The following is a 56,753-nucleotide window of genomic DNA, read 5'->3' as shown; positions in this document are numbered from 1 at the left end:
TCGATACCGTACAACTGCGTATCTTTCAGCGCGGTACGCATGGCAGCAAGCGCGGCATCGCGGGTTGCGCCTTTGACGATGATCTTCGCGAGCAGCGGATCGTAGAACGCGCTGACTTCTGTGCCGGCATCGACCCATGTATCGACCCGCGCATCCGCGGCGAACGCGACGTGCGTCAGCACGCCTGCGCTCGGCTGAAACTGTTTATGCGGATCTTCTGCGTACAGGCGAACCTGGATGCTCGCCCCGCCGGGCGCCGGAACCAGCGTGTCGAGCGGCGCCAGTTCGCCCGCGGCCTGCCGGATCATCCACTCGACCAGATCGATACCGGTCACTTCCTCGGTGACGCAATGCTCGACCTGCAACCGCGTGTTCACTTCGAGAAAATAGAAGCACCGCGTGTCGGCATCGAACACGAACTCGACCGTGCCGGCGGATTCGTACTTGACGGCCTGCGCGAGCCGCACGGCGCTCGCGTGCAGCGCCGTGCGTTCCGTCTGGGTCAAACCGGGTGCGGGGGTCTCTTCGATCACCTTCTGATTGCGCCGCTGCACCGAGCAGTCGCGTTCGCCGAGCGCGATCACACCGCCACGGCCGTCGCCGAAAATTTGCACTTCAATGTGGCGCGCGTTCTCGACAAACTTCTCGACATAGACACCCGCGTTGGCGAAGTTGGCCTCGCCGAGCCGTGCGACCGATGCGAACGCGCTCTCCAGTTGCGCTGCATCGCGGCACAGCGACATCCCGATGCCGCCACCGCCCGCGGTGCTTTTCAGCATCACGGGATAGCCGATCGAGCCGGCCTCGCTTAACGCGGTTGCCACATCGGGCAGCAAGCCGGTGCCCGGCAGCAACGCTACTTCGTTCGCCCTGGCGAGCTCGCGCGCAGTGTGCTTCAGGCCGAATTCGAGCATCTGCGCGGGGCGCGGCCCGATGAAACAGATGCCCGCGTCGTCGCATGCTTGCGCGAAAGCGGCATTTTCGGAGAGAAAACCGTAGCCGGGATGCACGGCATTCGCGCCGGTCGCACGCGCCGCCTGGAGAATCGCCGCGCTATTCAGGTAGCTGGCGGCCGCCACCGCCGGGCCGATGCAGACCGCTTCGTCGGCGAGCATGACATGCATGGCGTGGCGATCGGCTTCCGAATAGACCGCAACCGACGCAATGCCGAGGCGCTTGAGCGTACGAATCACGCGGCAGGCGATTTCGCCGCGGTTGGCAATCAGGACTTTGTCGAATGTCATTGGGCGTCCCAGATGGTCAAGCGCACGGGCGTCGGGTTGTAGCCGTTGCAGGGATTGTTCAGTTGCGGGCAGTTCGAGATCAGCACCGTCACGTCCATCTCGGCGCGCATTTCGACGTATTTACCCGGTGCCGAGATGCCGTCTTCGAACGTCAGTTTGCCGAGCGGCGTCACCGGGACATTCATGAAGAAGTTGATATTGCTGACGATGTCGCGTTTGGTGAGCTGCGTGCCCACGCCGCACGTGCAATGCGTCAGCGCATGCAGGAAGCTGTCGCGGCAACTGTGCATATGGCGTTTGTCGAGCGCGTAGCGAACCGTATTGCTCTCGGCCGCGCAGGCGCCGCCAAGGGTGTCGTGCCGCCCGCACGTGTCCGCGACGAGGGTCAGCATCGGCTTGCCGAGGTTTGACATCAGCACGCTGCCCGCAGAGAGATAGAGGTTGCGTTGCGCGCGAATCGTGTCCTGCGCGCTGTAGCGTTCGAGCGGATCCGCGCTGTTGTAGAACAGGGTGTCGACGGCCTGATTGCCTTCCAGATCGAGAATGCGGAACATCTGGCCGCGCTTGACTTCATGCAGCCACGGTTCGCCGGACGGCAGCGTAAGGTCGTAGACCGCGTGACGGATATCGAGCCTGCTTTCAATGATGGGCATCACGGGTCTCCTTAAACGAACAGACGATCGGTGTTGACGAAGCCGCGGCCATTCTCGGGACAAGCGGAACGGCAGGGATCGTCGGCCGGTACGCAGGCATCGGCGGCATACGCGCGATAGGCGATCAGCTTGACGGGCTTCGGTTCGTATTCGGGGGAAGGATTCAACGGATGCGGTGCGGTGGAAAACGCGGCGAGCGTGTCCATTTCGAAGCGCAGGTCGAACGCCGAGCCGGCCGTGGAATGTCCCGCGACGAAGTCGAGCGCGCCATCCGCGCCGATCGCGAGCTTGCTGAAAAAGTTGATATTGGCGATCAGATCGCGCGTGCCCAGACCGTGCCTGGCCAGTTCGAGCAACAGGCTGTCGCGGCCATTGCGGACCATCGCATTGCGATGCTGTTGATAGCGGGCCGCGCCGTATCGGCTTGCGAACAGTTCAGCATCGCCCACGCCGCCTAACGGATCGTGCCAGCCGAGCGTGTCGGCTGTGATCGACGCGAGCACGCGACCCATATCCGAATAGAGCACGTGAGCGCGTGTCAGATGCGCGGTGTGCTGCGCCTTCAGTGTGTCGGCCATGCTGTAGCGTTCGAGCGGCGCGTCGTGCCGGTAGAACACAGCGGCCAGATTCGCGCCGCCATCGGTGTCGATGACGCGCAGCGCAATGCCACGGCGCAGCACGCCGGACCAGTGGGTGCCGGCGGGAAGCACGGTCTCCCACAAGACATGCGGGATCGGTGCGAGATCGACTGAGGTTTGCGTCGACATGGAGGCTCCAGGTATCGGTTGGGAAAAAGCATGAGAGGGCGATTGACCGACATCGCGACCTCCCGGGCTTTTATCCCTCCGTGGAGCCTCGCCGGCGCCTTGAAAGAAGGTGAACGGCAAGACCGGATTGCTCTCGGACCAGACATCGTGCGTGCGCTTTAAAGCCATCTACAAGCTTTTAAGGCGGGACGACCGGAACCCTAGCGATCCTGAAGATGATGCAAATTACTTCGCACCTCTCACTGCATCTCTAAGCGAGTTGCGTGCCAGCGTCGTGTTGCCGATGCTGCAAGCTCAGGGCGACAAGGGATTGGATGAGTTGGGCCGCTCAATACGAGCGCCGGGCGATGAGTCGGGTTGCTAGCGCACGCACCACGGACGGCGCCGAATCAGCACCAGTTGAATGCGCAAAGCACCATGATTGGGCTGCGCGCTCATGAGTTGCTCACGGGGTTTCAATGCGTCTCAGGCGGCGTAAGGGTTCTGCAAGATGGCATGGTGTGTGCAAGCTAAAGCGTCACCCTCATTACCACCCGCATCCGATCATGCTCATGCTTGCCACGCTTCGCCGCACGCTCTACACACTGATGTCGGCGCGTTTCATCGAACTGCAAAAGCAACGGCGCCGCTCATAGACGAGGCCGCGCGTCGAGCCACTCCGCCTTCGCCGGTCACGACTTCGCGGCCCGGCAGCGTCTCGGGAACTCGCGTACTCCGGTTGGCATATTTCTCGCTTGACTGATTGCCGAGAGGTGCGGCAGCGTCGCATCTTAGGGATGCTAGGGTTCCGGTTCGCAAGAACGTCTGGTCCGAGAGCAGCCGGTGCACCGGTTCGTTCGACACGGGTTTGATCCGCGAACGAGCGCCGGCCGCACTACACGGCGGGACAAAAGCCCGGGAGATTGGCGATAGCGATGCCTATCGTGCCTCTCCGTGGCCGGCGTTTGTTTCCCGCAGTTTTCGCGCAGTGTCCGCATCATTCGGATTCTCGCGGGAACCGGTCATGTTGTTTTATCGCGCAGTCGCCGCGCGATCCAACTCAACAATCGCAACTGACCGGTCTCCTGGAGAAAACGATGAAACGCTTCAAATCTGCCTGTACGCCCCTTACTTCATTGAGTTGTCTTGCCTTGCCGTGCCGATTGAGCGGCTCGAACCGCTCGAGCCGTTCCAGCCGCCCGAGTCATATGCGCCGTGTGTGCGCCACGATCGCCGGCGCTGCCGCCGCACTCGCCATCGGTTTCACCGGTTTCGCCGCCACCTCCGCGCAAGCGGCCACACCTCTCGCGATTGGCTATAGCGACTGGCCTGGTTTTGTCGCCTTCCAGATTGCAATCGAGAAAGGCTGGTTCAAGGAAACCGGTGTGGACGTCAATTTCCAATGGTTCGACTACTCGGCTTCGCTCGATGCGTTCTCCGCCGGCAAACTCGATGCGGTTGGCGCGACCAATGGCGATGCGCTGGTCACCGGCGCAAGCGGCGCCAAAAACGTGATGATCCTCCTGACCGACTATTCGAGCGGCAACGACATGATCGTGGCCAAACCGCCCATTCGAACGATGGATGGACTCAAGGGCAAAAAGGTCGGAGTCGAAATGGGTCTGGTCGATCACCTGTTGCTTGACGCGGCCCTCGAGAAGCACGCGCTCAAGGAATCGGACATCACGCTCGTCAACGCTAAAACGAACGAGTTGCCGCAGGTGCTGGCCTCGTCCAAGGACATCGCCGCGGTCGGCGCATGGCAGCCGAACGCGGGCGAAGCCCTCAAGCGCGTGCCGGGCGCACGTCCGATTTTCACGTCGGCCGATGCGCCGGGTCTGATCTACGACGCGATCACGGTCAACCCGGTCAGCCTGCAGTCGCGCAAGGCCGACTGGGCCAAGGTGATCAAGGTCTGGTATCGCTGCGTGGCTTATATCAACGATCCGAAGACGCAACCGGATGCCGTGAAGATCATGTCCGCGCGCGTCGGCCTGACGCCGGCCCAGTATCTGCCCTTGCTGAAAGGCACGCACCTGCTCGACGCGGCGGCGGCCAGGAAGGCCTTCGTCAAGGGTGACGGGCTGGACTCGGTGTACGGTTCGAGCGTGAACGCGGACAGGTTCAACGTGCGTAATGCGGTCTACAAGCAATCGCAGAACGTCAGCGCCTATCTCGACCCAGCGCTGACCAACGCGCCGTAAGCGTTGAGCGGCAGGCAAGCGGCTATGCACGATGAATCCCGGGCGAGGCGCCGCAAAGCGCGCTAGCCCGGGGCTCCGGCCAGACACGGTAAGATGGGCCGCAGCACCCGCTGCCGCCCTACTCACGCGATTCGTTACGGCGCTGGAGGACGGCCACAAGGAGGCAATCGTGTCGACAAGCCGCTCCGGGCATCGTGCCCTGCATCCATCACGCGCTCTGCTTGCAAAGATCCCCGCGCTAACGCTGCTGTTTTTGTCGCTTCTGCCGCTGGCGCCACGGCCCGCATTGGCCAGCGAGGACAGCGCCAACGCCAGCGCGGAAGCCGCGGGCCAGCGTGCCCGCTTTGACCAGGAGTTCTGTGGCGTCTCCATGCACGACGTGGCCGCGTACAAGGAGAAGCTGAGAAAGGTGCTCGCCGACGCCAGCCAGTTCGATATGCGCTGGCAGGCGGGCTGGCGGCGTGGCGATAGCGATGCGATCCAGATGCGCTCGCTGCAACTCAATTCCCCGTCGGAGTTCGCGGTGCGGGTCAAGGGCAATTGCGAACGCATCAAATGGCAGGCCGACAACTCGCTGCGAGTACGCGCGCCCAGGTAGCCCCGCGCCCGAAGCTGTTATTCTTCCCTCTCTCCCGACCGCCACCTGGTCGCCTGCCGCCTCCGGGCGGCATTCCCAAGGGGCGCGCTCACGCGCCCGGCATCAGCGAGACAGGAATTTGCATGTTCGGTTTTCTGCGCGGCTATTTTTCCAACGACCTGGCAATCGACCTCGGCACGTCGAATACCCTGATTTACATGCGTGGCAAGGGCATCGTGCTGGACGAACCTTCGGTGGTCTCGATTCGTCAGGAAGGCGGCCCGAATGGCAAGAAGATCATTCTGGCCGTCGGCAAGGAAGCGAAACAGATGCTCGGCAAGGTGCCGGGCAATATCGAGGCGATCCGCCCGATGAAAGACGGCGTGATCGCCGACTTCAACATCACCCAGCAGATGATCAAGCGCTTCATCCAGATGGCGCACGAGTCGCGGATGTTTGCACCGTCGCCGCGCATCATCATCTGCGTGCCGTGCGGCTCGACTCAGGTCGAACGCCGCGCGATCAAGGAGGCCGCGCATAGCGCCGGCGCTTCGCAGGTGTATCTGATCGAAGAGCCGATGGCCGCGGCCACTGGCGCCGGCCTGCCCGTCTCCGAGGCAACCGGCTCGATGGTGGTCGATATCGGCGGCGGCACCACCGAAGTGGGCGTGATCTCGCTCGGCGGCGTCGTGTACAAGGGTTCGGTGCGCGTGGGCGGCGACAAGTTCGACGATGCGATCGTCAACTACATTCGCCGCAACTACGGGATGCTGATCGGCGAGCAGACCGCCGAGGCGATCAAGAAGGAAATCGGTTCCGCCTTTCCGGGCTCCGAAGTCAAGGAGATGGAAGTCAAGGGCCGCAATATGTCCGAAGGCATTCCACGCAGCTTCACGGTGTCCAGCAACGAGATTCTCGAAGCGCTCACCGATCCGCTGAATCAGATCGTCTCGGCGGTGAAGATCGCGCTCGAACAGACACCGCCGGAACTGGGCGCCGACATTGCCGAGCGCGGCATCATGCTCGCGGGCGGCGGCGCATTGCTGCGCGATCTGGATCGCCTGCTCGCCGAAGAAACCGGTCTGCCGGTGTTCGTCGCCGAGGCGCCGCTGACCTGTGTGGTGCGCGGTTCGGGCATGGCGCTGGAGCGGATGGATAAGTTCGGCGGAGCGTTTTCGTACGAGTGACGGCGGCGTGGCGCTCGCTTTGTCATGCGCCTCGCTACACGCCTCGCCGCGCGGTGAGGCGCTTCACGACACGAACGGCAACCTGCTATCGCGTGCCGCCGCCAGCATCGACAAGGTGATCTTGCGCACCTCCTGCTTGCTGTGCGTAATATGCGCGCGCAGCAGGACGATCGCTTCCGTGATTCGCTTGCGGTCGATCAGGTCCAGGATCGTCGCATGTTCGTCATAGGTCGCGCTCGTGCGGTGCGGTTTCAGAAAATCCAGCCGCCGCACGATGCGGATGCGTTCGGTCACGTCGTTATGCACGCGCAGCATTTCCGCATTCCCGGTTGCGGCGATCAGTTGACGATGGAAGTTCTCATCCATGCCGAACATCTTCACCGGGTCACTCTCGCGCGATTCGGGCTCGACGCACCATACCGCCTTTAGCGCTTCGACGGCCGCATGCGCGGCGTCGCCGCCCGCCCCTACGCGCTCGACCGCCGCCACTTCCAGCACGATGCGCAAATCGTAGAGCTGATCGAGCTGATCGAAATTGATCGGCGACACTTTCCAGCCGCGCCGGAAACCGACTTCGAGATACCCCTCGCGCTGCAAACGAAACAGACCGTCGCGCATTGGCGTGCGCGACACACCGTAGTGTTGCGCGATGCCGCTCTCCGAAAAACGGTCGCCGGGAAACAGGCGGAAACTGAAGATATCGTGCTTCAGTTGCTGGTACACCTGCTCGGCGAGCTGATTGGCCGCGGCCGGCGCGGCAGGCATGCCCTGCTTCATCGGAGCCAATTCCTGATTGGGGGTGAGTGAGCTAATGAGCGTTGGCCTTCAGTGGACATTCAGCGTGTCGAGCCAGGCGAGCCAACCACCGAACGAGGTGATGTCGGTCGCCCCGCTGCCATCCCCGACTGCCGACGGTTCGCAGATAAAACCTTTCACGGTGAGCTGGTTGGCAAGCTGCACGGTGCCGATGCCGAGCGGCGCAGGCACGTCGGCGACGAATTTGCCGAAAGTGCGTAGCGGCACCGCCCAGACTTCCACGGCAATGGCCGCGCCTTGCGGGCCCACTACGCGCACCAAGCCGGGTTTCGGCGGTTGCGTATTGGCAAGCGCGTAGAGCGCATAGCTGGGGATGGTGTGGGTCGCCACGATGAAGCGCGCGCCGGCTTCCTGAAGTTGCCAGTTCAACGGCTGGCTACGCAGATGCGCGCCGACCACGGCGAGCGCGACGGTCGGCTCCTGAAACGGCAGCGGTTCGATCGAGGTCGCTATGGTCGCGGCCCCATTCCCCGTTCTACCGACGGGATTGACCGTAGCCGAAAACGTCTCGCTTTCGCGCGGGGTCTCAGCGGCGCTCGCGAACAGGGCCTGAATTTGCGCGCCCAACTCGGCGACACGCCGGTCTGCTCCACTCGGTGCGATCAGCGTGACACCCGCCGGCAAGCCGTCTTTGCGGCGCCGGCAAGGCACGGCTAACGCGCACAGATCGAGCAGATTGACGAAGTTCGTGTAGTAGCCAAGCTGGCTGTTCAACTCGACGGGATTGGCCTGTACGTCGGCGATCAACGGATGCGTCGGCGTGGTCGGCACAATCAGGATGTCGATCGACTCGAAGAGTTGTTCGGCGTGGCGCTTCAGATCGGCGAGTGCGTACTGGCCGTTGAACGCGTCGGCCGCGCTGTAGCGATCGGCTTTGCCGACCACGGCCGCGACGACCGGATCGATCGCATCCCGATGTGTGTCGAAGAATGCGCCGAGCGCGGCGCGCCGTTCCGCCACCCACGGACCGTCGTAAAGCAGCGCGGCGACTTGCCTGAGCGGTTGAAAATCGATCGGCGCAGCATCGAGGTGCAGATGCGAGGCGAGCGTATCGAGCGCAGCGGAGAACGCCTGACTCGCGGCTGCATCGCCGAAGAATTCGAGCTGATCCGGCACACCGATGCGCGGCGCACTGCGCAGGAGGCCGAGACCCGGCACCTTGCGCGAGTAGCCGTCGAGCGGATCGAAGCAAGCGATTTCGCTGAGCACACGCCATGCATCGTCGACGTCGTGCGCGAACACCGAGATCGTGTCGAGGCTGCGGCACGCCGGCACGACACCGCGTTTGCTGACGAGTCCGAGCGACGGCTTCATGCCGACGAGCCCGTTGAAGCCGGCCGGCACGCGCCCTGAACCGGCCGTATCGGTGCCGAGCGAAAAGGCCACGCATCCTGCAGCCACGGTGACTGCCGACCCGGAACTCGACCCACCCGAGACGCGCAGTGGAAACTCGGTGTTGCGCACCGCGCCATAGGGCGAGCGCGTGCCGACGAGACCCGTCGCGAACTGATCGAGATTGGTCTTGCCGATCAGTATCGCGCCGGCGTCGATGAGGCGCTGCACGGCGAACGCGGAGGCAGCCGGCGCATAGCTGAAAGGCTCGCAGGCGGCGGAGGTCGGCAAGCCGACGACATCGATATTGTCTTTGACCGCGAACGGCACGCCGAATAGCGGCATGCGTTCGAACACCGCGCTGCCCTGCTCTTCATAAAGCGCTTCGAGCACGTGGGCGCGGGCCGCTACGTCCGTCGCGGGCACCCGCGAGATCCAGACTTCCGGCCGGTCGATTTCGACGATGCGGGTAAGCGCCGTCGCCACGACCTCAGATGGCGTTAGACGTTTGGCGGCATAAGCCGCGAGGAGAGCACGGACTTTCAGGGGCGAAGAAATGGACACGGGGTTTCCTTGAGTTCAATCTTGAATACAAGTTTGAATTCAAATTAGCAGGAGCCATGCCAAGTGCGTTTCAGGTTCGCGCAAACGCGCGGTGAGCCCGACCGGATCGGGCTTTGCGACGATGGTCCGGTGGCGCGAGCAGGCCGCCCTGCTTCTCTTTTGATCAATGCGCATTGGTGCAGCGCTCCCCAACTCGGGGCTCGCGCGCCCTGCTTTCACGCCCCGCGCCAGCTTCGGCGCGCACAGCGGCGCCGGCGCCAAGCTACAGCGGATTGCTCACGCGTAAGGCGTACCTGCCATTGCCGCTTTCAGGCCGATGGTGCCCTTATCGACGATCGCGAGAAAGGCGGCTTTCGCAGCTTCTGTATCCCGCTTCTCCCGGAAGGTCCGATGAGCCTCGATAAAGGCCACGGTCCATGTCGCGAGAAGCAGACTGGCGGCCAGACGGGCGTCGGGATCGGTGGCCTCCTGCCCTCCGCATTCGGATAAGGCCACCGTTACGGCTTGCGCGAGTTCGTCACGTATCGCTCTCGCCCGCGCCTTGAGGGATTCGCTGCCCTCGATGGTTTCGACGAAGCCCTGGCTCGCCTCAGAAAATTCGGCGAACGGACTCTGTTCCGCAACCAGCCTGTGAGCGAGCAGACGCAACGTTTCAATCGGCGTGACACGCGAATCATGCTGGCGCAAGGCCTCGCGCAGGATCTCGCGCCCCTCCTCGTCGCGATCAAAAAACATGTCCTCCTTGCGGGGAAAGTGATTGAACACCGTCATCCGCCCGACGTCGGCTGCTGCTGCGATCTCGTCCACCGTCACCTGATCGAAGCCCCGTTCGAGGAAGAGCCGTGTGGCGGCATTGGAGATGCTTTGCCGCGTGGCAAGGCGTTTTCGGGAACGGAGATCGGTCGGCGTTGACATGGTGCTATCTTATCGCATACTTTATGTACTGAGTATACATTGAGACTTGGTATATGAACGAATCGATTGACGTGGTGGTAGTGGGAGCCGGGCCGGTCGGCCTCCTGAGCGCCATCGAGCTGACTTTGGGCGGCGCGCGCGTCCTCGTGCTGGAGCGCCTGGCTGCTCCGAGCATGGTAGCAAAGGCATTGGGGATCGGACCGCTTGGAAGCGAAGCGTTGCAGCGTCGGGGGATGGCGTCTGCCATCGACGCCGCTGAAGAGCTTACCTTCGCGGCCATGAAGAAGTTCACGGATCAGAACGGACCGGACGCACGGGGTCGCGGGTCCAGATTCAGCGGCCATTTCGCCGGCCTGCCTCTTATCCGCAAGGACGCACAGAGAGAGCCGCAGCGGCGTCCCCACCCCGTCGATCAGCATGCCGTGGAAGCCATGCTGGCCGACCGCGTGCGCGCGCTTGGGATCGAGGTGCGCCGGGGGTGTGACGTCACGCGCTTCGTCCAGCACGAGGACGGTGTCGACGTGGCGTGGACTTCCCCAGCCGACGAGGGCCGGATCCGTTGTGCCTACCTTGTTGGCTGCGACGGCGGGCGCAGCGCGATCCGCAAGATGGCCGGTTTTGAGTTTCCCGGTACGGCTCCAACCATGACGATGTACCAGGCGGCGGCCGAAATCGACCATCCCGAACTCCTGTTGCCCAGCGGCTGGCGTCGCACATCGGGCGGCGTGCTCTCCTACGGGCCGTTTCCAGGCCGATTGTTCATGCTGGACTTCAGCGGTCCGCCTGAAGATCGTCAGGCTCCGGTCACACGTGAGGAGATCGAAGCCGTACTACGGCGCATCAGCGGCAAAGATATCCGTGTTAAAGCGCTCGCAAGCGCGAGCCGATGGACGGACAACACGCGGCTTGTCGATACTTATCGCCGGGGCAGAGTGCTGCTTGCCGGTGACGCGGCGCATGTCCACTCACCGTTCGGTGGTCAGGGCCTGAGCCTCGGCCTGGCGGACGCTGCCAACCTCGGCTGGAAGCTCGCCGCGGTTATTCGGGGCGAGCAGCCCGACAGCCTGCTCGACACTTATACGGCCGAGCGGCGGCCGGTCGCCGAAACCGTTCTGGCCAACACCCTGGCTCAGGTGGCCATCATGCGGCCCGATCCGCAAGCAGGCGCGATGCGCGAGCTTGTGGCAAACCTGATGCAATTCGATGACGCCAACCGCTTCCTCGGCGAGATGATGAGCGGCCTTGCCACCCGTTACGATCTCGGCTCGGAACGGGACGACGTCGGAAGGCTGATTGGCGACAGGCCGATCAGCCAAGTCGATAGCCACGTCTCGCTCTACGATGTCATGCAGGACGGCATGGGCGTTCTGCTCGACGCGTCAACCGGGCAGAAGGCTTCGAACCTCGTTGTAGCCGCCACGCAGCGCATACGTTGCGTCACCGTCGAGACCGGGACTTCGATGCTGATCCGTCCCGATGCCTGCGTTGCCTGGGCCGGTGAGGGGAACAGCACGGCAGGCCTGGAGGAAGCGCTCCGTCGCTGGTTCATCCCACACCGAGCAGAATGAACAGCGTCGATGAGCGCTGGTAGCTGATCGACACCGTTTCGTTGGCGTATTTTCGTTGGCGTATGCCACCCCAGCAAACCGTGTCCGACGAACCGCGCCGAAACCGCGACGCCTGAGCGGTCACGTCACCCGCCTGAAAATTACCGGGTAGCGGATATCAGCAACATCATCGGCCGCTCGCGCTCTTCCGCGAGTTCAGGGCGTGCGGCGAGATCGGCATCGGTCGGCCCCCACTCGTCGACCCGGGCAATGGTGAAGCCTGCGCCGATCAGGTGGTTGAGCAAGGTGCCCATGGTGCGGTGCTGCTTGATGACTCCGTCGGCGAGCCAATTCGTCACCCGCGGGCCTTCCAGTTGATAGCTATCGAGCGGCCAGTGCTGGTGGCCGTCCGCATCGACCGACCAGCCCGGTTGCCGCGGCGCCATGAAGATCGGGTGCTCGATCGAGAACACGAGGCGCCCGCCGGCCACCAGCGCGCGGTGTACCGCGTCGAGCAAGCCGCGTAGATTCTCGATGTAATGAAACGCGAGCGAGCTATAGACGAGGTCGAAAGCGGCCGCAGGCAAGTCGAGATGTTCGAGATCGGCTCGGACATAGGTCACGGCGGGATCGTTCGACGACGACCGCGCCCGCTCCAGCATCTTCTCCGAGACGTCGAGGCCGAGCACCGCGGCCGCGCCTGCTTCGCGTGCCCACTGGCAGAACCAGCCGTAGCCGCAGCCAAGATCGACCACATTCAGGCCGCGCATCTGCGGCAGCATCGCGCGCAACGCGGGCCATTCGGGAGCGCCCGCGAGACCGTGCTTCGACCGGCCCAATCGACTGTAGTTGTCGAAGAAAATGGGGTCGTCGTAAATGTTCTGTGTCATTTGTAAATGGGCTTAACTTCAATTGAAGTAACGGGGCCGCCTGCTGTATACCTGCGAAACCCGCTCGCGTGTGCTTTGCTGGCGAGAATACCCCTATTCCCGAGTATGTTTTTCCATCGGGTGTTCGAAACGCGATATTGCCGCCCAGCCCGCCGGTATTTACTTCTTTCAGGGCCTTTACACCGGTCCGATTATGGTATTGTCCGACCTGCGCTTTAAAGCGCAACGCCACACTCAATCGGGAAGCGCAATCGCTCCCTAGAAAAATATTATGGAAGTCCAAAACGCCCGTCGTTGGGCACCACGGGGAACACGCGTCTGGCTCACCGCGGCCGCCGCATTGGCGATCGCCAGCGGAGTGCGCATGTTGCTCCATCCGTTACTCGGACCGATCATGCCGGGCACCGCGTTCTGCATCGCGGCGGCATTGGTCGAGTATTTTTGCGGGCTGGCGCCGGCGCTCGCGGTCATGCTGCTTGGCCTCGGCATTGCCGACTATCTGTTCGTGCCGCCCTACGCGGCCATCGACGTATTCAATCAGGCCGACCTGGTCCTCGTGATTTCGTATCCGTTGGTGACGCTGCTCGTCATCATCCTGATCGAACGCCTGCGCCGCTCGCAGTTTCGCGCGGAATTGATCGCTTCGGTCGCGCAGTCGCGCTATGAAATGCTGCTGCGGCACGACAACGAGCGTTTGCTCGCCCGCCGTGCCGTCGACGAAACGCACCGGCTGTTGCGCCATCTGTCGCATCACCACCGGACCTTCATTTTCATTCAGGCGCTCGAACGCAACGCACTGCAACAGGTAGACGACATCAAGGCCCAAGGGCTGCTGCCGCGTATGCCCCACGAAATTGCGCCGGGCCCTCGCTTCGCCGACGTCCATCCGGAGGACATCCACCGGCTCAGCAAGGCGCTGTGGCCCGGCAGTCATCGCGTGCGCATGAAGGGTGCCGATGGCGCGTCGAGGCTGATCGAGTGCATGTGCGAACGGTTCACCACCCATGCCGGTGAATTCCTCGTGCTGCGGATCGGAGCCTGATCCATGAGCCAGCCTACGAGTCTCTTCTTACCCGGCGACGATCACGCCGTGCTGATGCTGCACGGCCTGTCGAGCTCGCCGCTCGAATTGCGTTTTCTCGCACGCTTTCTGAACGCCGAGGGCTTCACCGCTTGCGCACCGGTCCTGCCGGGCTACAGCGCCGGTTCCGAAGAAGCGGCGATGGAGGCGTGGCTCGACGCCGCCGTGCGCGAGTACGACGCGCTGGCCGCGCGCTTTGCACGCGTCTCGATCTGCGGACTGTCGATCGGCGCAGCTCTCGCGCTGGCGCTCGCGCATCGCCGGCCGGCGGCGCAGTCGCTCGTGCTGTTGTCGCTGACGCTCTCTTACGACGGCTGGGCGATTCCCTGGTATCGTTTCCTGCTCAACTGGGCGTACTTCACGCCGATGCGCAAACGCTGGCGCTACCGCGAAGAAGCGCCGTTCGGCTTGCGCAACGAAGCGCTCAGGTCAAAGATCGCCCGCGCCATGCAGCGCAGCGACTTCAGCGAAGTCGGTCCGTCGACGATTTCATTGCCGGCGTTGCACCAGGCGAGCCGCCTCGCCGCGAGCGTTCGCACCCAGGTGCGCGACATCAAGACCGATTGCCTGATTGTTCATGCGATCGACGACGAGACGTCGAGTCCCCGCAATGCCCGGTTTGTTGCCGCGAATATCGGCGCTGCCTTTTTACGCACAATCTGGCTGGATGATTCGTATCACATGATTACGTCGGACAACGAGCGCGAAATCGTCGCGCGTGAAACCGCGCTGTTTTTGCGCGAGAGCGAAGTCGTCCATAGCGGCGACGACGGCGGCAAGCAACCGGTCGTCTCGAAGGCTCTCGCGCGTCGACTGAGGCAACTCGCGGCGCTTGGCAAGGAGCGCGTATGACGGCGCCCGGCAACGCCGCGCGCACGTCGCTGCGTCCCTCGCTGCGTACCCCGCTGCGTCCCTTGCTCAGGTTTGGCCGGCCCGCGCGCAGGTCACTGCTGCTCGCCGCCGCACTCGGCCTGTGTGCCGCGAGTGCAGCCTACGCGGACGATGCAGGCTCGAATGTGACGGCTGACGCGACAGGCTCCAGCTCGACTACTGCAGCGAGCACGGGCTCGGCTGCCGACAGCAAATGGAAAATCGGCGTGGGGCCCGGCATCGTGATCACGCCCAAGTATCCGGGATCGCGACAGCTCAGCTACTTTCCGTTCCCCGCGCTCGACATCTCCTACGACGACCGGATCTTCTCGCAGGGTCCTGACGTGCTCGGCGTCAACGTGTTGCGTGGTCCGGCCTATCACGTGGGCGCGGCGTTCAGTTTCGATTTCCAGACTCGCAAGGAATCCGACGATCCGCGCCTGCATGGACTGGGTGACGTGCACGGCGGCCCCAAGCTGAAGCTTTTCGCCGACTACACGTGGTGGGCGTTTACCGGCTCGGTAGCGTTGTATCAGGATATCGCCGGCCATCACCAGGGGACCACGGTCAGCACGGATTTCGTGGCGTCCGCACCGGTTGGCGGCTGGTTGTTTTCGGTGGGCCCAGGCTTCACCTGGGCGAATGGAACGTACACGCGGACGTTCTTCGGTGTGTCCGGACAGCAGAGCGCGGCCTCAGGATTGCCCACGTATAGCACCAGTGCCGGAGTGCGGGACATTCATATGAACGCCATGGTGACTTACGACTTTTCCAAACACTGGAATGGATCGGTTTCCGCTACTTTCGGGCGGCTGGAGCACGATGCGGCAAATAGCCCGATTACCGAAAAGAGATTCGAGCTCAATACGCTCGCTTCGGTGAATTACAAGTTCTAGTTTGCGAATGTTCGCGCGCTCGCAGCGCGCGAACATTCAATAACGCGTCAATCGCTCGCGCCAGGCGTTTCGATTTCAATGCCCAATTCGGCAGCCATGCGCCGCACCACGGCGTGAAGCCGGCTCACCTCGTCGGCAAGCCGTTTCTGTTCCGCCTTTATCGCCTCGAACGCCGGCAGCGGCACCACCTCATCTTCCCCACCCGGCTGAGCGAGATCACTCGCGCTGACTTCGCCGCATAGCAGATGCATCCAGCGATTTTCGCGCCCGCCTGGCGCACGCGCCAGTTTCACGACTCGCGGCGGATCATTGGCAGCCAGTTCGTCGAGAAAGGCCTCGACCGAAGAAATGTCCGCAAATCCATGCAGGCGCGCGCTGTTCAGGCGCAACTCGGCCGCGGTTTGCGGACCGCGCAGCAGCAACGTGGTCAGCAAGGCAGTCGACTGACTCGGCAAGCCCAATACCCGATTCATGTTGTGCTCGAAGCGCGGGACGCGGCTACTGCTGCCTTCCATCACCAGGCTCAGGCGTTTCAACCCGTCGACGGCGGTCAGCACCTCCGCTTCGGTCGCATTGATCACGGGTGCGCGGCCGGTCTTCTGATTGCAACCCAAGGTCAGCGCGTTCAGCGAAAGCGGATAGCTGTCGGGCACAGTGTGCTGCTTTTCGACTAGCACGCCGAGCACGCGCCCTTCAAGCAAGGTCAATGCGCGGATGGAGGGGCGGGAAACAGCGTCGGGAGTGGAGTTCATAGAGGATGCCGCGGCAAGCGCCGCCGGGTCTCGTGGACGGTGTGCGTGATCGATGCACAGCCCCGTTGCGCAACCGGGCGGCGGGTTTTAGTTGGTGGGCACTATGATAAACGCCCGGACCGCGCGCGGTGTATGAATCTCCGCGATCGTCAAATGTGCCGTGGACGTATCCGCGCCTCTTGTAGTGTTTTTTGTCTCGTTGACAGGGTTCCATATTGGAGATAATTTCCCATATATGGAAAACACACTCCCCGACGATAACGCCATCGATCGCCGCATCGCCCAGCGTCTGCGAGCGCTACGCGCCGAGCGCAACTGGTCCCTCGACGATCTGGCGAAGCTCAGCGGTGTTAGCCGCGCCACCCTGTCGCGCCTCGAAAACGCCGCCGTGAGCCCCACGGCGAGCGTGCTGGGCAAACTCTGCGTCGCTTATGGCTTGCCGATGTCGCGCCTCATGCACATGGTCGAGGAAGACTTCGCGCCGCTGGTGCCGCGCAATGCGCAGGCCGTCTGGACCGATGCGAGCGTCGGCTTCCGGCGCCGCTCCGTGTCGCCACCGGCCCAGGCGCTGAGCGGCGAGGCGCTGGAATGCGAACTCGACGCCGGCGCGCGGATCGTTTACGACGCGTCGCCGAGAGCAGGCCTCGAACATCATCTGATCCTGCTCGAAGGGCAATTGCAGATCACCGTCGATGGCCGGAGCCACGACCTCCAAGCCGGCGACTGCCTGCGTTATCAGTTGTTCGGCCCCAGTGCGTTCGTCACCCCCGCGCACAGCGCGGCCCGCTACCTCCTCTTCATTGTCTGAGTTCGAACCATCATGAACGCGACCACCATCACGACCTTTTCCGCCGACGACCTCGTCCGCCATCTGCCCGAACTCGGCGCGCTGCTGCGTGCCTGCGTCCACGACGGCGCGAGCGTCGGCTTCGTGTTGCCGTATAGCGTTGAAGAGAGTGAGGCGTTCTGGAGCGGCAAGGTCTTGCCGTCGTTGCGTGCGGGCGCGCTTGTATTGTTCGTCGCTCGTCATGGCGAATCGATCGCCGGCACGGTGCAACTCGATTACGACACGATGCCGAATCAGCGCCATCGCGCCGAGGTGCGCAAGCTGCTGGTCCACCCCGCGTTGCGCCGCCAGGGCATCGCCAAAGCGCTGATGGTGGAACTGGAGCACCGTGCGCAACAGTTGCAGCGCAGCCTGCTGACGCTCGATACGCGCACCGGCGACAAGGCCGAGCCGCTCTACGCCGCGCTGGGTTATCAGACGGCTGGCGTGATTCCCATGTATTGCCGCGACACGCTGGAGCAGCGGTTTGATTCGACCACGCTCATGTACAAGGCGCTATGAGGAAGCGGTAGGAAGACGATGAAGACTCGTGCAAGTCTTCATCGTCGGGTTGAACCGCGCACGTTAGCGGCACCGGTCAACGGCACATCTCAACGGCGCGCGTCGAAGGCGATCCGCACGGCCAGACCGGCGAGCACGGTACCCATCAGCCAGCGTTGCACCATCAACCACACCGGCCGCCCGGCAAGAAACGTGGCAATCGAACCCGCCATGCTGGCAATCAGCGCATTGACCGTGACGGCGATCACGATCTGCACGCAGCCGAGCGCGATCGATTGCGACAGCACGCTGCCGTGCCCCGGTGAAATGAATTGCGGCAGCAGCGACAGATACATCACCGCGATCTTCGGATTGGCGAGGTTCGTGACGAGGCCCATCGTGAAGAGCTTGCGACGGCTGTCGTGCGGCAGGTCGCGCACCTGGAATGGCGAACGGCCACCCGGCTTGACCGCTTGCCACGCCAGATACAGCAGATAAAGCGCGCCGCCGAAACGCAACGCGTCGTACGCGTAGGGCACCGTCAACAGCAGCGCCGTGATACCGAACGCCGCGAAAAACATGTAGAACACGTAGCCGAGCGCGACGCCGCCGAGCGACACGAGTCCGGCGCGCCGCCCCTGGCAGAGCGATCGCGAGATCAGATAAATCATGTTCGGGCCGGGCGTAAGCACCATGCCGAGCGAGACCAGGGCGAAGGCGAGCAGAGTTGCGGCAGTGGGCACGGCGGGCTCCTCAGTAGATTGATATCGGACAATGCCGTCAAATATAGCCGATGCCACCGGTTCAGACCCGCAATCGCCGTCATGTTGATGGGGCTTTTCTGCCTGCCTCGCGCCAGTTTCCAGCGGACCGGTTGGACACTGCATCACAGGAAACACTTGCGGCGAATTTTTTTGCCCGGTATCGTCGAGCCGTTCTGCAATGCAGCGCGGGAGAGATCGTCAGAGGCTTGTGACGACGCCGACGGAGCAACCGCCCCGGAAACTCTCAGGCAAAAGGACCGCGCAGCTGGAACATCTGGAGAGCGGCGCCGTGCGCGCCCACCGAAGGGGATTCCCGGCATGGCGCTTGAATCGCGCGCGGATGCTCGCGGGAAGAAACTCTCAGGTACATGGACAGATGGGGCATCGACGCCGGTTTCGACACGAAATCGACACCGGTGATGCTCAACTACTCTGGATCATGTCATGTCACGAATCGCCATTATCGGCGCCGGCATTACCGGCGTCACGACCGCTCACGCCCTGGCTCAGCGCGGCCACCACGTCACTGTGTTCGAACGTCATCGCTATGCGGCGATGGAGACCTCGTTCGCCAACGGCGGCCAATTGTCCGCGAGCAACGCTGAAGTCTGGAACAGCGCGGCCACCGTGCTGAAGGGCTTGCGCTGGATGCTTACGCGCGACGCCCCGCTGTTGCTCAATCCGATGCCCACGTGGCACAAGTATTCGTGGATGGGTGAGTTTCTACGGCAGATTCCGCATTACCGTGCGAACACGGTCGAGACTGTACGGCTCGCGATTGCGGCGCGTGAGCATCTGTTTTCGATTGCCGAGCGCGAAGGGATCGACTTCGACCTGGAGCGGCGCGGCATCCTGCACATCTACAAGACCCAGAAGGAATTTGACGCGGCCGGCAAGGTGAATGCGTTGCTGCGCGAAGGCGGCCTCGATCGCAATCCTGTGACGGCAGCGGAGTTGCAGCAGATCGAGCCCACGCTGCATGGCGATTTTTTCGGTGGATTTTTCACGCCTTCCGATTCGACCGGCGACATTCACAAGTTCACGCGCGGCCTTGCGGACGCTTGCGTGCGGCACGGCGTCGAGTTTCACTACGACGCCGAGATCACGGCGATCGAGCAGCCGGCTGAAGGACGGTTTTCGATGACGGTCAATCTCGAGGGCGAGTCACAGCGCTTTGCCTTTGAGCGGATCGTCGTGTGTGCCGGCGTGAAGAGCCGCGATTTTGCGGCGATGCTGGGTGATCACGTGAACGTGTACCCGGTGAAGGGCTATTCGATCACCGTATGCCTCGACGATGAAGTCAGCCAGAAGCACGCCCCCTGGGTGAGCCTGCTCGACGATAGCGCGAAGATCGTGACGAGCCGGCTCGGCGTGGATCGGTTCCGGGTGGCCGGCACGGCGGAGATCAACGGCTTTAACCGCGATATCCGCGCGGACCGGATCGCTCCGCTGGTGGACTGGACCCGGCGTTACTTTCCCGAGGTGTCGACCTCGCGCGTGATTCCATGGGCGGGCTTGCGGCCGATGTTGCCGAGCATGCTGCCCAAGGTGGGCCGCGGCAAACGGCGTGGTGTGTTCTACAACACCGGCCATGGGCACTTGGGGTGGACGTTGTCGGCGGCGACGGCGCAGGCGGTGGCGGGGGTTGTTGGATCGTAGTGCCACGAGGTTCCAGGCGAGTCGGCGGCATGACACAGCCACCGGGAGGGGTGGCGAGATCCAACATCTGCTAGTGTTCACCGATAGTGGAACAAAAAGGAAAGCACCATGCCGCATGGCCGCCCCGCCGTGCGCGGCACCGACAGTCCGCGCCTTGGCGATGACCGGATCGCTGCAGAAGCCGTGAGGCGGCTATCCTGGGACGCTGCTGTCCCCAAAGATACGGTGAAAGTAAAAGTGGACCATGGCAGGATCACCTTGCGAGGTGATCTCCAGGATGTCCATCAAAAAACCGCGGTGCTCGAAGACCTATCCCGCCTGTTCGGCGTCGCGAGTGTTTCCGACCGAACCAGAATCAAACGCAAATAGCACTAACCGGTTTGCAGCAGCGCCCGGCGATGCCGCATAAGCGCCGATCGTCCTGCGTCAGACTTTAAGCGCACATTAAGTGAAAGCGATTAAGCTCTTGATGCTAAATGCGCGACGGCGGACCGCATCTGGCGCGTCCTGTCCTGCTCGCCCATCATCTGAACGGTCACCATGTCTACCTCCAGCCGCCTCAAAGCGCCTCTGATCCTTGCTCTCACGCTTGTACTGTTGTGCGCCGGCGTTGCCGTTCTGGTGGGCGTATTCGGCTTGCTGGTCAAACTGTTCGGCCATGGCTAGCGCGGCACGCGATGGCCGGTAGCCGCGCAAAATGCGTACCCTGAGCGATCTTCACGGCGCCGGCGCGGCGATGCCGCCATACTCGCCGCGCTGATCGAAAAAAGTGTGCCGTTGAAGAGTAGAAGACTACGCGCCCCCCGCCGTTCCGCTGCTCAGCAACATCTCGATGTCGATATCGGCCAGTTCCCCAATCCTCTCGATCGTCACATCCGCGGCGGGATTGCTGGAGATCTCTTTCGGATCGAAAGCATAATGCCCCTGGCGAGGGAAAACCGTAGTCAGCCTCTCCCCCCAGGCCTTCTTCATGGCCGTCAGGATCCGTAGTTTGTCATCCACCATCACGTACTGCCGGGCGGGATAACACTCCATCACCTGATCGAGCATCTTCTCCTTGTGGATGTAGATCAAAACCCGTCCTTCGACCTCTTCCCATAAGCCCGAACGGGCAATCTTGCGCGGCTGGAACACCACGTCGCCGTCGGACAAAATCACCGCCGGACCGTGCTTCGACACGTGCCTGATCGCATCCAGCGCCCCCGGGTACAGCCGGTTCGCAAACGGATAGTCGATCAGAAACGACGACATCAGCAACAGACGCGTGTCCCGTGGATGCTCCTGCCGATAGCGCTGCAACGCCCCGAGATAATCGGCGTAGCCCAGCTCCGCGCGCAAGTCCTCAAAAATTTCCCAGTACCGTGCGCTGTTCTGCTCGCCGAACGCCTGCATCATGTGCGCGCGCAAATCCGCCAGCACATGATCGTTGTCCAGCAAGGTGTTATCGCAGTCGAACAGAAACACGACATCGTGAGGCGTGGTGTTAGCGGTTTCCATTGCGGTTCCCGTGAATTAGCTCTTGTGCCCGTCGGCCGGCGTGGCCGCTTTTTCGACGTGGTCGCCGAAATCGTGCCGCATGGCCGACAACACCCGGTTCGCAAAATCCGCGTCGCCGCGCGAGCTGAAACGCGCGAACAGCGCCGCGCTCAGCACCGGTGTCGGCACGCCTTCGTCGATCGCCGCCGCCACGGTCCAGCGCCCTTCGCCCGAATCCGATACGCGTCCTGCGTAGCTTTGCAGATCGGCGTCACCGACGAGCGATCCCGCTATCAGGTCCAGCAACCACGAACCGATCACACTGCCACGCCGCCAGACCTCGGTGACCTCGGCGAGATTCAGATCGTATTGGTAAAGCTCGGGACGGCGCAGCGGCGATGTTTCGGCATCGGCTTCGCGCGCGTGTTTGCCGGCGTCGGCGTGACGCAGAATGTTCAGACCTTCGGCATAGGCGGCCATCATTCCGTATTCGATGCCGTTGTGAACCATCTTCACAAAGTGCCCCGCACCCTGCGGACCGCAATGCAGGAAGCCCTGATCGGCCGTGCCGGCGCCGGCTGTGCGGCCCGGTGTGGCGGGCACGGCGCCCGCACCGGGTGCGAGCGTCGAAAAGATGGGTTCGAGCCGCTTCACGACCTCGGTCTCGCCGCCGATCATCAGGCAATAGCCGCGCTCACGTCCCGCGACGCCGCCGCTGGTGCCGACGTCGACATAGTGGAGTTGCCGCTTCGCCAGATCGGCGCCGCGGCGAATGTCGTCGTGGTAGTAGGAGTTGCCGCCGTCGATCACGATGTCGCCAGCCTCGAGCAAAGGCACGAGGTTATCGAGCGTCTTGTCGACCACCGCGGCGGGCACCATCAGCCACACCGCGCGCGGTTTTTGCAGTTGCGCGACCAGGTCTTCGAGCGACGTTGCACCCGCGATGCCCTCCTGCTTCAGCTTGTCTACCGCGGCCGGTTGTACGTCGTAAGCGATGCATTGCTGTCCACCCTTCGTCAGGCGGCGCACCATGTCCGCGCCCATGCGTCCCAATCCAATCATGCCTAGCTGCATATCTCGCTCCGGAAAGTGTCTCGTTGCGCGTTTCAGTCTGGTTCGGCGTGCTGGGGTCTTGCCGCGCGTTTTAGCGGCGGCAAGCGGCTCTCCTCACTGTAGTTGCGTTTTACGTCATCCGATGGACACACGGTAGCAGCCCTGGATCGTCCGCGCAGTGAATCGGGCACCGCGTGCGTCAAACGACGATACGCTTCTTTGCAGAGGTTTTGCGCGGCTTGAAGTTCCAGACGTGCGTCGATAAGAGCCGTCGTCGAGGTGCTGGCTTCGATTTGGCCAACTGCCCTCTTACACTTTCATTGAGCGCCATGGCGGGATATTGACGCGACCACGCCTGGAGCGTTGGAACAATTTGGGGGCGGCCAGGCGTGCGCGGCGTTCGTGGCCTGTTGGCACGCGAACCGGGAGCCTTAGCGCCGCCGTTCCTGAAACTTCCGGTATTGCGTGCGCGCAAAACGCTGCACCGCGCGCCACATCTGCGGATAGCGGTAACCGGGCACGGCGAACAGCACCAACGCGCAAAGCGCCAGCAAGCCGCAGAACAGGAACGTGCCGCGATAGCTGAACGCCTCCACCAGCAAACCGGACAACACGCCGGAGAGAATCGAGCCGACCCGTGCCGCATTGAAGAACAAGGCAGTCGCGCGGCCGGGCGACTGCGGCATCAGATCCTGCACATAGGTCATGCCGAGGCACGAGGTCACCGCGACGACGAAGGCATTGAATATCTGCATCGGGATCAGCACGTGGACGCTGCCCGCCACCGACATCCCAACGAAGTACACGGCGTGAACCGCGGCGCAGGCGGCCAGCCAGTTGGGCTTGTGCAGCGACGACGACTTCGCGCCGAGCGCGAGCATCATCGGAATCTCCATCAGGGCGCCGAGCCCGAGCATGATCGACACGTCCAGATGCGTGCCGTCCAGACCGCGCACGATGTAAAGCGGCAGCACGATCATGGTCGCGTTCGCGGCAAGACCGAGCAAGGTGAGCGCGGCCACGGCGCGGCGAATGTCGTTCGGCGAGGCGACGCCCGGCAGATCCTCGTGCGCCTCTTCGCCGGGCGCGGTCAGCGGCGGCACCGTGATCGAGGCCGACGGCTCCGAGGCGGTGTCTTCCACCGTGTGATCGCCCAGATGGCCTTGCGGCTCCCGCATGCGCCAGACGATGCTCGCGCAGGCCGCGAAACTCGCCGCCGCGAACAGGAAGAGTCCGTAGAAACCGGCGCCGGCAAGCACCAGCGCGCCCACCGAAGGACCGAACACCCACGCCGCCGACAGGATGGTCCGCAAGGTAGCGCTGGCGAATGCGCGCTCCGCGGCGCTCGACACGGGCAGCGCCGCGCGGCTGAACGAAAACACCAGCGACATGGCCGAGCCGCCCGCGCCGATAAAGACCATACCGACCACCAGCAACAGCCGGTAGTCGCGCACCACGCATAAACTCAGATACCCCAGTGCCGTGGCCACGAGCGCCGCCAGCAACAATGGCCGGTGCCGCCCGCTCGCATCGCTCCGGCGGCCGGCAAAGGTGCTGGCGAGCACCCCGCTCGCGGCGATCAGCGTCATGAAGATACCGAGCTTGAGCGGCGTCATGCCGGCGCGTTCTACGCCGAATAGCGACAGATAGGGAGCGGTGAACGACATCGCCACACCGAGCATGAGGGTGGCGGCGGCCAGCGGCTTGAAGCCAGAGATGTGCAGCAGGTCGAAAAAGCGGGTGGTTTTCAACACGAGTGGCGGTGGGTCAGGGAAAACGCGTCCGCGGCGCGCGATTCAAACCGCGGACTTCGTGGCCGGAACAACCGGGGCATTATCGGCCTGGCTTGCAGGAACGTAAACCTGTGCCCGCACGTCCCATATTTGGGTTGGGCACCGGGCGTTGCAAAAAAACTGCCGGCACGGACGCCGCTACTTGCCCTCGCCGGTCGGCGACATGACGACGTATCCGCGCTTTTCGAGCGTCCAGCGGTGCCACTGATTGCCGTAGACGCCGCAGGCAACGCCGAACAACACGGACAGCACCAGTCCGATCGTGCCGATCGTATCGCCCCATAAGCCGCTGAGAAACAATATCGTGCTGACCCCGAGCATGACGAAAGTAGCAAACCACATTCTCTTCGACATGGCCCAGACGAAGCCCAACAGCAACGCGCCCCAACTGAAGCCGGTGGCAACCGAGACGACGTCGTCCTTGCCGGGGCGCTGGAGGTAGATCCTTTCTGCCATGTCCTTTCCTGAATGCGATGATGCCGCTGGAGCAAATCATGACGTTTAACATGTCACGCTGGCAAATGTACGCGTTTGTGTGAAATTTGCGCGATGCGGCAGCCGCCAGCGGCCCTCGACCCTCGACCTGACCCAACCGCCCAAACCGATGCACGTCGTTAAATTTTAGTTGCCTTGCTAACCATATTGCGTTTCAATAGCGGCCATGTTCGATCATTGCCTTTACTTCAATTCCTCCGCCTTGTCGCGGCTTGTCGAGCGCGAATGGGGGATCGTGTACACCCAATTCGGGCTGACGCCGCCGCAAGGTTTCGTGCTGCGCGTCGTATTGGCCACACCTGGTTGCCTGAGCAGCCAGATCGCGGATCTGCTGGGCATTGCCCGCCCCACTGCGACGCGGCTGATCGATAACCTGAGCGACAAGGGGCTGATGGAGCGCCGTCAGGGCGAAACCGACGGCCGCGAATGGCGGGTGTATGCGACCCGGGCGGGCAAGGCGCTTGAGCGGCCCATCAACGAGGCGAGCGCGCAAATTGCAAAGAATCTGCGCGCGAGGATCGGCCCGGAGTTGTTCGAGGCGGCCGTTACGTCAATGCATGACGTGCGCAAAGCGCTTGAATAAGGCGTTTTTTTTAACCATATAGTTGTCTTGCTAATCATATGCCAGGAGAGGATCAAATGAACCATCTAGCCAGACCGCATAGCGCGGCAGCCCGTAAGGGCACGGGAAGCGTGTCAGGCGGTATGCGGGTTTCGGCGAACTGGATTTTCGGCGCCGTGCTCGGGTTGGCGCTTTGTATTCTGCTGGGCATCGCGATTGCTAGCGCGCCCGCTGCGGTGCGCAGCAATACTGAGCGCTGCCTGCAAGCGCTGGCCGATGAACAGCATGTGAGTGTCGAAGATTTTTTTCAGAACCCCGCTAAACAGGATGCTTTGGCATTGGCCGCCGAGCAATGCGCGCGATGACAGGTTTGCCTTGCCCTGCGTTTGAATTGAAACTGGAACCAGGGCCGAGGGATCACGGATCGATTAAAAGCCGCCCAATGCGGGAAAGCACCCGTTGCCCCCGCCACTGACGATCCTGGCCATAGCTGATACTCTTTACCCAATCCACACGCAGCCGCGCCGCGCGCAAGCGCACATCGCTGTCTGCGAAGGTAAAAAAACATCGGAGCAGCTATGGCAAGCCCAACACCCTATTCCTCCCACGCCCCTTCTCGCGCCGAGGTCAATGCGCTGCCCGGCGCGACGGTCATAGAGTTCGGCACGAACTGGTGTGGTTTCTGTCAGGGCGCGCAAGCATCGATTGCCAAAGCGTTCGAACCGCATGCCGGCATCCGGCATCTCAAGGTAGAGGACGGCCCGGGCCGGCCACTTGGGCGTTCCTTCCAGGTCAAACTCTGGCCCACGCTGGTCTTCATGCGCGATGGCGCCGAGGTCGCACGTATCGTGCGTCCGACGAAAGCCACGGATATCGCCGTGGCTTTCGCTTCGCTCTGATGCAAGATTTCATCCGCAATCCGGATTCAAGGGAGCACACCTCATGGACACCCGTAGCGAGCTGCAAGCCACCGTCAATGCGATGGTCCAACCCGGCAAAGGTCTTCTCGCCGCCGACGAAAGCGGCCCGACCATCGCCAAACGATTCAAGACCATCGGTCTTGAATCGAGCGAGGAAAACCGTCGCGCCTACCGCAATCTGCTGCTCACTACGCCGGGTCTCGGCGCCTTTGTCAGCGGCGTGATCCTTTACGAAGAAACGCTCGGACAAAAGGCGGACGACGGCACACCGTTCCCGCAACTCGCGGCCAGCAATGGCATCGTGCCCGGCATCAAGGTGGACCTCGGCAAGATTGCGCTCGCGCTCGCCCCCGGTGATGAAATCACCGAAGGTCTCGACGGCCTCGCGAAGCGTTTCGTTGACTATAAGCGGCAAGGCGCGCGCTTCGCGAAGTGGCGCGCGGTCTACAACATCACGGCGAGCTTGCCGAGCCGCCTCGCCATTGAAGCGAATGCCGACTCCCTCGCGCGCTATGCGGCGATCTCGCAGGAAGCGGGCATTGTGCCGATCGTCGAACCGGAAGTGCTGATGGACGGCGATCACACCATCGGACGCAGCGCGGAAGTGACCGAGGCCGTGTTGCACGAAGTCTTCAACGCGCTGCATCGGCACCACGTGGTGCTCGAACATATTCTGCTGAAGCCGAGCATGGTGCTGGCGGGCGCGGACCATGCGCAGCAATCGTCGGTGGCGGAGATCGCCGCGCACACCGTGCGGGTACTCAGGCGCACGGTGCCATCGGCGGTGCCGGGGCTCGTGTTCCTGTCCGGCGGCCAAACGCCGGAAGAGGCAACCGCCAATCTCGATGCCATGAATCGCCTCGGGCCGCTGCCGTGGAATCTGAGCTTCTCGTACGGCCGCGCGTTGCAGGAACCACCGCTGCAGGCATGGCGAGGTCAGGCGGCCAACGTGAAGGAGGCGCAGGCGGCCTTGCTCAAGCGCGCCCGTTTGAACAGTGCGGCGGCGCTCGGCAAGTACGACGCCGCGCAGGAAAAAGCCTAAGAGGCTTACGGTTCGCAAACCACCAGGGCGTGCAGCTCGTCGATATTGAAGGGTTTGGCGAGTATCGCCACGCCGAGCCGGCGCGCCCGTTCGAGCTCGTCGGCGTAGCCCGTCATCAGCGCGATCTTCTGGGTGGGCCACGCGCTGCGCACCTTCTCGGCAAGATCGATGCCGTTGAGCCTGCCCGGCATCTGGATGTCGGACAGTACGAGTTCGAATCTCGCGCCGCCGGCCAGCAGATCGAGCGCCTGGTCGGCGGTCGGTTCGTGCCGGACTTCGCAGCCAAAGGTTTCCAGCACGGCGGCTACGCCCGCCGCCACGTCTTCGTTGTCTTCCACCAGCAGCACCACACCCTTTGACGCCAGCGCCGGCTGCTGCGCCGTTTCCACGTCCGGCACCAACGCCTTTTGCCGCTCGCGATAGCGCGGCAAATACAGTCTGACTGTGGTGCCGCGGCCCTGCACGCTGTCGATTTTGGCCGTGCCGCCCGCCTGTTCACACATCGCGATCACCTGGGCGAGGCCGAGGCCGGTGCCCGAGCCGCGCAGCTTGGTGGTGAAGAGCGGCTCGAACGCGCGACGGGCGACGGTTTCGGGCATACCCTCGCCGTCGTCGGAACAGGTGATCAGCACATATTCGCCGTCGGGCAGCAAGGTGTCGCTGCTCACCAGGCGGTTGTTCTGGCAACGAATCACGAAACGCCCGCCGCGCGGCATCGCATCCCGAGCGTTGACCGCCAGATTCATGATCGCGAATTCGAGGTCGGTGGGATCGGCCAGCACCTGCCAGATGTTGTCGACCATGTTCAAGGCAAACTCGATGTTGTCGCCGAGCGACGCGTCGATCAGCGGCGCGGCGTTCGGCAGCCATGTGGCGAGCTCGACCGGTTGCTGCTTGAGCGGCTGCTTCTTGGCCACGCTCAGGAGTTGCCGCGTCAGCGATTCCGCCGTGGCGGTGGCGCGCTCGATGGCTTGCACCTCTTTTTCCAGGCCGTTGTAGCGCTTCAAACGCGAAAGTTCGGTGTTGGCCGACACCACCATCAGCAGATTGTTGAAGTCGTGCGCGACATTGGCGACCAGATTGCCGAGTGCGCCCATCCGCTGCAATTGCCGGGTCGACGCCTCCGCCGAAAGACGCATGGCCACTTCGCCTTGCCAGCGCTCCCACGCGCGGCGCTCGCCGGCAAGCTGGCGCAACGAGAAAAACACCAGCAGCCAGATCGCCACGCAAGGCACGGCGGCAATCGCCGCAACCGCCATGAAATGCTGGCGCCATGCGGTGGCGATCGCAGCCGTCGCATAGGCGCTCATGACATAGAGCGGATAGTCGCCGACCCGGCGAAATGCCAGCAGCCGTTCGACGCCGTCGACCGAGGAAGTCAGACGAATGTGGCCGAATAGCTGCTTGTCGCGCAACGCCGCGGTAAACGCGCTGTGCTGGCTGGGTTTGGCGCCGCTCGGCCACGCCGGATAGCGCACCAGCAGGCTGCCGTCCTGGCGGTACAACCCCAACGAGAGCGACGGGTCGCCATTCGTCAGATCATGGTAGAAGCGCGAAAAGTACTCGGTGCGCAGCGCCACGGATACCACGCCGAGGAATTGCCCGTTCTCGCCTGAGCGGCCAATCGAGGTGTTGAACACATTGGTCTGCGACAACGGTCCGAACATGGGCTGGGAAAAATAGGGCTGCGGCCGTATCGCCTTGGCGGTGGCGAAGTCGTCGCGTCGGCTCGTCGACATGACCGGGGCCGGATAAGCACGGCTCGACACCAGCAAATCGCCGTTCGCGCCGAGCAGGTAGATCGAGGCGACCTGCGGAAAGTCGCCGCCGATTTGCCGCAGACGATCGTGCAAGCCGGCTTCCTGCGGGCGAATTTGCGCGTCGTCGTCATTCGCGAGCAGGTCGACGATGCGCGAGGCCATCTGCTGGTTGAGGTCCATGACCTTGGCGGCCTGCTCCTCGGCCACGCGCGCGAGCCGGTCGATCATGTCGTTCGAGTCGGCGATCCGGCGCTGGTAGTCGAAATACCCATAACCCGCGAGGCAGGTCAGTGGAAACACGATCGACACTGCGAGCACGATCAGAAGCACGCGTCGCGTCGTCGCGAAATTGCGCGACGGCATGGGGAAGTCAACTGCGGCACGCTCCGCACGTTGCACGGTCACGCTCTCCATGAAAGATGATCCAGTTGGGGTGGCAGTGCACAACGCCCCACGTTGTTCGTGCGCTATTTCCGCTCCCCGGAATTTACCGCACTTCCGCCGTTCGCCATAGGGTGCCGGGCGGTGAAAACGGTACACGGATGGCTAACGCAGGGATTGCCACTGACATACGATTCGCTGCACCTTGCGGTGCGACAGAGGGTACACCATGGTCACGCAAAGGCCGCGCCAGGCTCACGTTCCGGTAGGGTTTTCGCTTTCGTCGCTGGTGAGCTGTTCTTCGAGACGATCGAACACGCGTTGCGTCGCGCGGCTCGGCGCGTCAAGTGCGAACAGCAGCAATGAACGGCTGGTTACCTGATAGGCATCGCCGGCGCTGAATTGCGGCAACTCGGCGCGCACCGGCATGTTCGTATCCAGCAAACAGGTCCACTGATCGCCCTCGGGCACATCCGGCAGCGTGAAATTGACCACGTCGTGATGCGCATTGAGCACCAGCAGCAACGTCGCATCGGACGCGGGGCGTCGAATGCCGCTCGCCTGCGCGCGTCCGTCGATCACGAGGCCGAAGCAGCGCATCGACGGGTCGTCCCACTGCTCCTGCGAAAGATCGGTGCCGTCCGGTGAAAGCCAACGCGCGTCGGTCACCTCGAGCACCTCGTTGAATTCGCCGCTCAGAAAGCGTCCGCGACGCAGTACCGGCAGACGATGCCGCAACGTGGTCAGATTCTTGACGAACTCGGTCAGCGCGCGCCCATCGTCGTCGATGCCTTCCCAATCGACCCAACTGATCTCGTTGTCCTGGCAATACGCATTGTTATTGCCCTGTTGCGTGCGGCCAAATTCGTCGCCCGCCAGAATCATCGGCGTGCCCTGCGAGAGCAGCAGCGTAGCCAGCAGATTGCGCTTCTGGCGTTCGCGTTGCTGACGGATATCGGCGTCGTCGGTTGCGCCTTCGACACCCATGTTCCATGACTTGTTGTCCGAGTGACCGTCCTGGTTGTCTTCGCCGTTGGCCTCGTTGTGCTTGTCGGTGTACGACACCAGATCGTTGAGCGTGAAACCGTCATGTGCGCTGATGAAGTTGACGCTCGCCCAGGGGCGCCGTCCGCGATGATTGAACTTGTCGCCCGAACCGGTCAGGCGGGTCGCGAGATCGGCCACCTTGCCCTCGTCGCCCTTCCAGTACTCGCGCACCGTGTCGCGGAAACGGTCGTTCCACTCGGCCCAGCCCGGTGGAAAACCGCCCACCTGGTAGCCGCCGGGACCGCAGTCCCACGGCTCGGCGACCAGCCGCACGCTCGAGAGCACCGGGTCCTGGCGGCAACTGTCGAGAAACCCACCGCCTTCGTCGAAGCCGTGCGGTTCGCGGCCGAGAATCGTGGCGAGATCGAAACGGAAGCCGTCCACCTTCATCTCCGTCACCCAGTAGCGCAGGCTGTCCGTGACCATTTGCAGCACGCGTGGATGGGACAGATTGAGGGTATTGCCCGTCCCGGTGTCGTTGATGTAATAGCGCGGTTCCTCGGGCATCAGGCGATAGTAGGACGCGTTGTCGATGCCTTTGAAGGAAATCGTCGGGCCGCGCTCATTGCCTTCGGCCGTGTGGTTGTAGACCACGTCGAGAATGACTTCGAGATTGGCGCTATGAAAGCGGTCCACCATTTCCTTGAATTCGCCGACCGGGTCGGCGGACGACGCGAAATAGCGCGGATCGGCCGCGAAGAAGCCGATCGTGTTGTAGCCCCAGTAGTTGGTGAGGCCCTGGTCGAGCAGATAACTGTCGCTGACGAAAGTCTGAACCGGCAACAATTCGACCGATGTGACGCCGAGCCCCTTGATGTAATCGAGCACGACCTGCTGGCCGAGTCCCGCGAAGGTGCCGCGCAAGTTTTCCGCTACGCCGGGATGACGTTTGGTAAAACCGCGCACATGGGTCTCATAGAAGATCGCGCGCTCCCAGGGCAGCGCATTGCGCTCCGGATGACTCCACGAAAAGTTGGCGTCCACCACCTTGCACTTCGGCACGAAGGGGGCGCTGTCCCGCTCATCGAATGACAGGTCGCCCTCTTCCGAATCGAGCGTATAGCCGAAGATTTCCGGCGCCCATCTGAGCTCGCCGATATGCGCTTTGGCATAGGGGTCGAGTAAAAGTTTGTTCGGATTGAAACGATGTCCATTTTCCGGCTCATAAGGCCCGTGGACCCGATAACCATACACCGCACCGGGTTTCAGATTCGGCACGAACACATGCCAGACCTCGTCGGTGTATTCCGGCAGTTCGATACGCTCGATTTCTGTCTCGCCGGTTTCATCGAACAGACACAGTTCGACCCGGGTTGCATGCGCCGAAAACAGCGCGAAGTTGACACCGCTTCCGTTCCATGTCGCGCCGAGCGGGAAAGGGGTGCCTTCCGCGATGCGCGTCGAGTAGCTGGCCTGGGATGACATAGGGATTCCTGTGGAAGCTGAGTAGGCAGCCCATGTGTTTGGCATGTGCAAGCTTGCTGCTTCAGCAAATTCCGGACCCAGACGCCGCGTTGGGCATAAATTTTACGGCGGCCCGAGCGCATGCAGCGCGGCAGCCGATTCGAGCACGCGTAACAGGCGCTCGGGCGTCAGGGGTTTGGCGCAATGCGCGTCGAAACCCGCTGCTTTGGCACGCGCCCGGTCTGCGCGCGAAGCAAAAGCCGTACAGGCCACCAGCAGCATGTCCGCGGTCAACGGATCGGCGCGCAGGCGACGCGCCAGTTCGAAGCCATCGAGACCCGGCATCTTGATGTCGAGCAGAACGGCGAACGGCTGCCATTCACAGGCCAGGCCGCAAACGGCAAACGGATCTTCGAGCGCGCGGCACTCGAAACCGTCGGCATTCAGCAGCATCTGCAACGCTTCGGCTGCTTCCCGGTAATCGTCGACCACGAGCACGCGACGGTTTGAAGCCATCGCATACGGGATGGTCCGCCAAACCACGACGTCATCGTTCTCGTCCATTCTGTTGTCGAACGTCACCTTATTCTCCCTGGCCTCCGCCACCACGCGCTACCTCGTCACCATAGCTCACCGGGCGATCTGCCGCTTCCTGATTTATGCTGTCTTGACTCGCCCCGACAGATCGTGCGCAAGCGCGAGTTATTGCGTTGAAATAGGCATGAAACGCACTTCCGCCGGGGATAGCGCGCCTGCTGCGTGCATTGCGCATAACTTCGGGTTCACTTCGACATCATTATCCCGCTGTATACGGACGGATATAGTCATGGCGAGTTGGGGAAAACACTCAAAACTTCGGTAACATTCCTCACGATGCAAAGCACCTACCGTCCGTTACCGTCCTCCGATGCCCTGTTCGAGCATGCCGCCTGCGGCCTGCTCGTGACCACGCCCGACGGCTGGATCCTGCGCGTCAACACGACGTTCTGCGCATGGCTCGGCTATAGCGCGGCGGAGCTCGCAGAAGCGAAGCATATTCAGGATCTGCTGACTACCGACGGCAAGGTGTTCTACCGGACGCATTGGTCGCCCCTGCTGGACAAGCAGGGTTCGGTGGCCGAGGTCAAACTGAATATGGCGCATCGGGACGGCCACGTGGTGCCGATGCTGCTTAACGCCGTGAGCCGCCGTCACGGCGAAAGCCGTTACCTCGAAGTGGCGGCGCTGATCGTCGCGGATCGTCATAAGTACGAGCAGGAGTTGCTGCTTGCGCGCCGCAACGCGGAAGCCTCCGTCGCCGCGCATCAACTTGCGCAGAAAGCCTTGCAGGAAAGCCGCGACGTGCTGAGTCTGGCCATGCGCGGGGCCCGTATGGGCGCGTGGTCGCATGAGCCGACGTCAGGCAAATTCTGGTGGAGCCGCGAACTGGAGGCGCTCGCGGGTTACGCGGAGGGACGTTTTGCGAGAATGCCGGGCGGCTTTTTCGAGCTGATTCATCCCGGCGACCTCATCGCGCTCAACGAGGCGGTCGACCATGCGGTGGCAAGCGGCGACGACTACGTCGCCGAGTTCCGCTTCCTGCATGCAAGCGGCGACTGGTGCTGGATGGAAGGCCGCGGCCGCGCCACTTACAACCACCAGGGCGAACCGCTGACGATTTACGGCCTCGGCACCGACATCACTGAACGCAAGGACGCGCAGACTGTGCTGCTGCGTCAGGCGGCAATTTTCGAGCATCTGAGCGACGCGATCGTCATCACCGATCTGCGCGGCAACATCACCGATTTCAATGCGGGCGGCGAACGCATGCTGGGTTACCGGTTGCGCGAAATTCTCGGCAAGCCCATCGCGATGTTCAATCCGCCGGAAGACGCGTTACGCATTCGCCGGGAAGCGCTTGCCGGGCTCGCCGCCGAGGGCACGTGGCGCAGCGAACTGGTTTTCGTGCGGCGCGACGGCACTCACGGTGTCTGCGAAACCGTGGTCAAACCGCTGGCGAACGCGCGTGGCGACGTCTACGGCGCGGTCAGCGTGAGCCGCGACATCACCGGGCGCAGGCGTGCCGAACAGCAATTGCAGCGTCTGAATCTGGAGCTCTCAAAGGCGGACCGCCGCAAGGACGAATTTCTCGCCACACTCGCGCATGAGTTGCGCAATCCGCTCGCGCCCATGCGCAACGTGCTCGAAATACTGCGTCTGAAGGACTTTGCGGACCCCCAACTGAGCTGGTCGCGCGACGTGTTCGACCGGCAATTGCAGCACATGACGCATCTGGTCGACGACCTGCTGGAAGTGTCGCGCATTACGCAAGGCAAGCTCGAATTGCGCAAGCAGCGGCTCGAACTCGCGCGCGCGATGCAAGCCGCCATGGAAGCGGCGCGGCCCACCGTGCAGGCCTCGTCACATCATCTGAGCGTGACGCTGCCGCGCGAAGCGCTTTACCTCGATGCCGACCCCACGCGCCTGTCGCAGATGATCCTGAACCTGTTGAATAACGCCGCCAAGTACACGCCGCCGGGCGGCAACATCTCGCTCGCCGCGTCACGCGAAGGCGATGAAGCCGTGATCGTGGTGCGCGATTCGGGTATCGGCATTCCGCGCGAGCATCTGGACAGTGTGTTCGAAATGTTCTCGCAACTCGCGCCGGCGCTGGAACGCGCGCAAGGCGGGCTCGGCATCGGTCTCGCACTGGTACGCGGCCTCGCCGAACTGCACGGCGGCACGGTGGCCGCATTCAGCAGCGGTCCAGGCAGTGGCAGCGAGTTCGTGATCCGCCTGCCCCTATCGAAAGCGATCCCGGAGCCGTCGCATAGCGCGCCGTCCGATCTGCCCGACTCGCCGCGCCTGCGCGTGGTAATCGTCGACGACAATGCCGACGCCGCCGATAGTCTCGCCATGGTGCTCGAACTCGAAGGCCATGAGGTGCGCACCGCCGGCGACGGTATCGCCGGGCTGCAAGTGATCGGCGAATTCGCGCCGCATGCGGTGATACTCGATATCGGCTTGCCGCGTCTGAACGGTTATGAAGTGGCGCGCCGCATCCGCAGTGACTATCACGACGCCGGCATGCTGCTGATCGCTGTTACCGGTTGGGGTCAGCAGCAGGACAAGCAGTCCGCTGAAGCGGCTGGGTTCGACCATCATTTCACCAAGCCGGTCGATCCGCGCGAATTGCAGCGCGTATTGCGGCGGTGACCCGAGGCGTTGATCCGAAAGAAGCCGATAAAAACCGCAACCTATGCTCGACGAAACTCAGGTGGTCAGTGCCCTCGCCGCACGCGCGATCGTTCCCGATGCCACGCAGCGCGATGCCATTGCTGCGCTTGTCACGTTGCTGGGCACGAACGGGCGCCGCGCGAAGTCCGGCTCCGCGCATGCGCATCAGGGCGTTTATTGCCATGGGCTGCCTGGCCGAGGCAAGAGCCTGGTGGTCGATACCGTGTTCGAACTGGCGAGCTGCCGTAAGCGGCGTGTGCACTTTCACGAGTTTCTGCGCGAGATGAACCGGCGTCTGGTGAACGCGCCACGCGGTGACGACCGGCTGGGCTCGGTCTCGAAACAATGGCTCGACGGCGTGGAGCTGCTGTGCTTCGACGAATTTCATGTGCACGATATCGCCGATGCATTCCTGATGGGCCGTTTTCTCGACACTGCGATCGGCCAGGGCACGCGCATCGTGTTGACCTCGAACTACGCACCGGACGCACTCCTGTCCGATCCGGAGTTTCACGAGCGTTTCCTGCCGACGATCGAACAGATCAAACGGTGCTTCACCGTGATTCACTTCGACGGCGCACGCGATTACCGTTTCGGCGCGGAAGAAGCGGCGTGCCCGCATTTTTTTGCACCGCTCGACACGGCAACGCGCGACGCGCTCCTGGAAATTTTCGTACGTTATGAAGGCAACGAGACGCTGGAGCCGGCCACCGTGAGCGCGGCAGGTCGGCCGCTCACGGCACGTGCCGTGGGCGCGGCCCTGCTATGGGCGGACTTCGAAAGCCTGTGCGTGGCGAGCCGCTCGCACCTCGACTATCTGGATCTGACCGAGCAATGGCATGGCCTGATTCTCGACCACGTGCACACCGAATGGCTTGCCAAAGCCCATACGCTGCAGCGGCTCATATGGCTCGTCGACATTTTCTACGACCGCAAATGCGCGCTGTTCATCGCCTCCGATCTGCCGATCGAAGCGGCGCTCAGCGGACTCGAAGGCGCGCACGATCTGTCGAGAACCCTCAGCAGGCTCGCCGAAATGCAATCGCACGGCTACCGCAACAGGCTCGACGGTACCGCCGGCAACGTAGCGATTGCAATAACCGCAACGCAGACGCTCGCCTAGCCCTAGCCAAGCTAGCTGCGAGAGCGTCTGCAAGCACGACGCCCTACTGCCTGCTGCTCGTGCCCTTCACCCGCGCAATCTGCTGCTTCGCCGCGTCGTACACGTGCTCGGCGGTGAAGCCAAACTTCTTCTTCAGATCGGCGAACGGCGCGGACGCGCCGAACGTATGCATCACCACCTGCGCGCCGTGCCGCCCAACATACCGATCCCAGCCGAGCGCCGCCGCCTGTTCGACCGCGACGCGCGCAGCCACGTCGGCTGGCAGGACGGCGTCCTGATACGCCTCGTCCTGACGTTCGAAAATATCCCACGACGGCATCGACACCACCCGCGCCGCGATCCCTTCGCTTTTCAGCTTCTCGTAGACGTCGACGCAGAGCGACAATTCGCTGCCCGTGGCCAGCAGGATCACGGCGGGCTTCTGCCCGTCAGGCGCGTCGGCAAGCACATAAGCGCCCTTCTGCACGCCCTTGGCCGACGCATAGCGCGTGCGATCCAGAGTCGGCAACGCCTGGCGCGACACGACAATGCACGACGGCCGCCGCGGGTCCGACATCGCCACACGCCAGGACTCGGCCACTTCGTTCGCGTCTCCCGGGCGCAGCACGGTCAGCCCCGGCACGCCGCGCAGCGACGCCAGTTGCTCGATCGGTTGATGAGTCGGACCATCCTCGCCGACGCCGATCGAATCATGGGTGAACACATAGATGGCCGGCACTTCCATGATCGAGGACAGGCGGATCGACGGCTTCATGTAGTCGCTGAAAATCAGGAAGGTCGAGCCGAATGGCCGCAAATTCGACAGCGCCAGACCATTCACCGCCGCGCCCATGCCATGCTCGCGAATGCCGAAGTGCAGATTGCAGCCGCCATAGTTGCCGGGTTCGAAGCTGCCCGCCCCTTCGAATTTCAGATTGGTCTTGGTGGACGGCGCGAGATCGGCCGCCCCGCCGATCATCCAGGGCACGCGCGCGGCAATCGCATTGAGCACCTTGCCCGACGAATCGCGTGAGGCCACGCCCTTCGGATCGGCCTCGAACGTGGGGATATCGCTGTCCCACCCCGCGGGCAATTCATGCGCTTCCATCTGCGCGAGCTGGCGAGCCAGCTCCGGGTATTTTGTGTTGTACGCGTCGAGCTTCGCCTGCCATTCGCCGCGCGCCGCCTTGCCGCGCGCACCGATGCCCTGCGCGAAACGTTCATGTACGCCATCCGGTACGTAGAAGAACTTGTCCTCGGGCCAGCCATAAAACTTCTTGGTCAGCGCCACTTCCTCGACGCCGAGCGCCTCGCCATGCGCGGCGGACGTATCCTGCTTGTGCGGCGCGCCCCACCCGATAATGCTGTGGACCACGATCAGCGTGGGCCGGTCAGTGATGCTTTTTGCTTCGACAAACGCGGCTTCCAGCGCCGCTGCGTCGTTCGCGTCGTCCACCCGCAGGGTGTGCCAGTGGTAACCGTGAAAGCGGCTTTCCACATCGTCGCTATAGGCAAGGTCGGTGTGGCCTTCGATCGTCACGCGATTACTGTCGTAAATCCAGATCAGATTCGACAGTTGCAGATGTCCCGCGAGCGACGCCGCTTCATGCGAAATGCCTTCCATCAGGTCGCCGTCACCGCATATCGCGTAGACGCGGTAATCGAACAGCGGCGCGTCCGGCTTGTTGAAGTGGCTTTCGTGCCAGCGCGCCGCCATGGCCATGCCGACGCTATTGCCGAGCCCCTGGCCGAGTGGCCCGGTGGTCGTTTCCACGCCGGTGGTCATGCGGTACTCGGGGTGGCCCGGCGTTTTGCTGCCGAGCTGGCGGAAATGTTCGATGTCGTCGAGCGAGACGGCGGGCGAGCCGGTGGGTTTGCCCTCCTCGTCCACGGCCTTCACATTCGCCAGATGCAATAGCGCGTACAGCAGCATCGACGCATGCCCCGCTGAGAGCACGAAGCGGTCCCGATTCGGCCACAACGGCTCGTCCGGATCATAACGAAGATGGTTTTGCCACAGATGATAGGCGACTGGCGCCAGTGCCATCGGCGTACCGGGGTGACCGGAATTGGCCTTTTGCACAGCGTCCATCGATAGCGTGCGAATCGTGTTGATGCACAACTGATCGAGGGCGGGATCGTTTTGCATGGGGACACTCCTTGTTCGGCGGTTGGGAACTTCGCCGGGACGCCATGCATTGGCCGTGCCCGGCGAACCGTGTTCGCGCGGAAGAACGTGGAAAAGATGGCATGAGGACCGCAAGGCCTACCGATGATGCGCCGATGCGCGCGAAACTGCACGGCGCGTTACATCCGCTGTCATGTCGTACCGACGATTGGCGACAGCCCTTTCAGTCGGCTTGCGGTCCCGCTAGCGGCCTCGCGGCCCCATACGCTTGCGCGAGACGACTTAGCGCAGCTTCGCGACGTCCTGATCGCTCACCCGCGTTGCAGCCGGATTGCCGAACTGCGTCGTCACATAGTTGGTCAGCGCGGCGATCTGCGCGTCGTTCAACTGCGTGGCGAAGGCCGGCATGCCGACATCGTTGCTCGCGGTTTTGCGCTGTACGCCGTGCAAAATCACCTGCACCAGATTGCCCGGATTGGATGCACCCACTGTCGAGTTGTGCAGCAGCGGCGGATAGTAGCCATCCGGCGTGCCCTTGCCAGGCGCCTGGTGACACGTTGCGCAATTGCCGAGGTACAAGCGTGCCGGATCGAGCGTGCCGTCGTTCAGTGCTACGCCGCGCAAGCGTGTGACGTCAGTGGCCGGTTTGCCCCACGTGTTGCGAGCCTGTGAACTGCCACCGTTTACTGCCGGCACCGTTCGCACGTAGGTGGCAATCGCGTCGATATCCGCGTCGCTCATCTTCGAGAAGCTATGCTCGACCGCTTCGCCCATCGGACCGGCCGCCTGCGCGACGCCCGGCACGCTGCCGGTTTGCAGATACTGCACGAGTTGCGCGTGGTTCCAGCCGCCTATGCCGCTATTGGTCGACGACGTGATGTTGTAGCCCTCCCAGCCCGCCAGCACCGAGCCGCCGAGGAAACCACTGCCGGTTTCGTCGAGCGCCTTCTCCTGCATCGCGAAGCCGCGCGGCGTGTGGCAGGTGCTGCAATGCGCGAGGCCTTGCACGAGATACGCGCCGCGATTCCAGGCGACGCTCTGGTCCGGTTTGACTTCGTACGGGCCGTTCTTCAGGAACACCCAGTTCCATATGGTTAGCGGCCAACGCATGTTGAGCGGCCATTTGATATCGCTCTCCCGCGTCGCCTCGCTCACTGGTGCGACGCCATAACGGAAGTACGCATACAACGCCTTCACGTCGTCGTCGCTCACCTTCGCGTAAGACACGTACGGCATGGCCGGATACAGATTGTGGCCGTCTTTCGAGACACCCTTGCGCACCGCGCGATCGAAGTCCGCGAGCGTCCACGTGCCGATGCCCGTTTGCGGGTCCGGCGTGATATTGCTCGAATAGATCGTGCCCAGCATCGGCACTTTCAGCGGCAGGCCGCCGGCGAACGGCTTGCCTTTGGCGGTGCTATGGCAGGCCATGCAATCGCCCGCGGTGGCGAGGTATTCACCGCGTTTGATCAACGCGGTGTCGCTGCCGCTCACCGGGGTCGCGGAATCGTCGGCCTGCGCCAATGCGGGCCAGGTCAACGCACCGGCCAGCAGCCAGAAAAAGGTCTTTTTCAGCACGTTCAAACTTCCTTCTTCAACTGGTCGGCCATGCGCAGCGCCAGGGCGGCAATCGTCAGCGTCACGTTGACGGTGCCGACGGTTGGCATCGTCGCGCTGCTCGAGATAAACAGGTTCGGGTGATCGAAGGTCCGGCAATGCTTGTCGACCACCGAATCGCGTGGGTCGCTGCCCATGATCGTCGCGCCCGTGATGTGGTTGTTCGGCGCGAACTCGTCCTGATACTCGATCTCCGTGCCGCCCAGCACTTTCGCCGCGTTCGTGTAGACCTCTTTCGTATGGACTGCGCCGCGTTTCACGTAATCGTCGATCGCGTAGGTGATCTCCGGGCGCGCAATGCCGATCGCGTCGACCTCCGTCCTGCTCGGCACGATGCGGTTTTGCGGCTGCGGCAGAATTTCGTGGAAGCAGTCGAATTCGACAAAACGCGCCGAGCGGTCGCGAATCTGCGCGTCCAGTTCGGCCGGCTTGATCAGCTTGCCTTGTTTGAAAATCTTCTGCGCTTCCTGATCGATGCGTGACAGGTTCGACAAGTGGATTTTCTTGGCGGCCTCGTTCGCACGGAACGCACCGTCGCGAAAGCCGATCAGCGACGTCATTTCCTGCGGACCGCGGCCGGGCCAGAGTTTTTCGTCCGCATAGAACGTGATGCCCGTGCCCGGATGGTCCATCAGGTTGCGGCCCACCATGTCCGAGCTATTGCCCACACCGTTCGGGAAGTCGTGGTTGGTGGACATCAGCATGATCTTCGGCGTTTCGATACCGTTCGCGGCAAGCACGAAATACTTGCCTTCCACGCGATGCTCGTTGCCTTGGGGGTCTTTATACAGGGCGGCGGTAACGCGTTTGTCCGGTCCCACTTCGAGCTTGTGAACGACCGCGTTGACAATCAGCTTCGCACCGGCCTGCTCGGCCTTTTCGACGTGCACGATGCCGTTGTACATCGCGCCGATCGGACAGATCGGCATGCAGTTGTTATTGCCGCAACAGGTTGGGCGGCCGTCGTACGGACGGCTGTTACGCGCAACCGGTTCGGTCACCACGTGATAATTCGAGTCGAATGTGTTGAGCTTGCTCTTGATGGTCTGCTCGTTGTACGAGAGCGGCAACGGCGCCATCGGATACGGCTGGCTGCGCGGCGAACCGAGTTCTTCGTCCGTGGGGCCCCATACGCCGAGTTCTTCTTCGGCACGCTGGTAATACGGCTCCAGTTCTTCATACTCCATCGGCCAGTCGCGGCCCACGCCGTAGGTGGTTTTCATGCGGAAGTCGTTCGGCATGAAGCGCCACGCGGACGCGGCCCAGTGCCACGTCGTGCCGCCCACCGCGCGGATGTACTGCGAGTTGAATTTGTGCTCGCCCTTCAGGATCAGATAGTTGTTCGGCGGACCGTATTCCGGATGCGGCGCCCATGCGCTCGACGGATACGGCGCGGAGTTATCCGACTTGTCGAACTGATTGCGAAAGCGCTCCACGATCTCCCAGCGCGGCATGCGTGGCCCTGCTTCGAGCAGGATCACGGACTTGCCCGCAAGCGCCAGTTGATGCGCGACGATCGCGCCCGCGACGCCCGACCCGACAACGACGATATCGGCTTGTTGTGTTTCGGCCATGGCTCAGGCTTGCCTTTCGATGGGTTTGGCGGCCCAGAAACCGGGCTTGTTGGGGCAGTACGAACGGATGATCAACGTGTCGGACACAACGTCGTACATCAACGCCTGTTCGTACGTGACGACCTGATCGTCCACCGTGCCGAGATACCAGGCTTCCATGATCTTCAGCGCGAGCGCCTGTTGCGCGGCGTCGGCGGAACCGGCGGCGAGCGCGCCGGCCAGCTTCGGCAACTGCTGCGCGAGATCAGACGCGGACTTCTGCAGCGCGGCCAGGAGGCGCGTGCCGACGTCGCGATCGAGCGCGGGACGGGCCGTCAACGATTGCGACAACGTCATGAAGGCGTCGATGGGCGCGGCGGCCGAATCGTCGGCCAGCGCCTTGAGCGTGAGCGAGCCGGTCAGCCCGGCGGCCGTCAACGCGAGCGCGCCCTGCAGCCAGCGGCGGCGCGTCATGGTGGACGGTTCATCGCTCGCGGCGAGTTCGCCGTGAGAGTCTTGTGGAGTCAATGTTATTTTTCCCTTGTGAGGTGTTTTTTTAAAGCGTTAAAACTGATGCATCATCCCGACGTACGCGCCCGTTTGCGATTCGCCCGCGAGCGGGCTCGTGTTGTTGGTGGCGTCACGCGGCGACGCTTCAAGCGAGAAATTCGAGTTGCTGCCGTTGCGCACGTAACCCACCGTGCCGTACACGAAGGTGCGCTTCGAGAGGTTGTAGGTCGTGCCGAGCACGTACATCATTGCGTGGCCGGAAGGATCGTGCGCGGCGTCGCTGCCGCCGTCACCGACCTTGATGTAGTAGCCGCCCGCCGTCACCGCCCAGCGCGACTGGATGCTGTACGTGGCGCCCAGCCAGTAGTGATCGGCGCTGTCCGCTACGCCAACCGGCGAATCCGGCGCCGCGTAATGCGTGTAGGCGCCCTGGATCTTCCACGCGTCGAAATGCACATTCGCGCCGGCGAAATATTCACGCGAGGCCTGGAAGATGTTGCTGAAACGGCCGTTGTTGTCGCGCAGTTCATCGTAGATACCGCGCACGTCGAAGAGCGGCGAGTGATACGTGAGCATGATGCCGTCGGAGCGGCCAAACTCTCCCGCCGCGCCACTGTTGAACGCTCCGGCCTGATTGCCGAAGGCGTATTGCGCCTGGACATCGAAGCCCCATAGCACCGGGCTGTGATACTCGACGTTATTGCTGGTCTGCTGCCAGTTGCGCCCGCGCACGAGCGAGGCCGACGAAAATGCCTGCTGCACGAACGGATCGAATTCCCACACGCCGTCGCTATCGATGAACAGATTACGTCCGGCCTGCAGCGTGCCCCACTGATCGTCCTTCAGACCGACGAACGCGCGCCGTGACCACAAGCGTCCACCACTGGTGGTGCCGTTCATGATTTGCAGACCGGTTTCCAGGTTGAAGATCGCATTCAGGCCGCCGCCCAGATCTTCATTGCCTTTCAGGCCCAGCATGCTGGTGCCCCAATCGCCGCCTTCGGCGCTCCAGCGGTTCGAGGTGCCGCCCGCGCCATTGTTGATGTGATTCAGATATTCCACGCCGCCGTCGAGACGGCCATATAAGGTCACGCTGGTTTGACCGTATGCCAGAGGACTCACCACCGCCAGTGCGGCCATTAATTTCGTATGTAGTCTCATTGTTTTGCCGTGAATTCTTTTACCGGAAACTACACGCTTTGCGCACGCACTATAGGTGATCGACGTTTCATAGCCTATCCGTTTGCCGCAATATACTTTTGCCGACGCCGCGCTCGACTTTGAAAATCTTCAGTTGAATCGAATCGGTGCGCCATGAATGAAATTCCTGCCTGGGAGATCGAAAGGTACTCACGATAAGATAGTCGGTCATTTGGCCTCAGCCAAATCGAAACGCATTATTTGTTATTCGACCCATTCATCATTTGCCCCTCGCCATGACCGTGCCTGAACTGACCGAAGACGAAAACCTTGGCCTTTACCAACGTGCGACCGAAACCGGCGCGGAATGGTGGCGCGTCAGCGTGGCGGACCGGCCGGAAAACTATCGCCTCGAGCATGGGGTCAATGAAGGCAGCCACGATGGGTCGGTGGATATCGATCTGGTGGTCGATGCGGAAAACCTGCGCGCGAAGCTGAAGAAGTGGCGCCGGGAAGGCTTCGCGATCGATACGCCCACTGCCTCGGACGAAGCGGGCACGGCCGAACGGGTGGCCTTCATGCCGGAGTTGCAACGTGTCGTGGCGCGGGCCTCGGCGGCGAAACAGCATGGGCGGGAGCGTGCGGGTGAAACCGTGCGTATTGGCCAGGTCGACGTGCCTTGCGGCATGGAGAATCCGCTCGTGCCGCGCATCAATCCGGCCTATCTCTTTTCCGAACGCTTTAACGACATTGTCGAAGATATCGTGGAGAACCGGCGTGTGATGCTGATCGGTCACACCGGCGCGGGCAAGACCAGCCTCATCGAACAGGTCGCCGCGCGCTCGCTTCACGGCGTGCTGCGTTCGAACATGAATGGGCAAACCACCGTCGGCGATTTTGTCGGCTTCTGGACGGTCAAGGGTGGTGAGACGATCTGGGTGGACGGCGTGTTGCCGACGGCAATGCGCGAAGGCATCTGGCTGATCGTCGACGAAATCGATTTCGCCGAACCGTCGATTCTCGCCGCCCTCACCGCCGTCCTCGAACCGCACGGCCGTCTCGTGCTGAAAGAAAAAGGCAATGAGATCGTCGCGCCGCATCCCGCGTTCCGGCTGTTCGCCACGGCGAACGCGGTTGGCGCGATGAGCCAGTTCCGTCATCTGTATCAAGGCGCGAACCTGATGAACGAGGCGTTTCTCGATCGCTGGCGCGTCTATATGCTGGACTACCTCACGCCCGCCGAAGAAGCCGACGTGCTGATGCGCACGCTCGCCCCGCATATGACACGCGCGCTCGCCACCACGCTCGCCGCGATTGCCGCCGACTGCCGCGCGGCGTTCGCCCGCGAAGACCTGTCGAGCGCGTTCTCCACGCGGCGCCTGCTCGACTGGGCCGAGCTGATGCTGCGCACCGGCGACCCCGAACGTGCAGCCGATCCTGCCATCTACGCGAAGGTCAGCCCGGAAGACGCGGCGCTGATTCGCGGCATCGTTCGCCATCACATTGCGCCGGCCGCCTGACGCGGGCCAGGCACACCAGGCGAGCACAGCGATCACCATGAACGCAACGCACTCAACGCGCGACACGCGAGGCTTCGCGTTCGAATCGACGCTTGGCAAGGTGGCGCGCGTGCTGACCGGGCAATACGGCGTGACGGTCGCCTTCAGTCCGGATGGTCCGCGGGTCGAACCCGGCCGCATCGTGATCCCCGACTATGAGTTGAGCGGCGGCGTCGAGCGCGACGTGCTGATCGGCTATCTGGATCTGCTGGTGGCGCGTGCCAAGCACTCGTCGCTCGCGCAGATGGACGCGCTGCCTCGCGGCGTGACGGCGAATCTCGCGCAGGTGATCGAGGACCGCCGCGTCTGTTTGCAATTGCTCGACGAGTATCCGGGCGCGCGCTGGTTCATCGGCAAACTGCGTGCACATGCCGCCGAACAGGCGCGGCTGCGCTGGCCGAAGCTGCATTGGCGCGACCGGCTGGTCTGGCTGGTGGAGCGCGCGCTGTGGGACGAACAGCCGACCCGGACCGAAGCGATCCATTCACTGTTGGCCGCGCTGCACGCCTCGCAGGATCAACTGGACGAAGCGCGCAGAAGCCGCTCGAGCGCGCATAGCATTGCGGCGGCGCAAGCGCTGGTGGCGCGCGTGCGGGCTTTGTCGGCGGGCGACGTCAATAGCATGGTGTTTACCGCGGACCCGGTTGAAGACATCGACACGGAAACCGCCGCCTCTTCGTCCGAGCCGGCCAATGATGACGACACGGCCCTGCCCGACCAGGACAGCGCCGCCTCGCCGCCGTCCGATAAAGGCGGCGGCGCACAAGCGGAAAATGCGGTGGGCATGGGGCAATCGCTCGCCGATGCGCAGCAGCCATCCGCGCGTTCAGACGGTGAAGCCGGCGCCGTGCCGGATGCCCTGCGCGAGCGACTGTCGATTCCGCTCGCCACCGAGTTCGACGAAATCACCGACGTCACCGGTCAGGGCGACAGCGCGGCCTGGCGCGAGCTTCGCGCGCAGGCACGCGCGGACACCGCACCGCTCAAGGAGAAACTCGAACGCGCGCTCAGCGCCGACGAACGCACCCGTTGGCGCCGCGAGCAGGAGCGCGGCGAGATCGATCGCACCGCGCTGGCGAAACTCGCCACCTCGCCCGGTTACCGTACGCCGTTTCGCACGCAGCGCGCGGCCAAAGGGCGCGATGTCGCCGTGACCTTGCTGATCGATCGCAGCGGTTCGATGGCCGGCCGCAAGATCGAACTCGCGCGCCTGTGTGCGAGCGCACTATGCGATGCGCTCACGCAGTTGTCGTTCGACTGCGAAGTGCTCGGCTACTGCTCGCTCGAATCCGCGCCGATGAAACAGCTCTATGAGCGGCAACTGGCGGGCGGCCTGGATTTGCGGCGCTATAACCGCTTTGTCGAGCGGCTCGACCTGAAAGTCTACAAACGCTTTGGCGCGACGGATCTGAGCGGCATTGTCGAAATCGACTGCGGTCACGAGAATCCGGACGGCGAGGCGCTGGCCTGGGCCGCGACGCGGCTCGCGGATCATCAGGCCGAGCGGCGCATCCTGATCGTGTTCTCAGACGGCTATCCGTCGACCGGCGACGGCGACCCGCAGGTGCTGCGCCACGATCTGCGCGAACGCGTCGCGGCGATCCAGAAACGCGGCATCGAACTGGTGGGGATCGGCGTGCTGACCGATGCGGTCGAGGATTTCTATCCGCACAATGTGGTGGTCAGCCGTCTCGCGGAGTTGCCGTCGACGGTGTTTTCGGTGTTGAGTTCGATGCTGCTGACGCGCTAAACCAGTTTGGGTTCGAACGGATACTGGTCGATCGCGCCACCTCGCGCGACCACCGCCGTGCTCTCCGGAATCTCCTCCCACCAGCCCGGCAAATCCGAGAGCGGCTCCGACAATACCAGGAAAGCGTCTTCACCCACCGCCGTGATGCGCGAATCGTCGGGATACAGCTCGTGCAGGTGCCGGAACGAGGTACTGTGGAAGAGCGAGCGCGACTGCTTTTCGCTCGAATAGCGAACCGCGATGATCTGCTCGCCGTCCGTGGCGCACACGGTCATATTCAGCGGCTCGTCCACACCCTGCTTGCGCCCGACCTCTTCGACGAACCCCACCATCCGCTCGAGCGCCGTCACCGGCGCGAGTTCGAGACCGAATGTCAGCGCCAGAAAAAACAGCACCTCGGAATCCGTCGAGCCCTCAACCGACGCGAACAACTCGGGATCGATTGCCAGCATCAGTTCGCGGCGCACCATCGGGTAGCGGCGCACCAGCCCGTTATGCACAAAGAGCCACCGGCCATAGCGGAACGGATGGCAGTTGGTTTCCTGCGAAGGCGTGTCGGTGGCCGCGCGCACGTGCGCGACGAATAGCGGCGCACGGATGGCCCGCGCGGCCTCGCGCAGGTTGCGGTCGCTCCATGCGGGCTGGGTGCTGCGGTAGCGAAACGGAATGTCGGTGGGATGGCCGTACCAGCCAATGCCGAATCCGTCGCCGTTCGTGGTGGTCTGGCCGAGCTGCGAATGCAGGCTCTGGTCGATCAGGGAGTGTTTGGCGTTGAACAGCACCGTTTCGAGTTGAAGCGGGTTGCCGGTATAAGCGAGCCAGCGGCACATGAGTTTCCCCTCCTGTCACGACGAAATGTCCGACGAACCTCGCCGGGCCTCGAGCAGGCCCACGCGCCGCCGTTCGCTATTTGACCACGGGTTGCATCTGCGCGATCGGTATCAGGAACTCCGAAAAACCGGTCAGGATAATTTGCACGCCAATGCACAGCAGCAGAAACGACGAGACGCGCATCGCGACCTTGGTGCCGTCCACGCCGAGATATTTCGCGAAAACCACGGCCCGGCTGTAGATCAGGTAAACCGTGACGGCGACCAGCAGCGAGATCCCCACCGAGGCGATGCCCGACTGCACAAACTCCGAGAGCTTATGCGTGCGGTTCGCGGTCAGCGCGATCGCGGTGGCGATCGAACCCGGCCCGGTGGTGAGTGGAATAGTGAGCGGGAAGAACGCCTTCGCCATGGCGTTATCCGAATCCACCCGCTTGACGGCGGGCTGCTCGGCCGGCGTGTCGGGCGCGTTCAGCATCTGCCAGCCGCTGACGGCGACCGCAAGGCCGCCGCCGATACGCAGGGCCTGCATCGAGATGCCGAAGAAATGGAGAATCGGGGTGCCGACAAAGAAAGCGACCAGCAGCACGCACATCACGTTGAAGGCGATCTTCTTGGCGAGCGCGGTGCGGTCTTCCGTCGTGAGCGATGCCGTGCGGTCGAGAAAGACGAACGCCATGCCGATTGGGTTGATGATGCTGATCAGCCCGGTGAAGCCAAACAGGATATCCGAGATCAGACTTTCGACCATATGCGATCCGTTTCGGGCAGCGGCTCGGGCGGCTTGATTGACTGACTGCCCGCCGGAGCGCTACGCTGAGTTGAAGTACTGGACGCGTTGAGCGATCCAGATTGATGCTCGCGTTGTGTGGGTCAGATGATATCGCGGCGCGGCATGCAAATCTGCAAAAAAGGGGGACGATGCAAGCCACACGCGGCGTTGCACCGCAGCAGAGCCGCGTAGAAAGATGCGCGCGCAACTTTCAGAAAGCCTACACTTTTTTGACGGACTTTACGCGCCCAAAGCATCCGGCATAAAGTCCTCAGCGAAGCTGCACTTTGCTCTTTCAACGAGACGTACTTACCGGTTCGAGGAGTTGCCCCCATGTTGCTTCGTGCACTCGCCGCGCTGCCGTTCATCGGCATTCTGCTCGGCGTCCCGTTTGTGAATCGTGTCGAACCGCTGGTGTTCGGCATGCCATTCGTGCTGGCCTGGATCGTCATGTGGGTGGTTCTGAGCGCCATCATCATGGCCATCATTTACCGTCTGGATCCGAGCAACCGTCAGCTCGCGGCGGACGTCGAGGAGGCCCGATCATGAGCGCACTCATCATCATTGCGGCCATTACGCTGTTTGCGCTGTACCTGGGCGTGCGCGCGCGGCGCGGCCACGACATGAGTCTCGAGCAATGGGCCGTGGGCGGGCGCAGTTTCGGCACCGCCTTCGTGTTCCTGCTGATGGCGGGCGAAATCTACACGACCTTCACCTTCCTCGGCGGCAGCGGTTTTGCTTACGGCAAGGGCGCGCCGGTCTACTACATTCTTGCCTACGGCACGCTCGCGTACATCCTCTCGTACTGGATGCTGCCGCCCATCTGGCGTTACGCAAAGAATCACCGTCTCGTCTCGCAGCCGCACTTCTTCGCGCGCAAGTACGACAGCCCCGCGTTGGGCACGCTGGTCGCGCTGGTCGGCGTGGCCGCGCTGATTCCGTATCTCGTGCTGCAACTCAAGGGCCTCGGCATCATTGTCGCGACCGCCTCGTATGGGGCGATCTCGTCGACTGCCGCCATCTGGATCGGCGCCGCGGTGGTGACGGCTTACGTGACCGTCTCCGGCGTGCGCGGCTCGGCCTGGAATTCGGTGGTGAAAGATGTCCTGATTCTGGCGATCGTGCTGTTCCTCGGCATCTATTTGCCGCTGCACTACTACGGCGGCTTCAGCGACATGTTCCGCGCGATCGACGCCGCGCGCCCGGGCTTCCTGAACTTCCCGGCCAAGGGATCGAGCGTGATCTGGTTCCAGTCCACCGTGCTACTGACCGCGCTGGGCTTCTTCATGTGGCCGCACTCGTTCGGTTCGATCTTCACGGCGAAGGACGAGCGCATTTTCCGCCGCAACGCGATGGTGCTGCCGCTGTACCAGCTCATTTTGCTGTTCGTGTTCTTCGTGGGCTTTGCGGCAACGCTGAAGGTGCCGGGCCTGAAGGGCGGCGACATCGACCTGTCGCTGTTCCGCCTGTCGCTGCAGACTTTCGACCCGTGGTTCGTCGGCGTGATCGGCGCGGCGGGGATTCTGACGGCACTGGTGCCGGGATCGATGATCTTGACCTCGGCGTCTACCCTGCTTGCCAACGACGTGTATCGCGGCATGGTGAGCCGCAACGCAACCGATGCGACGGTGACCAAGCTCGCGCGCTTTTTGGTGCCGGTGGTGGCGCTGGTGGCCGTCGGCTTCACGCTGCACGGCGGCGAGACGATCGTCGCATTGTTGCTGATGGGCTACAGCTTTGTGACCCAGCTGTTCCCGGCGGTGATCTGCAGTTTGATGCCGCATAACCGGGCGACCAAATACGGCGCGTTTTGCGGGATTCTGGCAGGCGTCTCGGTCGTGGCCCTGACCACCACCCTGCATCTGAGTATTGGGCAGTTGATGCCGTTTTTGCCCGACGCGCTAAAGGATATCAACATCGGCTTCCTGGCATTGGCCGTGAACATCATCGTGTTCGTTGCGGTGAGCGCCATGACGCAGCCGCGTCCGGCCGAGCAGACTCACGCGCCGGTGCATTGAGGTTTTCTTCGTAGCGTTCTGAATCGCGGTTGAAGGGGCTGGTCGCCTGAGGCGCCAGCCCCTTTTTTGTAGTCGACTGCGCCCGGCACAGGCACGCCATGCTCTGCAGCATGCACATCATCCGTGGAGCCGCCGATGCACGCACCCGTTTTTCGGCTCGCTTGCCTCAGCCGTTCGCGCCTTTTACTCGCGTGAAGCCGTCGGCGCTCCACTCTTCCGAGTTCACGCCGTGATGAACAAAAAACAGGCCGTCGGGATCGTATTTGCGTTTCACGGCGGTTAGCCGTGCATAGTTGCTTCCCCAGTTCGCGTGCTGCCAGTCGGCTTCGAAGAAATTGCTCTCGGACAGGTAGGTGCCCGCCTCGGGGACGATCGTACGGAGTATCTGGGTAGCGTGCGCGATTCTGGTTGCGGCGCGCCGTCCTCGCGCACCGTCTGGTTCGTGGCCCGGCATGCCGGGAAAAGCCGGCGCACCTTCGCTTGCAATGATCGCCAATGCAAAAGCGTCGAGTACGGCCGGGTTCATCGGCGTATCCCGGGTCGCGTTCAATGCGTCGGCTGGCGCACCGGCGAGGCCTTTGTTGAAGTGCAACGAGACCGTCCATTGCCGGGTGCTCGCGAATAACGCTTCGATCAGGCGGTCGCGCTGCGCTTGTGCCAGCAAGCCAACAGGCAGCCATGTCGAGGTGTAGCCGTACAGATACTGCCCCGCCTCGCCGACGTTGCTTGCCCAGAAGACATTCCCTGCCGAAGCGCCCTGACGGTCATCAACCTGCAGCACGCCGGGCAGGTGCTGCGTCATGAATCCGGCGTCCCACAAACGTCGCGCCGGCAGGCTCAGCACCTGAGGCGGTGTTGTCGCGCAGCCATGAGTGGGCTCCGCGATCCAATCGAAAAACGGTCGCCACACGCGTGCGGCGCCGTCCTGGTTCATGCCCTGAAACAGCATCGAAATGCTTAACGTGTTGTCGGCGTGGAAGGCGACCGTTTCGCCCCAATGCTCGCTCACCAGATAGTCGGCGCTGAATGCGACGAACTCGCCGATCAACGCTTTGAACGCGTCGTCCGACGATGCTTTCACCGTCGCGCGTATCAGACCGAACTGATCAGGCAACTCGTGCGTGCGTAGCGTCAGGCTCGTGACGACGCCCAGACTGCCGCCACCGCCGCCTTTCAATCCCCAGAAAAGATCCGGATGCGAGCATGCATTGACGATTCGGACCTCGCCATCGGCTGTAACGACTTCGGCCTGCAGCAAACTCGCGGCGGCGGTGCCGAACCGCTTCGAAAAGCTGCCGAAGCCGCCCCCTTGTACGAGCCCGGCAACGCCCACTGTCAGGCAGCCGCCGCCTTGCACGTAGCGGCCGCCGAGGGTCGTCACCGCGTCATACACATGGCCCCACAGTGCGCCGGCGCCTACCGTCACCGCGGGTTCAGGCTTCAGGTGCCCGTCGCATCCTGCCGGCACGAACGCATCGTGCAGCGTGATGTCGCGCATGGATCTGGTCCAGACCAGCAGCGAGTCGGCCGCGTTCGATGTGCCCTGGTAGCTGTGACCGCCGCCTTTAACCACCAGCCGCAGACAATGGTCACGGGCGAAATCGATTGTGCGTGCGACGTCTTTCGCGTTGGCCGCGGCCACCACGTAGGCGCTCGGCGCCGAGGTCCATGCGTCGAGCCACCCTGATGTCTGCGTGAGCGCTGGGGTGTCGCCGAGGTAGTACGGGTTTTTCAGGCGGCCGAACACTTCCATGCATGCGGCGCTCGCTGGCGTTTCCGCGCAGATCGCCAACGGCGAGGTCACGGCGCTCAAGCGGCCCTCTACGCCCCGGCTCAACGCTTGCCAGGCCTGCGCCGACGGCCATGAGGGGTCGCCGGGCCGCACGCGGCGCTGTGTCGGGCCCGTCGCCGGATCCGTTGGACCATTCGACGCGCGCTGCGCGCGCGCAGGGGATCGCACCACTGCGCTCAGCACTGGCGCGGCAAGCGCGCCTTTTAGCAAAGTCCGCCGATCGAGTGCACACATTGTGTTGCTCCACCTTCCGACATGAACAAGGGCAGCATAGGGCCATTGACGACTGAGGGGCCAACCACGAGTTCTCGTAAGGACGGCAATCGGACAGACCGGCCGCGTCGCTTCTGGCGGCCGATGTCATGCGATTTTTGCGGGCCTGGCGCATGCATGCCCTGCAAGTCTGGCGTTAGACTACGCCCCAATTCAGCCAACCTGGTCGACGGATAAATGAACTACCTCCTTTGCTACTCGCCGGGCGCGGCCAGCATGCCGGTGCACTGGATGCTGATCGAAATGGGCGTCCCATTCGACACCCGCCTTGTCGATATCAATGTCGGCAATCAGCGCGATCCTGAGTATCTGCGGCTGAATCCTTCGGGCCGGGTGCCCACGCTAATGGTTGATGGAACGCCACGCCACGAGTCGGCCGCGTTGCTCATGCTGCTGGCCGAGCGGCATCCGCAAGCCGCCCTCGCGCCCGCGCCAGGCTCCGCTGAGCGCGCGGCGTGGCTGGAATTGATGATCTATCTGGCCAACACGCTGCTGCCCGCCATGCGCGACTGGTTTTATGCGGACACCGACGGCGATCCTGCCGGTGCCAAAGGGGTTCAGGCTCTTGCGCGACGCCGCATTGAAGAAGCCTGTGAGCGGCTCGATGCCGAACTCGCCGACGGACGTGATTATCTGGTCGGCGGCAAGCTCAGCACGGCGGATTTCCTCGCGGTCGTACTGATGCGCTGGACACGCAACATGCCGCGCCCGGCACTCGGCTGGCCGCATCTCGCGCGCTATATTCGCGGGCTGCGCGCGCTGCCCTCATTCATCGAGTTGAATGCACGTGAGGGGCTCACCGAATGGCGCAATCAGGACGATTGAGTCGCGCTCAGTTCAATGACCGGTGGTCGTAGCCGGGTAATCGGCGGGACTGGCACGCCGTGAAAAGCGCTAGTTCGCCCGGCTAGTTCGCCGGTTTACCGACGATCACGATCCCGCGTGAAAGCCCGCTGACGGTATCGACCGCCAGGGCCGCCGCGTACAGTTGCGTGACCGGCACCCACACCGCCGGATATTTGTAGCGCGCGACATCGAGAAGCAGCGCGCTATCGCTCGCGGCGTCGTAGGCGGCAAGTGGCGACCAGTGGCCGCCGCCTGCTTCGCCTAGCTCTACACGCCTGAAGTTCAGTAACGTAAAGCGGTCGCTGCGGCTTGTCGTGTCGCGAATCAGATCGCGAAACTGGCCGAGCGTCAGATCGCTGGCGTGGAACGCCCTCACCTCGACGGGAAATGCGCTCAGGGCCGCGCCGAGCTGCTCGAGCGTCATGCCCTCCCTCGACACTTTCGCAGCGTTGGCCACCTGAGGATCGACGCCGCGAAAGAAATCCTCTTGCGAGAAGTACGGGAAATCCGGGTATAGCGTCGACGCGGGGCGGCGGATGCCCAAGGCATTGAGCGCCATCACCGAGGTCGCGACCGAACAGTAAGCCTCGTTGCGCTGCGTTTCGAAGTACTGCGAAAGCGGCCAATAGGACTGTTTGTGGGCGGATGCCATTAACCGTTTCTGGCCCGCCGGCTGCGTCAACGCCAGGAGGTTCGGAGGAACCGGCAGCGGCCCGTCGGCGGGGCGCACCGCGACCTGTGCAGGCGCTTGCGGTGAATCCTGACGCACGGCTTGTTCAGCAGCGTGATCTGCGGCCTGATTTGCAGCCGGTGTCAGCGGCGCGCAGGCCACCAGTGTTGCCGTCAATACAGCAACGAGCCACTCAGGCCGGCTTACGCGCTCCATGGCGCGCGTCAACGAATATCTGGACATTGGCTCTTCCGTTGCGGATGACTTCGGAACGACTTCAACCGTGCCGACGTCTTTCATTCCCTATCGGCAAGCCCCGATTTTTTAACACGAAATAGGTCGGCGTGTGAATTTGCGCGCGAAGCGCGCGGTGTACAGCCGCTTGCTATACTCGCGCGGGCAAATTCTTGAGCGCGCGGTCGAGCCACTTATCGGCGGCGCTCACAGCTAATTCAAGTAGATCGGATTCGGAAATGAGCGACTTAAAAAGCGCTGCGGGTGACGCAGAATGCAACCCTGGCACTGCGGGGGCATTCGATACAAAACACAATCAATCCAGTGGAACCGATGCGCCGATTGCGCCAATTGCGACGGTTCCTTCGCCTTGCATCGACATCTGCAAAATCGACGGAAATACCGGTTTGTGTGTCGGCTGTCTGCGTACACGCGACGAAATTCGCGGGTGGAAAAACCTGCCCGACGAACTACGCATGCAAATGATCGGCGAACTGTCGCGCCGCAAATCGGAGCGGGAGACTGAGAAGGCCGAAACGCCCTAAGGTCGGCATCGTCAACCGCAGGGATTAACTCGCCTCGCCGGCGAACGCGTAACTGTTCTTGCCGCTGCGTTTGACCTGGTACATTGCCTCGTCGGCGGAGGCCACGAGGCGATGGTAGTCGTCCACGGGATCAGGAAAACTGGCAATGCCGATGCTGGCGCGAACCCCTCCTACGCTGATCTCCTTGTCCGTTTGAACCACGCAGGCAATCAGCCGCCGGGCGATTTCGCCCAGCTCCGCATTCGTCGAAAATTCACGCACCAGCACGGCAAATTCGTCGCCGCCGATCCGCGCAACCACATCGCCCTTACGCACCGACTCACGAAAGCGCTTCGACACCGCGATCAGAAATTCATCGCCGACGCGGTGACCGAGCGAGTCGTTGACGTGCTTGAAACCATCCAGATCGACATACAGCACGGCAATTTTGCAAGGCGCCGCGAGCGCGCGCGATTTCGTCGCGACCTCTTCCAGCGTGGCAAACAGGTTGCGCCGGTTCGGCAAGCCGGTCATCGCATCGTGCAGTGCCGCCCATTCGAATTCGTCCGACCTGCCCGCCAACATGCGATTGCGTTTCGCGTACATTCCAAGCGCGGTGATGAGCATGCCGGACAGCAATGCCGCCGACGCGATCAGCGTGCGCGCAATGTGGGCAATCCGCACGCGCACATCGGCGTTGTCAGCGTCACGCTGCGCTCGCCACCACGCCGATACGGTATTGAGCACGGCATCCGTGTCGCGCAGATCGGCGTTGGGCGTGAGCGAGGATGCGGGCAAACGCGGCGCCGCCGACGGACTTGCATTGACCAGCGCCACGAGTGACGCGAGGCGATGAGCCAGTTCGGTTTGCGCCTGCCGATATCCGTCGGCTCTGGACGGCGCGGCGTCGGGCAGTCGCTGCCAGATGCCGATCACATTTCGGGCGCTTTCCGCGCGCCCAACCGCATCGAGAACGAGCCCCGCATATTCCTGCTTCAACTGATCGAAAAAGATCGTGCGGATTTGCAGCGCCAGATACAGCAGACCGATCAGCAGACAAATCAGCGCGACGGTGGCGATCACAGCCGGGCCTGGCCTGAAGCGGATGGCGCGCGCACGCCCACCCGCGGCGAACGGGGTACGTGTTCGCTCAGGGATGGGAATAGAGGTCTTGCTGGCTTGTGGTGCCATGCTGACGGTAGCTCACGCGACGAAAGAACGAACCCATCCGGGCAAACAGACTGCTCTTGTGCCGCGCATTGACCGTCGAAGCAGACCGGCGGTCCGCTTGCGCGAGACGCGCATCTCTGCCGGTGCGGCCGGACGCCGACTGCTGCGCGGCAGTGTTCGAGGGGGACGCCGCGTGGAGCACAACGGGAACGGAAGACGCGCCTTGGGTTGCACCGGCCACGCCAGCCACGCCGGTCCGCCCGGCCGGCGGCGCTGTAAGTCGCGTCACGGAACCGGACCAGGAGGCCTGTTTCTCTCCTGCTTCCTCGAGGTCCGGCACTGCCGCTGTTGCCTGCATGGGGGCTGCCGCCGACCCAGGCGGTGTAATCGATTCCGCTACCGCCTGTCCTACCGCCGTTGACGCCGCCGTACCGAGCGCTTGCCGAGCGCCCGCTATGGCGTCGGCGTACCTTTGCTGGTCGTGGTTGAACCACACACCGTACGCGACCGTCCCCACCACACCCACTGCCAGCGCGCTTGCCGTTGCAATGCACAGTGCAAGCCGTCCGAATCGCACGGGCGGCGCCGCAGCCAACGGCTCATCGCCAGCGGTGAAGCGAGTATCCGGACGCTCTACAGCAGAAGTTGGCAAGTCGGAATCGTGGAACATCGCAATACTCTCCGGAATCCCTGCGTCTGGCCCGCCGGTCAGACTTTGTTCACACGATTCGGTGGTCGATCTGGAGTCGCTGGAAGAATTTATTGCGCTCGCCGGGGGCAGCCGGGGATAGCCAACAGCGGCAACACGGCAATGCTGCGCTTTAAACGACAGTTTGGCGAGTCCGGCGCGCGTCGATAAGACAGGTAAAAGATTCAATCCCGCCTGTAGCCAGCAGCGGTGTCGCGGGCACTTTCAGAGCCACGTGAGGCTGGGCCGAGGGGAAGCCATGCGAGCATGTGAGACGCCTCTGCGTGATGCAATAAGCACGCCAGTGGCAAACGCGATCATGGGTAGCCACCGCTTAAAACGCAGTGGAACCGGTGTTGGGGGCTTTGGGCCCCACCGGTTGCGGGCCCCATTTGACCGTGTTC

At 62.9% G+C, this 56,753-nt stretch carries 51 protein-coding genes and 3 riboswitches (1 of these 54 running past the window's edge); of the genes, 24 read left to right on the top strand and 27 right to left on the bottom strand.

From position 1 onward, the window contains the following. The 3 genes in view from uca to PQR67_RS31210 are tightly spaced (at most 11 nt apart) and all read right to left on the bottom strand, a layout consistent with a single transcriptional unit that may run on beyond the window. A protein-coding gene (gene uca, locus PQR67_RS31220; protein WP_408466659.1) for an urea carboxylase crosses the window boundary here: on the bottom strand, positions 1-1,244 show its 5' end (the start). It extends 2,389 nt beyond the left edge of the window; the window shows 1,244 of its 3,633 coding nt (coding positions 1-1,244); it begins with the start codon at positions 1,242-1,244; its stop codon lies off the left edge, out of view. After that, positions 1,241-1,897, bottom strand: coding sequence for an urea amidolyase associated protein UAAP2 (locus PQR67_RS31215; RefSeq protein WP_408466658.1), 657 nt, complete (start codon positions 1,895-1,897; stop codon positions 1,241-1,243). The genes uca and PQR67_RS31215 overlap by 4 nt, the downstream gene beginning before the upstream one ends. 11 nt (positions 1,898-1,908) lie before the next feature. Next, positions 1,909-2,664 (bottom strand): urea amidolyase associated protein UAAP1, encoded by a 756-nt coding sequence (locus tag PQR67_RS31210; RefSeq protein ID WP_408466657.1) that lies wholly within the window; start codon positions 2,662-2,664, stop codon positions 1,909-1,911. Between the two features lie 57 nt (positions 2,665-2,721). Further along, positions 2,722-2,879, bottom strand: a riboswitch (guanidine-I (ykkC/yxkD leader). 553 nt (positions 2,880-3,432) lie between these two features. Next, positions 3,433-3,567, top strand: a riboswitch (guanidine-I (ykkC/yxkD leader). Between the two features lie 284 nt (positions 3,568-3,851). On the opposite strand from PQR67_RS31210, the gene PQR67_RS31205 reads away from it, so the two are divergent. The 3 genes from PQR67_RS31205 (at position 3,852) to PQR67_RS31195 (ending at position 6,611) form a co-directional block, all read left to right on the top strand. Continuing rightward, the gene (locus tag PQR67_RS31205) at positions 3,852-4,847 is read left to right on the top strand and encodes an ABC transporter substrate-binding protein (protein ID WP_408466692.1); all 996 of its coding nucleotides are present in this window, start codon (positions 3,852-3,854) and stop codon (positions 4,845-4,847) included. A 169-nt stretch (positions 4,848-5,016) separates the two neighbouring features. Continuing rightward, positions 5,017-5,445: a hypothetical protein gene (locus PQR67_RS31200; protein WP_408466656.1), complete on the top strand. Its 429-nt coding sequence runs from the start codon at positions 5,017-5,019 to the stop codon at positions 5,443-5,445. Between the two features lie 122 nt (positions 5,446-5,567). Further along, positions 5,568-6,611, top strand: a complete 1,044-nt coding sequence (locus PQR67_RS31195) for a rod shape-determining protein (protein ID WP_028194510.1) — start codon at positions 5,568-5,570, stop codon at positions 6,609-6,611. Positions 6,612-6,674: 63 nt separating this feature from the next. Here PQR67_RS31195 and PQR67_RS31190 read toward each other — a convergent pair whose 3' ends face one another. From PQR67_RS31190 to PQR67_RS31180, 3 genes are all read right to left on the bottom strand, one after another. Next, the gene (locus PQR67_RS31190) at positions 6,675-7,388 is read right to left on the bottom strand and encodes a GntR family transcriptional regulator (protein WP_408466655.1); all 714 of its coding nucleotides are present in this window, start codon (positions 7,386-7,388) and stop codon (positions 6,675-6,677) included. Between the two features lie 48 nt (positions 7,389-7,436). Further along, positions 7,437-9,323: an allophanate hydrolase gene (gene atzF / locus PQR67_RS31185; RefSeq protein ID WP_408466654.1), complete on the bottom strand. Its 1,887-nt coding sequence runs from the start codon at positions 9,321-9,323 to the stop codon at positions 7,437-7,439. A 276-nt stretch (positions 9,324-9,599) separates the two neighbouring features. Continuing rightward, entirely contained in the window at positions 9,600-10,238 is a 639-nt protein-coding gene (locus PQR67_RS31180) for a TetR/AcrR family transcriptional regulator (protein WP_408466653.1), read from the bottom strand. A gap of 53 nt (positions 10,239-10,291) precedes the next feature. Here PQR67_RS31180 and PQR67_RS31175 point away from each other — a divergent pair, with 53 nt between their 5' ends. Continuing rightward, on the top strand, positions 10,292-11,806 hold the full coding sequence (locus PQR67_RS31175; RefSeq protein ID WP_408466652.1) for an FAD-dependent monooxygenase: 1,515 nt from the start codon (positions 10,292-10,294) through the stop codon (positions 11,804-11,806). 140 nt (positions 11,807-11,946) lie between these two features. On the opposite strand, the gene PQR67_RS31170 is transcribed toward PQR67_RS31175, so the two are convergent. Next, positions 11,947-12,675: a class I SAM-dependent methyltransferase gene (locus PQR67_RS31170; protein ID WP_408466651.1), complete on the bottom strand. Its 729-nt coding sequence runs from the start codon at positions 12,673-12,675 to the stop codon at positions 11,947-11,949. A 271-nt stretch (positions 12,676-12,946) separates the two neighbouring features. Between PQR67_RS31170 and PQR67_RS31165 the strand changes: the two genes are divergently transcribed. From PQR67_RS31165 to PQR67_RS31155, 3 genes are read left to right on the top strand one after another with little or no spacing between them, the layout of a single operon-like run. Further along, complete coding sequence (locus PQR67_RS31165) at positions 12,947-13,717, top strand: DUF4118 domain-containing protein (RefSeq protein WP_408466650.1); 771 nt, start codon at positions 12,947-12,949, stop codon at positions 13,715-13,717. A 3-nt stretch (positions 13,718-13,720) separates the two neighbouring features. After that, positions 13,721-14,608, top strand: a complete 888-nt coding sequence (locus tag PQR67_RS31160; protein ID WP_408466649.1) for an alpha/beta hydrolase — start codon at positions 13,721-13,723, stop codon at positions 14,606-14,608. After that, positions 14,605-15,522 carry a MipA/OmpV family protein gene (locus PQR67_RS31155; protein WP_408466648.1) on the top strand — a complete coding sequence of 306 codons (918 nt, stop codon included), beginning with the start codon at positions 14,605-14,607 and terminating at the stop codon, positions 15,520-15,522. The genes PQR67_RS31160 and PQR67_RS31155 overlap by 4 nt, the downstream gene beginning before the upstream one ends. A gap of 47 nt (positions 15,523-15,569) precedes the next feature. Here PQR67_RS31155 and PQR67_RS31150 read toward each other — a convergent pair whose 3' ends face one another. Beyond that, complete coding sequence (locus PQR67_RS31150) at positions 15,570-16,274, bottom strand: YceH family protein (RefSeq protein WP_408466647.1); 705 nt, start codon at positions 16,272-16,274, stop codon at positions 15,570-15,572. A gap of 235 nt (positions 16,275-16,509) precedes the next feature. On the opposite strand from PQR67_RS31150, the gene PQR67_RS31145 reads away from it, so the two are divergent. Together PQR67_RS31145 and PQR67_RS31140 are read left to right on the top strand one after the other, a co-directional pair. Continuing rightward, positions 16,510-17,082: a helix-turn-helix domain-containing protein gene (locus PQR67_RS31145; protein WP_408466646.1), complete on the top strand. Its 573-nt coding sequence runs from the start codon at positions 16,510-16,512 to the stop codon at positions 17,080-17,082. A 12-nt stretch (positions 17,083-17,094) separates the two neighbouring features. After that, a complete protein-coding gene (locus PQR67_RS31140) occupies positions 17,095-17,622 on the top strand; it encodes a GNAT family N-acetyltransferase (RefSeq protein WP_408466645.1) in 528 nt (175 codons plus the stop codon). Positions 17,623-17,711: 89 nt separating this feature from the next. Here PQR67_RS31140 and PQR67_RS31135 read toward each other — a convergent pair whose 3' ends face one another. Next, entirely contained in the window at positions 17,712-18,344 is a 633-nt protein-coding gene (locus PQR67_RS31135) for a LysE family translocator (RefSeq protein ID WP_408466644.1), read from the bottom strand. A 197-nt stretch (positions 18,345-18,541) separates the two neighbouring features. Continuing rightward, positions 18,542-18,635: riboswitch (glycine riboswitch) on the top strand. 174 nt (positions 18,636-18,809) lie between these two features. Between PQR67_RS31135 and PQR67_RS31130 the strand changes: the two genes are divergently transcribed. The 3 genes from PQR67_RS31130 to PQR67_RS31120 all read left to right on the top strand — a co-directional run bounded on the left by PQR67_RS31130 (position 18,810) and on the right by PQR67_RS31120 (position 20,690). After that, complete coding sequence (locus tag PQR67_RS31130; protein WP_408466643.1) at positions 18,810-20,024, top strand: D-amino acid dehydrogenase; 1,215 nt, start codon at positions 18,810-18,812, stop codon at positions 20,022-20,024. A 108-nt stretch (positions 20,025-20,132) separates the two neighbouring features. Continuing rightward, entirely contained in the window at positions 20,133-20,393 is a 261-nt protein-coding gene (locus tag PQR67_RS31125) for a BON domain-containing protein (protein ID WP_408466642.1), read from the top strand. A gap of 171 nt (positions 20,394-20,564) precedes the next feature. Then, a complete protein-coding gene (locus tag PQR67_RS31120; RefSeq protein ID WP_408466641.1) occupies positions 20,565-20,690 on the top strand; it encodes a hypothetical protein in 126 nt (41 codons plus the stop codon). 126 nt (positions 20,691-20,816) lie between these two features. Here the strand turns inward: PQR67_RS31120 and PQR67_RS31115 are convergent, their stop codons facing one another. The 4 genes from PQR67_RS31115 to PQR67_RS31100 all read right to left on the bottom strand — a co-directional run bounded on the left by PQR67_RS31115 (position 20,817) and on the right by PQR67_RS31100 (position 24,802). Continuing rightward, a complete protein-coding gene (locus PQR67_RS31115) occupies positions 20,817-21,521 on the bottom strand; it encodes an HAD family hydrolase (protein WP_408466640.1) in 705 nt (234 codons plus the stop codon). Positions 21,522-21,536: 15 nt separating this feature from the next. Continuing rightward, positions 21,537-22,574 (bottom strand): phosphogluconate dehydrogenase (NAD(+)-dependent, decarboxylating), encoded by a 1,038-nt coding sequence (gene gnd / locus PQR67_RS31110; RefSeq protein ID WP_408466639.1) that lies wholly within the window; start codon positions 22,572-22,574, stop codon positions 21,537-21,539. A 410-nt stretch (positions 22,575-22,984) separates the two neighbouring features. After that, positions 22,985-24,307: a sugar efflux transporter gene (locus PQR67_RS31105; protein ID WP_408466638.1), complete on the bottom strand. Its 1,323-nt coding sequence runs from the start codon at positions 24,305-24,307 to the stop codon at positions 22,985-22,987. 177 nt (positions 24,308-24,484) lie between these two features. After that, complete coding sequence (locus PQR67_RS31100; protein WP_408466637.1) at positions 24,485-24,802, bottom strand: DUF2628 domain-containing protein; 318 nt, start codon at positions 24,800-24,802, stop codon at positions 24,485-24,487. 205 nt (positions 24,803-25,007) lie between these two features. Here PQR67_RS31100 and PQR67_RS31095 point away from each other — a divergent pair, with 205 nt between their 5' ends. The 4 genes from PQR67_RS31095 (at position 25,008) to PQR67_RS31080 (ending at position 27,365) form a co-directional block, all read left to right on the top strand. Further along, on the top strand, positions 25,008-25,424 hold the full coding sequence (locus PQR67_RS31095; protein WP_408466636.1) for a MarR family winged helix-turn-helix transcriptional regulator: 417 nt from the start codon (positions 25,008-25,010) through the stop codon (positions 25,422-25,424). A 56-nt stretch (positions 25,425-25,480) separates the two neighbouring features. Beyond that, entirely contained in the window at positions 25,481-25,768 is a 288-nt protein-coding gene (locus PQR67_RS31090) for a hypothetical protein (protein ID WP_408466635.1), read from the top strand. A 213-nt stretch (positions 25,769-25,981) separates the two neighbouring features. Further along, the gene (locus PQR67_RS31085) at positions 25,982-26,302 is read left to right on the top strand and encodes a thioredoxin family protein (protein WP_408466634.1); all 321 of its coding nucleotides are present in this window, start codon (positions 25,982-25,984) and stop codon (positions 26,300-26,302) included. A 43-nt stretch (positions 26,303-26,345) separates the two neighbouring features. Further along, positions 26,346-27,365 (top strand): class I fructose-bisphosphate aldolase, encoded by a 1,020-nt coding sequence (locus tag PQR67_RS31080; RefSeq protein WP_408466633.1) that lies wholly within the window; start codon positions 26,346-26,348, stop codon positions 27,363-27,365. A 5-nt stretch (positions 27,366-27,370) separates the two neighbouring features. Here PQR67_RS31080 and PQR67_RS31075 read toward each other — a convergent pair whose 3' ends face one another. The 3 genes from PQR67_RS31075 to PQR67_RS31065 form a co-directional block, all read right to left on the bottom strand. Next, on the bottom strand, positions 27,371-29,539 hold the full coding sequence (locus tag PQR67_RS31075; protein WP_408466632.1) for a hybrid sensor histidine kinase/response regulator family protein: 2,169 nt from the start codon (positions 29,537-29,539) through the stop codon (positions 27,371-27,373). A 222-nt stretch (positions 29,540-29,761) separates the two neighbouring features. Beyond that, positions 29,762-31,978, bottom strand: coding sequence for a glycogen debranching protein GlgX (glgX, locus tag PQR67_RS31070; protein ID WP_408466631.1), 2,217 nt, complete (start codon positions 31,976-31,978; stop codon positions 29,762-29,764). Positions 31,979-32,080: 102 nt separating this feature from the next. Continuing rightward, positions 32,081-32,539 carry a response regulator gene (locus tag PQR67_RS31065; RefSeq protein ID WP_408466630.1) on the bottom strand — a complete coding sequence of 153 codons (459 nt, stop codon included), beginning with the start codon at positions 32,537-32,539 and terminating at the stop codon, positions 32,081-32,083. 291 nt (positions 32,540-32,830) lie between these two features. Between PQR67_RS31065 and PQR67_RS31060 the strand changes: the two genes are divergently transcribed. Then, positions 32,831-35,152, top strand: a complete 2,322-nt coding sequence (locus PQR67_RS31060; protein ID WP_408466629.1) for a hybrid sensor histidine kinase/response regulator — start codon at positions 32,831-32,833, stop codon at positions 35,150-35,152. 43 nt (positions 35,153-35,195) lie between these two features. Further along, a complete protein-coding gene (zapE, locus tag PQR67_RS31055; RefSeq protein ID WP_408466628.1) occupies positions 35,196-36,296 on the top strand; it encodes a cell division protein ZapE in 1,101 nt (366 codons plus the stop codon). Positions 36,297-36,339: 43 nt separating this feature from the next. On the opposite strand, the gene tkt is transcribed toward zapE, so the two are convergent. The 5 genes from tkt to PQR67_RS31030 form a co-directional block, all read right to left on the bottom strand. Then, complete coding sequence (gene tkt / locus PQR67_RS31050; protein WP_408466627.1) at positions 36,340-38,424, bottom strand: transketolase; 2,085 nt, start codon at positions 38,422-38,424, stop codon at positions 36,340-36,342. A 261-nt stretch (positions 38,425-38,685) separates the two neighbouring features. Further along, positions 38,686-39,981 carry a cytochrome c gene (locus PQR67_RS31045; RefSeq protein ID WP_408466626.1) on the bottom strand — a complete coding sequence of 432 codons (1,296 nt, stop codon included), beginning with the start codon at positions 39,979-39,981 and terminating at the stop codon, positions 38,686-38,688. A gap of 2 nt (positions 39,982-39,983) precedes the next feature. Then, complete coding sequence (locus PQR67_RS31040; RefSeq protein WP_408466625.1) at positions 39,984-41,594, bottom strand: GMC family oxidoreductase; 1,611 nt, start codon at positions 41,592-41,594, stop codon at positions 39,984-39,986. Positions 41,595-41,597: 3 nt separating this feature from the next. Further along, complete coding sequence (locus tag PQR67_RS31035) at positions 41,598-42,047, bottom strand: sugar dehydrogenase complex small subunit (RefSeq protein ID WP_408466691.1); 450 nt, start codon at positions 42,045-42,047, stop codon at positions 41,598-41,600. A gap of 90 nt (positions 42,048-42,137) precedes the next feature. Continuing rightward, positions 42,138-43,244 (bottom strand): porin, encoded by a 1,107-nt coding sequence (locus PQR67_RS31030; RefSeq protein ID WP_494471411.1) that lies wholly within the window; start codon positions 43,242-43,244, stop codon positions 42,138-42,140. A 275-nt stretch (positions 43,245-43,519) separates the two neighbouring features. On the opposite strand from PQR67_RS31030, the gene PQR67_RS31025 reads away from it, so the two are divergent. Beyond that, complete coding sequence (locus PQR67_RS31025; protein WP_408466624.1) at positions 43,520-44,743, top strand: AAA family ATPase; 1,224 nt, start codon at positions 43,520-43,522, stop codon at positions 44,741-44,743. A gap of 37 nt (positions 44,744-44,780) precedes the next feature. Then, complete coding sequence (locus PQR67_RS31020; protein WP_408466623.1) at positions 44,781-46,532, top strand: cobaltochelatase CobT-related protein; 1,752 nt, start codon at positions 44,781-44,783, stop codon at positions 46,530-46,532. Here PQR67_RS31020 and PQR67_RS31015 read toward each other — a convergent pair. Further along, positions 46,529-47,362: a class II glutamine amidotransferase gene (locus PQR67_RS31015; protein WP_408466622.1), complete on the bottom strand. Its 834-nt coding sequence runs from the start codon at positions 47,360-47,362 to the stop codon at positions 46,529-46,531. The genes PQR67_RS31020 and PQR67_RS31015 overlap by 4 nt on opposite strands. Before the next feature lie 76 nt (positions 47,363-47,438). Beyond that, positions 47,439-48,113 carry a MarC family protein gene (locus PQR67_RS31010; protein WP_408466621.1) on the bottom strand — a complete coding sequence of 225 codons (675 nt, stop codon included), beginning with the start codon at positions 48,111-48,113 and terminating at the stop codon, positions 47,439-47,441. Between the two features lie 354 nt (positions 48,114-48,467). Between PQR67_RS31010 and PQR67_RS31005 the strand changes: the two genes are divergently transcribed. Together PQR67_RS31005 and PQR67_RS31000 are read left to right on the top strand one after the other, a co-directional pair. Then, positions 48,468-48,683, top strand: a complete 216-nt coding sequence (locus PQR67_RS31005; RefSeq protein WP_408466620.1) for a DUF3311 domain-containing protein — start codon at positions 48,468-48,470, stop codon at positions 48,681-48,683. Then, complete coding sequence (locus tag PQR67_RS31000; protein ID WP_408466619.1) at positions 48,680-50,152, top strand: sodium:solute symporter family protein; 1,473 nt, start codon at positions 48,680-48,682, stop codon at positions 50,150-50,152. The genes PQR67_RS31005 and PQR67_RS31000 overlap by 4 nt, the downstream gene beginning before the upstream one ends. Before the next feature lie 166 nt (positions 50,153-50,318). Here the strand turns inward: PQR67_RS31000 and PQR67_RS30995 are convergent, their stop codons facing one another. Then, complete coding sequence (locus PQR67_RS30995; RefSeq protein ID WP_408466618.1) at positions 50,319-52,178, bottom strand: FAD-dependent oxidoreductase; 1,860 nt, start codon at positions 52,176-52,178, stop codon at positions 50,319-50,321. Between the two features lie 216 nt (positions 52,179-52,394). Between PQR67_RS30995 and PQR67_RS30990 the strand changes: the two genes are divergently transcribed. Further along, a complete protein-coding gene (locus PQR67_RS30990) occupies positions 52,395-53,042 on the top strand; it encodes a glutathione S-transferase family protein (RefSeq protein WP_408466617.1) in 648 nt (215 codons plus the stop codon). An 82-nt stretch (positions 53,043-53,124) separates the two neighbouring features. Here PQR67_RS30990 and PQR67_RS30985 read toward each other — a convergent pair whose 3' ends face one another. Then, positions 53,125-53,976, bottom strand: a complete 852-nt coding sequence (locus PQR67_RS30985; RefSeq protein WP_408466616.1) for a phytochelatin synthase family protein — start codon at positions 53,974-53,976, stop codon at positions 53,125-53,127. Between the two features lie 164 nt (positions 53,977-54,140). Between PQR67_RS30985 and PQR67_RS30980 the strand changes: the two genes are divergently transcribed. Then, positions 54,141-54,512, top strand: coding sequence for a DUF1289 domain-containing protein (locus PQR67_RS30980; protein ID WP_408466615.1), 372 nt, complete (start codon positions 54,141-54,143; stop codon positions 54,510-54,512). 24 nt (positions 54,513-54,536) lie between these two features. Here the strand turns inward: PQR67_RS30980 and PQR67_RS30975 are convergent, their stop codons facing one another. Together PQR67_RS30975 and PQR67_RS30970 are read right to left on the bottom strand one after the other, a co-directional pair. Continuing rightward, positions 54,537-55,682: a diguanylate cyclase gene (locus PQR67_RS30975; RefSeq protein ID WP_408466614.1), complete on the bottom strand. Its 1,146-nt coding sequence runs from the start codon at positions 55,680-55,682 to the stop codon at positions 54,537-54,539. Continuing rightward, positions 55,642-56,331 carry a hypothetical protein gene (locus PQR67_RS30970; protein WP_408466613.1) on the bottom strand — a complete coding sequence of 230 codons (690 nt, stop codon included), beginning with the start codon at positions 56,329-56,331 and terminating at the stop codon, positions 55,642-55,644. Before PQR67_RS30970 ends, PQR67_RS30975 begins: the two co-directional genes overlap by 41 nt. Positions 56,332-56,753: the final 422 nt, after the last annotated feature.

This window comes from Paraburkholderia fungorum (assembly GCF_046026025.1).
In the GTDB taxonomy this organism is placed as follows: domain Bacteria; phylum Pseudomonadota; class Gammaproteobacteria; order Burkholderiales; family Burkholderiaceae; genus Paraburkholderia; species Paraburkholderia fungorum_E.
Note: the sequence above shows the minus strand (reverse complement) of the source record. Positions and strands in the feature narration are given on the sequence as shown.

What these genes read in the sequence shown, in the direction of transcription:
- PQR67_RS31215 (WP_408466658.1), bottom strand. Translation starts at nt 1,897, where the DNA reads ATGCCCATCATTGAAAGCAGGCTCGATATCCGTCACGCGGTCTACGAC.
- PQR67_RS31210 (WP_408466657.1), bottom strand. Translation starts at nt 2,664, where the DNA reads ATGTCGACGCAAACCTCAGTCGATCTCGCACCGATCCCGCATGTCTTG.
- PQR67_RS31205 (WP_408466692.1), top strand. Translation starts at nt 3,852, where the DNA reads ATGCGCCGTGTGTGCGCCACGATCGCCGGCGCTGCCGCCGCACTCGCC.
- PQR67_RS31195 (WP_028194510.1), top strand. Translation starts at nt 5,568, where the DNA reads ATGTTCGGTTTTCTGCGCGGCTATTTTTCCAACGACCTGGCAATCGAC.
- PQR67_RS31190 (WP_408466655.1), bottom strand. Translation starts at nt 7,388, where the DNA reads ATGAAGCAGGGCATGCCTGCCGCGCCGGCCGCGGCCAATCAGCTCGCC.
- PQR67_RS31180 (WP_408466653.1), bottom strand. Translation starts at nt 10,238, where the DNA reads ATGTCAACGCCGACCGATCTCCGTTCCCGAAAACGCCTTGCCACGCGG.
- PQR67_RS31175 (WP_408466652.1), top strand. Translation starts at nt 10,292, where the DNA reads ATGAACGAATCGATTGACGTGGTGGTAGTGGGAGCCGGGCCGGTCGGC.
- PQR67_RS31170 (WP_408466651.1), bottom strand. Translation starts at nt 12,675, where the DNA reads ATGACACAGAACATTTACGACGACCCCATTTTCTTCGACAACTACAGT.
- PQR67_RS31165 (WP_408466650.1), top strand. Translation starts at nt 12,947, where the DNA reads ATGGAAGTCCAAAACGCCCGTCGTTGGGCACCACGGGGAACACGCGTC.
- PQR67_RS31160 (WP_408466649.1), top strand. Translation starts at nt 13,721, where the DNA reads ATGAGCCAGCCTACGAGTCTCTTCTTACCCGGCGACGATCACGCCGTG.
- PQR67_RS31155 (WP_408466648.1), top strand. Translation starts at nt 14,605, where the DNA reads ATGACGGCGCCCGGCAACGCCGCGCGCACGTCGCTGCGTCCCTCGCTG.
- PQR67_RS31150 (WP_408466647.1), bottom strand. Translation starts at nt 16,274, where the DNA reads ATGAACTCCACTCCCGACGCTGTTTCCCGCCCCTCCATCCGCGCATTG.
- PQR67_RS31145 (WP_408466646.1), top strand. Translation starts at nt 16,510, where the DNA reads ATGGAAAACACACTCCCCGACGATAACGCCATCGATCGCCGCATCGCC.
- PQR67_RS31140 (WP_408466645.1), top strand. Translation starts at nt 17,095, where the DNA reads ATGAACGCGACCACCATCACGACCTTTTCCGCCGACGACCTCGTCCGC.
- PQR67_RS31130 (WP_408466643.1), top strand. Translation starts at nt 18,810, where the DNA reads ATGTCACGAATCGCCATTATCGGCGCCGGCATTACCGGCGTCACGACC.
- PQR67_RS31125 (WP_408466642.1), top strand. Translation starts at nt 20,133, where the DNA reads ATGCCGCATGGCCGCCCCGCCGTGCGCGGCACCGACAGTCCGCGCCTT.
- PQR67_RS31120 (WP_408466641.1), top strand. Translation starts at nt 20,565, where the DNA reads ATGTCTACCTCCAGCCGCCTCAAAGCGCCTCTGATCCTTGCTCTCACG.
- PQR67_RS31115 (WP_408466640.1), bottom strand. Translation starts at nt 21,521, where the DNA reads ATGGAAACCGCTAACACCACGCCTCACGATGTCGTGTTTCTGTTCGAC.
- gnd (WP_408466639.1), bottom strand. Translation starts at nt 22,574, where the DNA reads ATGCAGCTAGGCATGATTGGATTGGGACGCATGGGCGCGGACATGGTG.
- PQR67_RS31100 (WP_408466637.1), bottom strand. Translation starts at nt 24,802, where the DNA reads ATGGCAGAAAGGATCTACCTCCAGCGCCCCGGCAAGGACGACGTCGTC.
- PQR67_RS31095 (WP_408466636.1), top strand. Translation starts at nt 25,008, where the DNA reads ATGTTCGATCATTGCCTTTACTTCAATTCCTCCGCCTTGTCGCGGCTT.
- PQR67_RS31090 (WP_408466635.1), top strand. Translation starts at nt 25,481, where the DNA reads ATGAACCATCTAGCCAGACCGCATAGCGCGGCAGCCCGTAAGGGCACG.
- PQR67_RS31085 (WP_408466634.1), top strand. Translation starts at nt 25,982, where the DNA reads ATGGCAAGCCCAACACCCTATTCCTCCCACGCCCCTTCTCGCGCCGAG.
- PQR67_RS31080 (WP_408466633.1), top strand. Translation starts at nt 26,346, where the DNA reads ATGGACACCCGTAGCGAGCTGCAAGCCACCGTCAATGCGATGGTCCAA.
- PQR67_RS31075 (WP_408466632.1), bottom strand. Translation starts at nt 29,539, where the DNA reads ATGGAGAGCGTGACCGTGCAACGTGCGGAGCGTGCCGCAGTTGACTTC.
- glgX (WP_408466631.1), bottom strand. Translation starts at nt 31,978, where the DNA reads ATGTCATCCCAGGCCAGCTACTCGACGCGCATCGCGGAAGGCACCCCT.
- PQR67_RS31060 (WP_408466629.1), top strand. Translation starts at nt 32,831, where the DNA reads ATGCAAAGCACCTACCGTCCGTTACCGTCCTCCGATGCCCTGTTCGAG.
- zapE (WP_408466628.1), top strand. Translation starts at nt 35,196, where the DNA reads ATGCTCGACGAAACTCAGGTGGTCAGTGCCCTCGCCGCACGCGCGATC.
- tkt (WP_408466627.1), bottom strand. Translation starts at nt 38,424, where the DNA reads ATGCAAAACGATCCCGCCCTCGATCAGTTGTGCATCAACACGATTCGC.
- PQR67_RS31040 (WP_408466625.1), bottom strand. Translation starts at nt 41,594, where the DNA reads ATGGCCGAAACACAACAAGCCGATATCGTCGTTGTCGGGTCGGGCGTC.
- PQR67_RS31035 (WP_408466691.1), bottom strand. Translation starts at nt 42,047, where the DNA reads ATGACGCGCCGCCGCTGGCTGCAGGGCGCGCTCGCGTTGACGGCCGCC.
- PQR67_RS31030 (WP_494471411.1), bottom strand. Translation starts at nt 43,244, where the DNA reads ATGAGACTACATACGAAATTAATGGCCGCACTGGCGGTGGTGAGTCCT.
- PQR67_RS31025 (WP_408466624.1), top strand. Translation starts at nt 43,520, where the DNA reads ATGACCGTGCCTGAACTGACCGAAGACGAAAACCTTGGCCTTTACCAA.
- PQR67_RS31020 (WP_408466623.1), top strand. Translation starts at nt 44,781, where the DNA reads ATGAACGCAACGCACTCAACGCGCGACACGCGAGGCTTCGCGTTCGAA.
- PQR67_RS31015 (WP_408466622.1), bottom strand. Translation starts at nt 47,362, where the DNA reads ATGTGCCGCTGGCTCGCTTATACCGGCAACCCGCTTCAACTCGAAACG.
- PQR67_RS31010 (WP_408466621.1), bottom strand. Translation starts at nt 48,113, where the DNA reads ATGGTCGAAAGTCTGATCTCGGATATCCTGTTTGGCTTCACCGGGCTG.
- PQR67_RS31005 (WP_408466620.1), top strand. Translation starts at nt 48,468, where the DNA reads ATGTTGCTTCGTGCACTCGCCGCGCTGCCGTTCATCGGCATTCTGCTC.
- PQR67_RS31000 (WP_408466619.1), top strand. Translation starts at nt 48,680, where the DNA reads ATGAGCGCACTCATCATCATTGCGGCCATTACGCTGTTTGCGCTGTAC.
- PQR67_RS30995 (WP_408466618.1), bottom strand. Translation starts at nt 52,178, where the DNA reads ATGTGTGCACTCGATCGGCGGACTTTGCTAAAAGGCGCGCTTGCCGCG.
- PQR67_RS30990 (WP_408466617.1), top strand. Translation starts at nt 52,395, where the DNA reads ATGAACTACCTCCTTTGCTACTCGCCGGGCGCGGCCAGCATGCCGGTG.
- PQR67_RS30985 (WP_408466616.1), bottom strand. Translation starts at nt 53,976, where the DNA reads ATGTCCAGATATTCGTTGACGCGCGCCATGGAGCGCGTAAGCCGGCCT.
- PQR67_RS30975 (WP_408466614.1), bottom strand. Translation starts at nt 55,682, where the DNA reads ATGGCACCACAAGCCAGCAAGACCTCTATTCCCATCCCTGAGCGAACA.
- PQR67_RS30970 (WP_408466613.1), bottom strand. Translation starts at nt 56,331, where the DNA reads ATGTTCCACGATTCCGACTTGCCAACTTCTGCTGTAGAGCGTCCGGAT.